The 41641-nt window shown below is 62.5% G+C and carries 34 protein-coding genes, 1 tRNA gene and 1 riboswitch; of the genes, 14 read left to right on the top strand and 21 right to left on the bottom strand.

Annotated features, from left to right (window positions below; all coding sequences use genetic code 11):
- Positions 1-31: 31 nt before the first annotated feature.
- From AAC023_RS03620 to glmM, 4 genes are all read right to left on the bottom strand, one after another.
- Complete coding sequence (locus AAC023_RS03620; protein ID WP_339738218.1) at positions 32-1552, bottom strand: phosphomannomutase/phosphoglucomutase; 1521 nt, start codon at positions 1550-1552, stop codon at positions 32-34.
- A gap of 135 nt (positions 1553-1687) precedes the next feature.
- Complete coding sequence (locus AAC023_RS03615) at positions 1688-2998, bottom strand: UDP-glucose/GDP-mannose dehydrogenase family protein (RefSeq protein ID WP_339738216.1); 1311 nt, start codon at positions 2996-2998, stop codon at positions 1688-1690.
- A 173-nt stretch (positions 2999-3171) separates the two neighbouring features.
- Positions 3172-4251: an acyltransferase gene (locus AAC023_RS03610; protein ID WP_339738214.1), complete on the bottom strand. Its 1080-nt coding sequence runs from the start codon at positions 4249-4251 to the stop codon at positions 3172-3174.
- Positions 4251-5597 carry a phosphoglucosamine mutase gene (glmM, locus tag AAC023_RS03605; protein WP_339738212.1) on the bottom strand — a complete coding sequence of 449 codons (1347 nt, stop codon included), beginning with the start codon at positions 5595-5597 and terminating at the stop codon, positions 4251-4253. Before glmM ends, AAC023_RS03610 begins: the two co-directional genes overlap by 1 nt.
- Positions 5598-5731: 134 nt before the next feature.
- Between glmM and galU the strand changes: the two genes are divergently transcribed.
- On the top strand, positions 5732-6619 hold the full coding sequence (gene galU, locus AAC023_RS03600) for a UTP--glucose-1-phosphate uridylyltransferase GalU (protein ID WP_339738210.1): 888 nt from the start codon (positions 5732-5734) through the stop codon (positions 6617-6619).
- Here galU and AAC023_RS03595 read toward each other — a convergent pair.
- Positions 6616-7590 (bottom strand): NAD-dependent epimerase/dehydratase family protein, encoded by a 975-nt coding sequence (locus AAC023_RS03595; RefSeq protein WP_339738208.1) that lies wholly within the window; start codon positions 7588-7590, stop codon positions 6616-6618. The two genes, galU and AAC023_RS03595, sit on opposite strands and share 4 nt — an antisense overlap.
- Positions 7591-7638: 48 nt before the next feature.
- Positions 7639-8514 carry a glucose-1-phosphate thymidylyltransferase RfbA gene (gene rfbA / locus AAC023_RS03590; RefSeq protein ID WP_339738206.1) on the bottom strand — a complete coding sequence of 292 codons (876 nt, stop codon included), beginning with the start codon at positions 8512-8514 and terminating at the stop codon, positions 7639-7641.
- 159 nt (positions 8515-8673) lie between these two features.
- On the opposite strand from rfbA, the gene rfbC reads away from it, so the two are divergent.
- The 4 genes from rfbC to AAC023_RS03570 all read left to right on the top strand — a co-directional run bounded on the left by rfbC (position 8674) and on the right by AAC023_RS03570 (position 11460).
- Positions 8674-9237, top strand: a complete 564-nt coding sequence (gene rfbC / locus AAC023_RS03585) for a dTDP-4-dehydrorhamnose 3,5-epimerase (protein ID WP_339738204.1) — start codon at positions 8674-8676, stop codon at positions 9235-9237.
- Between the two features lie 18 nt (positions 9238-9255).
- On the top strand, positions 9256-10317 hold the full coding sequence (rfbB, locus tag AAC023_RS03580) for a dTDP-glucose 4,6-dehydratase (protein ID WP_339738202.1): 1062 nt from the start codon (positions 9256-9258) through the stop codon (positions 10315-10317).
- Entirely contained in the window at positions 10314-11240 is a 927-nt protein-coding gene (gene rfbD, locus AAC023_RS03575) for a dTDP-4-dehydrorhamnose reductase (protein WP_339738200.1), read from the top strand. Before rfbB ends, rfbD begins: the two co-directional genes overlap by 4 nt.
- A gap of 61 nt (positions 11241-11301) precedes the next feature.
- Positions 11302-11460 carry a hypothetical protein gene (locus tag AAC023_RS03570; RefSeq protein WP_339738198.1) on the top strand — a complete coding sequence of 53 codons (159 nt, stop codon included), beginning with the start codon at positions 11302-11304 and terminating at the stop codon, positions 11458-11460.
- A 142-nt stretch (positions 11461-11602) separates the two neighbouring features.
- Here the strand turns inward: AAC023_RS03570 and AAC023_RS03565 are convergent, their stop codons facing one another.
- From AAC023_RS03565 to AAC023_RS03545, 5 genes are all read right to left on the bottom strand, one after another.
- Positions 11603-16354: a cadherin domain-containing protein gene (locus AAC023_RS03565; protein WP_339738196.1), complete on the bottom strand. Its 4752-nt coding sequence runs from the start codon at positions 16352-16354 to the stop codon at positions 11603-11605.
- Positions 16355-16621: 267 nt separating this feature from the next.
- The gene (locus tag AAC023_RS03560) at positions 16622-17920 is read right to left on the bottom strand and encodes a TolC family protein (RefSeq protein WP_339738194.1); all 1299 of its coding nucleotides are present in this window, start codon (positions 17918-17920) and stop codon (positions 16622-16624) included.
- Positions 17921-17930: 10 nt separating this feature from the next.
- A complete protein-coding gene (locus tag AAC023_RS03555; protein ID WP_339738192.1) occupies positions 17931-19235 on the bottom strand; it encodes an HlyD family type I secretion periplasmic adaptor subunit in 1305 nt (434 codons plus the stop codon).
- Positions 19232-20926, bottom strand: coding sequence for an ATP-binding cassette domain-containing protein (locus AAC023_RS03550; RefSeq protein WP_339738190.1), 1695 nt, complete (start codon positions 20924-20926; stop codon positions 19232-19234). The genes AAC023_RS03555 and AAC023_RS03550 overlap by 4 nt, the downstream gene beginning before the upstream one ends.
- A gap of 161 nt (positions 20927-21087) precedes the next feature.
- Positions 21088-22056 carry a KpsF/GutQ family sugar-phosphate isomerase gene (locus tag AAC023_RS03545; RefSeq protein WP_339738188.1) on the bottom strand — a complete coding sequence of 323 codons (969 nt, stop codon included), beginning with the start codon at positions 22054-22056 and terminating at the stop codon, positions 21088-21090.
- Between the two features lie 339 nt (positions 22057-22395).
- Between AAC023_RS03545 and gpmA the strand changes: the two genes are divergently transcribed.
- Genes gpmA through AAC023_RS03530 form a run of 3 tightly spaced genes read left to right on the top strand, consistent with a single transcriptional unit; the run spans position 22396 to position 25132 of the window.
- Positions 22396-23121 (top strand): 2,3-diphosphoglycerate-dependent phosphoglycerate mutase, encoded by a 726-nt coding sequence (gene gpmA, locus AAC023_RS03540; protein ID WP_339738186.1) that lies wholly within the window; start codon positions 22396-22398, stop codon positions 23119-23121.
- Between the two features lie 3 nt (positions 23122-23124).
- Entirely contained in the window at positions 23125-23778 is a 654-nt protein-coding gene (ribD, locus tag AAC023_RS03535) for a bifunctional diaminohydroxyphosphoribosylaminopyrimidine deaminase/5-amino-6-(5-phosphoribosylamino)uracil reductase RibD (protein ID WP_339738184.1), read from the top strand.
- Between the two features lie 52 nt (positions 23779-23830).
- Positions 23831-25132 (top strand): pentapeptide repeat-containing protein, encoded by a 1302-nt coding sequence (locus tag AAC023_RS03530; RefSeq protein WP_339738182.1) that lies wholly within the window; start codon positions 23831-23833, stop codon positions 25130-25132.
- A gap of 94 nt (positions 25133-25226) precedes the next feature.
- Here the strand turns inward: AAC023_RS03530 and AAC023_RS03525 are convergent, their stop codons facing one another.
- Entirely contained in the window at positions 25227-25703 is a 477-nt protein-coding gene (locus tag AAC023_RS03525) for an Hsp20 family protein (RefSeq protein WP_339738180.1), read from the bottom strand.
- Between the two features lie 233 nt (positions 25704-25936).
- On the opposite strand from AAC023_RS03525, the gene AAC023_RS03520 reads away from it, so the two are divergent.
- Together AAC023_RS03520 and AAC023_RS03515 are read left to right on the top strand one after the other, a co-directional pair.
- Positions 25937-26881, top strand: coding sequence for a methyltransferase (locus AAC023_RS03520; protein ID WP_339738178.1), 945 nt, complete (start codon positions 25937-25939; stop codon positions 26879-26881).
- The gene (locus tag AAC023_RS03515) at positions 26878-27549 is read left to right on the top strand and encodes a hypothetical protein (RefSeq protein WP_339738176.1); all 672 of its coding nucleotides are present in this window, start codon (positions 26878-26880) and stop codon (positions 27547-27549) included. Before AAC023_RS03520 ends, AAC023_RS03515 begins: the two co-directional genes overlap by 4 nt.
- Here the strand turns inward: AAC023_RS03515 and hisN are convergent.
- The 3 genes from hisN to AAC023_RS03500 all read right to left on the bottom strand — a co-directional run bounded on the left by hisN (position 27546) and on the right by AAC023_RS03500 (position 29812).
- Positions 27546-28343: a histidinol-phosphatase gene (gene hisN, locus AAC023_RS03510; protein ID WP_339738174.1), complete on the bottom strand. Its 798-nt coding sequence runs from the start codon at positions 28341-28343 to the stop codon at positions 27546-27548. The two genes, AAC023_RS03515 and hisN, sit on opposite strands and share 4 nt — an antisense overlap.
- 61 nt (positions 28344-28404) lie before the next feature.
- Entirely contained in the window at positions 28405-28758 is a 354-nt protein-coding gene (locus tag AAC023_RS03505; RefSeq protein WP_339738172.1) for a helix-turn-helix transcriptional regulator, read from the bottom strand.
- 157 nt (positions 28759-28915) lie between these two features.
- Positions 28916-29812: an N-formylglutamate amidohydrolase gene (locus AAC023_RS03500; RefSeq protein WP_339738170.1), complete on the bottom strand. Its 897-nt coding sequence runs from the start codon at positions 29810-29812 to the stop codon at positions 28916-28918.
- Between the two features lie 116 nt (positions 29813-29928).
- On the opposite strand from AAC023_RS03500, the gene AAC023_RS03495 reads away from it, so the two are divergent.
- The gene (locus tag AAC023_RS03495; protein ID WP_339738168.1) at positions 29929-30294 is read left to right on the top strand and encodes a response regulator; all 366 of its coding nucleotides are present in this window, start codon (positions 29929-29931) and stop codon (positions 30292-30294) included.
- Positions 30295-30415: 121 nt separating this feature from the next.
- Here the strand turns inward: AAC023_RS03495 and AAC023_RS03490 are convergent, their stop codons facing one another.
- Entirely contained in the window at positions 30416-33580 is a 3165-nt protein-coding gene (locus AAC023_RS03490; RefSeq protein ID WP_339738166.1) for a TonB-dependent receptor, read from the bottom strand.
- Between the two features lie 225 nt (positions 33581-33805).
- Here AAC023_RS03490 and AAC023_RS03485 point away from each other — a divergent pair.
- From AAC023_RS03485 to AAC023_RS03475, 3 genes are all read left to right on the top strand, one after another.
- Positions 33806-33880: transfer RNA gene (locus tag AAC023_RS03485), tRNA-Val, on the top strand.
- Positions 33881-33897: 17 nt separating this feature from the next.
- Positions 33898-34827, top strand: coding sequence for a Stf0 family sulfotransferase (locus AAC023_RS03480; RefSeq protein WP_339738164.1), 930 nt, complete (start codon positions 33898-33900; stop codon positions 34825-34827).
- Between the two features lie 77 nt (positions 34828-34904).
- Positions 34905-35987 (top strand): Mrp/NBP35 family ATP-binding protein, encoded by a 1083-nt coding sequence (locus tag AAC023_RS03475; RefSeq protein ID WP_339738162.1) that lies wholly within the window; start codon positions 34905-34907, stop codon positions 35985-35987.
- On the opposite strand, the gene AAC023_RS03470 is transcribed toward AAC023_RS03475, so the two are convergent.
- From AAC023_RS03470 to AAC023_RS03450, 5 genes are all read right to left on the bottom strand, one after another.
- Positions 35984-36742: an ABC transporter ATP-binding protein gene (locus tag AAC023_RS03470; RefSeq protein ID WP_339738160.1), complete on the bottom strand. Its 759-nt coding sequence runs from the start codon at positions 36740-36742 to the stop codon at positions 35984-35986. The genes AAC023_RS03475 and AAC023_RS03470 overlap by 4 nt on opposite strands.
- Positions 36742-37731: an iron ABC transporter permease gene (locus AAC023_RS03465; RefSeq protein WP_339738158.1), complete on the bottom strand. Its 990-nt coding sequence runs from the start codon at positions 37729-37731 to the stop codon at positions 36742-36744. The genes AAC023_RS03470 and AAC023_RS03465 overlap by 1 nt, the downstream gene beginning before the upstream one ends.
- Complete coding sequence (locus AAC023_RS03460; protein ID WP_339738156.1) at positions 37728-38546, bottom strand: ABC transporter substrate-binding protein; 819 nt, start codon at positions 38544-38546, stop codon at positions 37728-37730. Before AAC023_RS03460 ends, AAC023_RS03465 begins: the two co-directional genes overlap by 4 nt.
- A complete protein-coding gene (locus tag AAC023_RS03455; protein WP_339738154.1) occupies positions 38539-40434 on the bottom strand; it encodes a TonB-dependent receptor in 1896 nt (631 codons plus the stop codon). The genes AAC023_RS03460 and AAC023_RS03455 overlap by 8 nt, the downstream gene beginning before the upstream one ends.
- 106 nt (positions 40435-40540) lie before the next feature.
- Positions 40541-40736, bottom strand: a riboswitch (cobalamin riboswitch).
- 36 nt (positions 40737-40772) lie between these two features.
- A partial coding sequence (locus tag AAC023_RS03450) for a WecB/TagA/CpsF family glycosyltransferase (RefSeq protein ID WP_339738152.1) occupies positions 40773-41641 on the bottom strand: 869 nt, incomplete at its 5' end.

Below are 41641 nucleotides of genomic sequence, written 5' to 3'. Positions count from 1 at the left end.
GTCGGCGCCGCGGCCAGCGGCAAACCCGTCGTCACAGCTTCTGATCGAAGGGGCCGACTTCAGGGTATTGCGCCATGATCGCTTCGATCTCGCGGAAGATCGCTACCACATCCTCGCCCGATTCCGGGCTTTCCACGACAACAACCAGATTTGGCGTGTTGGACGAGGCGCGCATCAGGCCCCAGGCTCCGCCCTCGAGTGTGAAGCGCACGCCATTGACCGTGTTCACATCCTGGATCGCCCGGCCGGCTATTTTCGCCCCGGCGGCGCTGCGCGCCTGGACATCGGCGACAATGCGCCCGACGACATCATATTTCACTTCGTCGGCACAGGCTGGCGACATGGTCGGCGAGCCATAGCTGATCGGCAGCGCCCGGCGCAGATCGGCCATACTGCTCTGCGGGTTGCGGTCCAGCATTTCCAGAATGGCGCGCGCCGCGACCAGGCCGTCATCATAGCCGCGGCCGATCGGGGGCTGCAGGAAAAAATGTCCGGACTTTTCGAACCCGGCCAGGGCGCCCAGCTCACGTGAACGGCGCTTGATGTAGGAATGCCCGGTCTTGAAATAATCGGTCTTGCAGCCGTGCTCCGCCAGCACCGGATCGATCGCGAACAGACCGGTCGATTTGACATCCACCACGAAGGTCGAATTGGGGTAGAGCGGTGCCAGATCGCGCGCCAGCATCAGGCCGATCTTGTCGGCGAAGATTTCCTCGCCCTCATTGTCAACGACACCGCAACGATCGCCATCGCCGTCGAAACCGAGACCGACATCGGCCTTGTGTTCGAGCACGGCATCGCGGATCGCGTGCAGCATTTTCATATCTTCAGGATTGGGGTTGTAGCGCGGAAAGCTGTGATCAAGCTCGCAATCGAGCTCAACAACCTCGACGCCCATTGCCCGCAGGGCTTGCGGCGCAAAAGCGCCGGCCGTGCCATTGCCGCAGGCCGCGACGACCTTGAGCGGGCGGGAGATCTTGACCCCGTCCGAGACGTCGGCGAGATAGCGTTCAGCGACGCCGGCCTGGCGGACATAGCCGCCGCCGGCACGTGATATCCCATGCCCGCCAAGCACGATTTCCTTGAGCCGTGACATCTCGTCTGGCCCAAAGGTCAAGGGCCGCTCCGCGCCCATTTTGACCCCGGTCCAGCCATTGGAATTATGGCTCGCCGTGACCATCGCGACGCAAGGCACATCAAGATCGAACTGCGCGAAATAAGCCGTCGGTGACAGCGCCAGCCCGATATCATGAACTTCGATCCCCGCATCCATCAGGCCGACTTCCAGTGCCTGTTTGACGCTCAGCGAATAGCTGCGGAAATCATGCCCGACCGCGATTTTCGGCGTGACGCCAAGTTCGTGGATCAGCGTACCGAGGCCGAGCCCCAGCGCCTGCACGCCATAGAGATTGAGATCGGGGGCGACATCGGAGCCCGGATGCCCGAACCACCAGCGCGCATCATACTCGCGAAACCCGGTCGGTTTGATCAAGGGTTCATTTTCAAAGGCCGATGTGTTCGGCTTCAGGCTCGCTTTGGGAATCTGGGTCATGCTGTACATCCATGTGTAACGTCGCAGCACCTAACTACTGCATGATGCTGTCCATGCAAGTTCGGACACTCGGATCGGGCATCTGAAGCCGTCGAATTTGCGCACGGCAGCCCGGCCGCCGCAAAGGGTTTCGCATCAACCCTCCGGGCGGCCCACACTGGTATAGGCGAAGCCGGCCGCGAGCATTTCGTCGGGGGAATAGATATTGCGGAGATCGACGATGACCGGCGTCCGCATCGCGGCTTTGATCCGTTCCAGATCAAGCGCGCGGAATTCATTCCATTCGGTGATGATCGCCAGCACATCAGCATTTTCAGCGCAAAAATAGGGCCCCGAGACGAATTCAACATTGGAGAGCAGTTTTTCCGCCTCAAGAGTCCCGGCCGGGTCGAAAGCCTTCACCCTTGCCCCAGCCTTTTGCAGTGCCGGGATGATTTCCAGGCTGGGCGCGTCGCGCATATCGTCGGTATTCGGCTTGAAGGTCAGCCCGAGAATGGCGATCGTCTTGCCAGCGACATCACCGCCGCAGGCATCAATGATCTTCTTTGCCATTGCGCGTTTGCGGGCATCATTGACGTCGACAACGGTTTCGATCAGGCGCAGCGGCGCGCCGGCCTCCTGGGCTGTCCGCGTCAGGGCGAGTGTATCCTTGGGAAAGCAGGAGCCGCCATAGCCCGGCCCCGCATGCAGGAATTTGCCGCCGATCCGGTTATCGAGGCCAACGCCGCGGGCGACTTCCTGGACATTGGCGCCAACGGCGTCGCACAGATCTGCCATTTCATTGATGAAAGTGATCTTCATCGCCAGGAATGCATTGGCGGCATATTTGATCAGTTCCGACGTACGCCGGGAGGTGAAGACGATCGGCGTCTCATTGAGGAAAAGCGGGCGATAGATGTCATGCATGACCGTACGGGCCCGCTCGTCATCGGTACCGACGACGACACGGTCGGGATGTTTGAAATCATCGATCGCCGCGCCTTCACGCAGGAATTCCGGATTGGAGACGACAGCAAAATCGGCGTCGGGCCGGGTTTCGCGCACGATACGCTCGACTTCATCGCCAGTTCCGACCGGGACGGTCGATTTGGTGACGATGACAGTATAGCCATTCATGACTTCGGCGATTTCGCGGGCGGCAGCGTAGACATAGCTGAGATCGGCAAAACCATCGCCGCGACGGCTCGGCGTGCCGACGGCGATGAAGACCGCATCGGCCTCGCGAACGGCTTCGGTGAGATCCTGGGTGAAGCTCAATCGCCCCTCGCGAACATTGCGCTGGACCAGAAGATCGAGGCCGGGCTCATAGATCGGAATGCCGCCGGACTGGAGGGTCTCGACCTTCTCGGCATTCTTGTCGACGCAAATGACCTCATGGCCAAAATCGGCAAAACAGGCACCGGAAACCAGGCCCACATATCCCGTACCGATCATCGCAACGCGCATGTCGACCTACTCCTGCTGTGAATGGGACCGGTATCGCTTGGGCGGCAAGCTGGTGCAAGGGTTGATTGCCGCTGGAAATGTCCCGGCATGGGCGGAATGTGGGTGCCTGGCTCGAAATATGCCTGCTCAGCCGGAATGGCAGACCCCGGCCTGCCGCCCGCAATCCGGCACGTCTAGCTGTCGCCGGCAGAGGTAGGTGCCGGTGTCGGAACGAGCCTGGCAATCGCGGTTTTCCCGAGGCGCAGAAGTGGCTGCTCGATCAGCCAGTGGGTCAGCCAGGCCAGCAGCAGCGTGCCCGCAATGGCGAGGCTGTAATAGACCGGGCTGGCAAACACGCTGCCGCCGAGCCATGGCGCCAGAAGGCGTGCCAACACATCAAGCACCAGGATATGCCCGAGATAACAGGCATAGGACCAGTCCCCGATCCGGGCGGCGAGGGCCGGCAAGCGCGGCCGCCAGGCCAGTGCCGCCCAGACAACTCCAATCGCAAAGGGCGCGAAGACTGGTACGCGGATCGCCGGATTCTCCAGTCCCTCAAGGCCATAGACCGCCGTCCAGCCAAGACCGAGCGCAGCGCCGGCAAGGGCAAGTAGCAGGGCGATGCGGCCCATCGCCAGCAGGCGATCGGAAAATTGCGCGATCAGGGCGCCGGCGAGGAAGAGCAGGTTGAACGGGCTGATCACCAGGCCGATCCAGGGGGCCCTGCCCTCCGCAAGACCGAGCAAGCCAGCCAGGGTCAATCCGGACCAGACCAGCACCGCCCAGGGACGAAAGCGCACCGGCAGGATGAGGAAGAGGGCGTAGACGAGGTAGAAATACAGCTCATGGGTCAGTGTCCAGCCCACCGGGAGAATGGGGGGATAACCGACCGGGAAGAGGGTCAGCGAGGCCAGCCAGTCCTTCTCGCGCAGCGCCGTACCGGGACCATCACCAAATACCAGCATGTAACCGGCGACCGCAATCGCGGTATAGACCCAGTAGAGCGGGAAAATCCGGTTCAGGCGCGCGAGAAAGAAGCGCGGCCGCAGGCCCGACAGACCGCCATAGATATGGTGGATGATGAAACCGGAAATCACGAAAAAGACGTCGACGCCGCTAAAGCCGAAATAGGCAAAACCGCCGAGAAGCTGGTCACCCAGCAGGCGTCCCTCGGTCTGATGGGTATGGCCGATGACGACGAGCAGGACAGCCAGCGCCCGCAGATATTGCAACTCGACGATCTGGCCCCGGTCCGGTTTCGCGGCTGCAAGCACTAGGCGGCCGCCCGTTCGATAGCCGAACGCACATCATCCACGACGCTGCGGATCAGCTTCATCTCACCCTCAGCCATCACACGGATCACCGGTTCGGTGCCGGAGGCGCGTACGAGCAGACGCCCGCTCGTGCCCATACGCCGTTCGGCCTCGGCGATGGCAGCGCGAACATTGTCGTCGGTGAGCAGGGCCTTGCCCTTGGTGACGCGAACATTTTCCAGCAATTGCGGCGCGGGTTTGAAAACCCGGAAGACCGAACTGGCCGGCTCGCCTGAATCCACCAATACCCGCAGCACCTGCAGCGCCGCGATCAGACCATCGCCCGTCGGGGCGAAATCAGGCATCACGATATGGCCCGACGCTTCACCGCCGAGATTGATGCCGGTTTCCTTCATGCGTTCGGAAACATAACGGTCACCGACCTGGGTGCGTTCGAGCGCAATCCCCTCGCCTTCGAGAAAACGTTCAAGACCGAGATTGGACATCACTGTCGCGACGATGGCCGGTTTGGCCAGCTCGCCGGTCTTGTGCCAGTGACGCGCCAGCATGGCGAGGATCTGGTCGCCATCAATGACCCGGCCCTTCTCGTCGCACAGGATGAGGCGGTCGCCATCACCATCGAGCGCGATACCGAGATCGGCGCGGTATTTGACGACTTCCTTGGCCAGCCGGCCCGGGGCGGTCGAACCGCAATCCTCATTGACGTTGAAGCCATTGGGCTCAACCCCGATCGGGATCACATCGGCGCCGAGTTCCCACAGCGCCGTCGGAGCCACCTTGTAGCCAGCGCCATTGGCGCAATCGATCACCAGGCGCAGGCTCGACAGGCTCTGATTACGCGGGAAGGTCGATTTGACGATTTCGACATAGCGCGCCTGGGCGTCATCGATCCGCTTGGCACGGCCGAGATCGGACGGCGCCGCCAATTCCTCGCTGAGGCTGCCATCCATCAGCGCCTCGATCTGCAATTCGGTTTCATCGTCGAGCTTCTTGCCCTCGGGCCCGAAAAGCTTGATGCCATTGTCATGATAGGGATTGTGTGACGCCGTGATCATCACGCCCAGATCCGCGCGCAATGACCGCGTCATCAGCGCGACCGCGGGGGTGGGCAGCGGGCCAAACTGGAAGACATCCATGCCCACCGAGGTGAAGCCGGCGACCAGGGCGGATTCGATCATATAGCCGGACAGGCGCGTATCCTTGCCGATCACCACGGAGTGCCGCCCGGTATGGCGGACAAAATGCCGCCCCGCCGCCATGCCGAGCCGCAGCGCGGTCTCGGCCGTCATCGGGAAGGAATTGGTGAGGCCGCGAATGCCATCCGTGCCGAAGTATTTCTTGCCCATTTGCGCTTCCAAATACTGGTTTGCGCCAAACATATAGGACAGCGACCCTTACGCGAAGTGAATGCGTAAGCTGGACGGCAGCAAAACGATCCGATAGGCGTGCCTTGACCAAGAACACGAGGGGAGTGCCTGTCATGAAACGAGTCCGCAAAGCCGTTCTGCCGGTTGCCGGCCTGGGAACACGCGTCCTGCCAGCCACCAAATCCATTCCCAAGGAAATGCTCCCGGTTTTCGATCGCCCCGCCATCCAGTATGTCGTCGATGAAGCCATCGCCGCCGGGATCGAGCACTTCGTCTTCGTCACCGGGCGCAATAAGGGCGCGATCGAGGATTATTTCGACCGCTCCTACGAACTTGAGGCAACCCTGCAGGACAAGGGCAAGACCGAGATTCTGGAAATCCTGAGCCGGACGCGCGCGGCGCCAGGCTCGATGAGCTTTGTCCGCCAGCAGGCACCGCTCGGCCTCGGTCACGCCATCTGGTGCGCCCGCGACATTATCGGCGATGAACCCTTCGCCATCCTGCTGCCCGACGTTCTGGTGCGGGCCGAGCCGAGCTGCCTGGCCCAGATGATCGCGGCCTATCAGGACACGGGCGGCAATATCATCGCGGTCGAACAGGTCGCGCCGGCCGATGTCGACAAATACGGTGTGATCGACCCGCTCGAGCGCCAGGGCAACCGTATCCGCATGCGCGGCATGGTCGAGAAGCCACCGGTCGACAAGGCACCATCAAATCTCGCGATCACCGGCCGCTACATCCTGCAAGGCAGCATCTTCAAATATCTCGAGGACCAGGCCGCCGGCGCCGGCGGTGAAATCCAGCTGACCGATGCGATGGCGCGCCTGATGCAGCACCAGGATTTCCATGCCGTCGAATATGCGGGGCAATCCTATGATTGCGGTGACAAGCTGGGTTATCTGCGCGCGACCATCTCGTTCGCATTGAATGATCCGGAACTGGGTGCCGCAGCACGCAAGGTCGCCGAGACAGCCCTGAAGAACGAAGGGGCTGGAAACTAGGCCTCGCGATTTCGCCAGTCGCGATACCAGTCGGCAAAACGGGCAAGCCCCTCATCCAGGCGGACCGTCTGCTCAAAGCCGTAATCGCGTTCCAGCTTGCTGGTATCGGCATAGGTGCGGGTGACATCGCCGGCCTGCATGGGCAACATGATTTTCTCGGCCGCCATGCCGAGCGCGCCCTCGAGGCTCGAGATCATGTCCATTAGTTTCACCGGCGAAGAGCCGCCGATATTGTAAACCTCGTGATGCCCGCGCGGTGGACTATCGTCGAGAATACGCAGGAGCGGCGCGATGATGTCGTCGATATAGGTGAAATCCCGCTCCATCTCGCCGCCGTTGAAGACCTTGATCGGCCGCCCCTCGAACATCGCGTCTGAGAAGAGCCAATAAGCCATGTCCGGCCGGCCCCAGGGACCGTAAACGGTGAAGAAGCGCAGCCCCGTCGCCGCCGTTCCGTAGAGGCTGGCATAGGCCGAGCTCATCAATTCATCGGCCAGCTTGGTGGCGGCGTAAAGTGAGGCCGGTCGCATGGTGACATCGTCCTCACGAAACGGGACGCTGGAACGTTCGCCATAAACCGAGCTCGAGGAGGCATAGACCAGGTGTTTCAGATCATCGCCGAGATGGCGGGCGGCCTCCAGCACGGACAAATGCCCGTGCAGGTTTGAATTGGCATAAGCGAAGGGCTGGTCGATCGAATAGCGCACACCAGCCTGGGCGCCGAGGTGCAGAATCCGGTCCGGGCGGACGCGTTCAACGAGGGCCAGAACCGCCTCATGATCCGCCAATTCCAGCTTCTCAAAGCTGAACCCGGGCCGCGCCTGCAAATGCGCCAGGCGCGCCTGTTTCAGTGCCGGGTCATAATAGGCGTTCAGATTGTCGATACCGACGACATCCACGCCCTGATCGAGCAGGGCATTGACCGCATGGAAGCCCACAAATCCTGCAGCGCCCGTCACTAGAGTCGTCATTCAAAATCCTCACGCCCATTCTCAAGCCGTCGCTGACCGGTCACGTCGTCAGCGAGCCTCGGATTCCAACAGTTTGGCCAGGTATTTGCCGTAATCAGAATTTGCGAACCGTTCAGCTGACTGGCGCAGCTCCGCGCGGTCAATCCAGCCATTTCGGTAGCCGATTTCCTCGAGGCAGGCGATTTGCAGCCCCTGGCGCCGTTCCAGCGAGCGCACATATTCCGACGCCTCCAGCAAGGCCTGTGGCGTGCCGGTGTCGAGCCAGGCTACGCCGCGCCCCAGTTTTTGCACGCGCAGATCCCCGCGCTCCATATAGGCGCGATTGACATCGGTGATCTCGAGCTCGCCGCGCGCCGACGGCCGTATCGAGCGTGCGATCTCGACGACGTCATTATCGTAGACATACAGCCCAGTGACAGCGAGGTTGGAGCGGGGCTCCTCCGGCTTTTCGTCAATCGCGATCGGCTTGCCGTCAGCATCCAGCACGACGACGCCATAGCGTTGTGGCTTGTTGACATGATAGGTGAAAATCGTTGCTCCCGAGGTCGGGCTCGCCGCCCCGCGAACGATTTCGTCAAACCCGTGACCGTAAAACATATTGTCACCGAGGATCAGGGTGACCGGTCCGTCGCCAATGAAGTCCTCGTCGAGCAGGAAAGCCTGCGCCAGCCCCTGCGGGCTGGGCTGTGCAACATAGCTCAGCCGTACCCCGAAACGCGAGCCATCGCCCAGCAATTGGCGGAAGCGCTCCTGGTCATCCGGCGTCGTGATGATGAGAATGTCCCGAATTCCGGCCAGCATCAAAACCGACAGCGGATAATAGATCATCGGCTTGTCGTAGACGGGCAGTAATTGTTTGGACGTGCAAAGCGTCAACGGCCACAGCCGGGTCCCGCTGCCTCCTGCAAGCACAATTCCTTTCACGTTACACCCCAGTCAGTTACAGCTCTCACCCCATATGGGCTGATACACGCATACAAGACCTCACACGGTCTGGAAACCGCGTGACGCCGGTTCCTGCCCGGCCAGACTTGAGTTGCCCGGCAAACCTGCGCATATCCCCTGTTGATACGGAGCGCCGACATGCAGATTGAACGCCTCGCCATTCCCGGAGTGATTCAAATCACCCCGCCGCGCCATGGCGACCACCGGGGTTATTTTTCCGTCACCTATAACCGGGACGATCTGGCGAGCCTGGGTATCGACGCGGACTTTTCACAGGACAACCAATCCTGGTCGGCCGCAGCCGGCACGGTGCGCGGCCTGCACTTCCAGAACCCGCCCGCCGAACAGGCCAAGCTGGTCCGCGTTGTCCAGGGCCGGGTGCTTGACGTGGTCGTCGATGCCCGCCGCGGATCGCCGGCATTTGGGCAATATATCAAGTCGGAATTGTCTGCCGAAAACGGGGCACAGATTTTCGTGCCACGCGGTTGCCTGCATGGCTTTGTCACGCTGGATGCCGATAGCGTCGTGCAGTACAAGGTCGATAATGACTATGCCCCCGGGCTGGATGCGAGTCTGCGCTGGGACGATCCTGAACTGGGCATCGACTGGGGAATCGACCGCAGCACAGCGACGCTTTCAGAAAAGGATGCGAACGGGATATCCTGGGCCGAGTTCGACACGCCTTTCCGGTTCGGCGAATAGGGCGGGAAGGAGTATGGCGTGAAACTACTCATTACCGGCGGCAGCGGTTTTATCGGCTCCACACTGGTTCTCACAGCGCTCGGCCGTGGCCACGAAGTCGTCAATCTCGATGCCCTGACCTATGCGGCCAATCCTGCCAGTCTGGACGCCGTCCGAAATGACTCCGCCTATCAGTTCGAACACGCCGATATTCGCGACAGCGCGGCGCTGGCACGGGTCTTTGCACAACACCAGCCGGATGCGGTGATGCATCTGGCTGCGGAATCGCATGTCGATCGCTCGATCGATGGTCCGCAGGTTTTCGTCGACACCAATGTCGGTGGCACCGCGCAATTGCTGCAGGCCAGCACCGAATACTACCGGCGGCTGGCAGCGGACCGCGCGGCGGCCTTCCGCTTCCATCACATCTCGACTGATGAGGTTTATGGCTCGCTCGGAGCGACGGGCCGGTTCAGCGAGGAAAGCCCTTATCGGCCCAACTCGCCCTATGCGGCCAGCAAGGCCTCGGCCGACATGATGGTGCGCGCCTGGCATTCGACCTATGCGCTGCCCACCATCATCTCGAATTGCTCGAATAATTACGGGCCGCGGCAATTTCCTGAAAAGCTGATCCCGGTTGTGATCCTGTCCGCGCTCAAGGGCGCGCCGATACCGGTCTATGGACGCGGCGCGAATGTCCGCGACTGGCTGCATGTCGAGGACCATGCCGATGCCCTGCTGGCCATTCTCGAACGGGGCCGGATTGGCGAGACCTATAATGTCGGCGGCGATGCCGAATGCAGCAATCTCGAACTGGTCAGGCTATTGTGTACGGAACTCGACCGGCAGCACCCCCGCACCGGCGCGTCCAGTGACCAGATCACCTTCGTGACCGATCGCCCGGGGCATGATTTCCGATATGCAATCGACGCCGCAAAACTGCAGGGCGAGCTGGGCTGGTCGCCTCGCTTCACCCTTGCCGAGGGCCTGGCACAGACCGTCGGCTGGTATCTCGATCATGCGGACTGGTGCCGCGCTGCCCTCACCCGGCTCGGCGGCGATGACCGGCTGGAGCGGCTCGGCCTCGGCGCGAAGGGATGACCGCGGAGATTATCATCCTCGGACGCCTCGGCCAGGTCGCCGCAGCGACATCATCCGCTGCGGCCGCAAGCGGGCATGCGGTCAGGCATCTGGCGCGCCCCGAAATCGACCTGGCGGAGCCCGGTGACATCGCGCGCGTCCTCGACCCCATCTTGCTGGCTGCGCCGGCGGGCAGCGTTCTGGTCAATGCGGCGGCCTATACCGATGTCAATCGCGCGGAATCCGAACCCGAGCTCGCGCACAGGATCAATGCCCGTACGCCGGCCATGCTCGCCGCGCGATGCGCGCAGGCCGATATCCCGCTGATCCACCTGTCGACAGACTATGTGTATGACGGGAAGAAGGAGGCGCCCTATCTCGAGACGGATCCCGGCCATCCGCTCTCGGTCTATGGCCGCAGCAAGCTGGAAGGCGACGAAGCGATCCGGCTTAGCGGCGCACGGCATGTGATCCTGCGGACTTCTGCAGTCTTCTCGGGCGGCGGCCAGAATTTCCTGCGCACCATGCTCAGACTCGGAACCCGACAGGATCGGGTCCGGGTTGTGCATGATCAGCGCACCTGCCCGACCTCAGCGGCGGATATTGCGGCAGCCATTATCGCGATTGCGGAGCAGATGGCTGATGCCCGGGACGTGAGTGGGCTCTTCCACTTCTGCGGCGACACATCGAGAAGCTGGGCCGAGTTCGCCGCCGATATCTTTGACGCGGCGACGGCCTTTGGCGAAACCGCGGTCAAGGTCGAGCAAATCGGCTCGGATGAGTTTCCAGGCCCCGCCCGCCGGCCCGTCTATTCAGTGATGAATTGCGATGCGATCTCGCGCGCCTTCGGGATATCACAGCCTGATTATCGGCGTGCCCTGAACCAAGGCGTCGCGCACGCACTCGCTGCACCCCGGCCGCCAGACGCAACCAAAACTTGCTAAATCCGCGTATTTGCGAGAATATGTTCGTCAGTTGTAGTGTGTGCGTGGGGCGTAGGGGATTATGGATATCGTGTACCGGCTGGTCACTTGGGGGCTATTGTGCCTGTTCGCCGGATTTCTCGCCTATGGCGCAGCAATGACAAGCTACACCCTGTTCCGCTTCTACCGCGACGAGTTTGCCAAGCGCGGCAATGCCCGAACCTCGAAAGCCCAGAGTTAGCGCCGCGAAAAAACCCAGAGTTCGCGCAGCGTCACCCTGGACGGCCGATCCCGCCCCCTGCCCGTGAGCCCTGAACGGCCAGAATGGCGCGGCAGGGAGCGGATGAACCCGCTCCCCGTCACGATCCATCATGCCGTCGGGATCAAGCCCAGCCTTCGATCGAATCGAGCAGCTGGACATCGTCGGCCTGAGCGTCGAAGGGCAGCGCGTCGTGGTCCGCCACGGGCATGGCGTCCGGCCCGGCCGTGGAGGCCTGGCTGATGACGGAGACCGATGCGCCCTGGTCATCATTGAGAACCAGCATGCCATTATCGCCCCAGCTCACATCCGGCAGACGGAAATCAACCAGATCGGCAAAGACTCCGCCCTCCTGCGGTGCTTCAACCGTCAGATCGACATTGTTCGCGTCGGTGATCAACACGCCAAAACCGCCGGCCTGGCCATCAATCAGCTGAACCTGTGCCAGCTCCTCGGGGCTGAGATCCGGCATGACATCATGATGCCCGCCGGCTTTCTCTGCCGGATGAAGCGCATCCATGACGGGAATATCCGATCCCTTGTCGGCGTGCCCGGACAGGCCGACAACGGCCATCGGCGTTCCCGCATCCGCAGGATCAAGCGGTCGCATCACCGCGCCCGGCAAGGCTCCGGCCTCGACGAAGAGCGGCAGGCTGTCCATGCCCCAACCCGCATTCGGGACGAAGCCGCGGAAATTGCCGTCAGCCCCGGCGCCGGCCTGCAACAGGCCGGCCCAGTTCACACCGCTCAATCCATCATGGACCAGATCGACATCGTCGAGCTTGTCGAGCGGGATGAGCAGCGCTGACGGTGTCGCGGTGCCATACTCAATCGTCTCAATGCTGATCAGCTCCGTCACCCCATCCGGCGAGCCGACGCGCAGATCAGTGACAACGGTGTTTCCGGAGCCATTTGTCGTGATCGAATACTGGCTCTGCAGCCCGGAGAAGAACACCGTATCAATACCGCTGCCACCGTCATAAACGTCCGTTCCGCCGCTGGCATAGAAGCGGTCAGCGCCGGCATTGCCGGTGAGGATATTGTCGGCATCATTGCCGATCAGGGTGTCATTTCCGGTGCCGCCAATTGCATTCTCGATCACCGTTCCGCGTGCAATGCCGACATTGCCCCGTCCGCCCTGCAGGCTCGAATAGGACTCGGCGCGCAAATCGAGCGTCTGATTGGCTGCGGAACCCGAATAATCCATCGTGTCCGTGCCGCCGGTATCGACGATGGTGTAGGTCGTGACCGTGGTGAAGGATGTGGCCTCGTAAATCGCGTTTCCGGCCGTCGAATTGAAGCCGTAAACCGTATCGCCGCCGCGAATATTCGCCGCCAGCCCATACATGTTCTGGATCGCGAGCACATCGGCCATTTGTGGCGAGACCACAAAGGCGTAGGAGGCGTCGACAAAGGTGTTTTCAGACTGGCTGAAATACGACATCACCGTCGCTTGCCAGGAATCGTTGAGATAAGCGGCATCAACGGCATAGTCGGCGGATCCATTATAGGGTCCGGCATGGCCAAGTCCGAGCGCATGCCCGATTTCATGGACATAAGTCTGGAAGGCATAGCCGTTGATATTGGTGCCATAGGTGTCGATCCATTCGGTGGAGACATTCACTTCGGCAGACTGGATGATGCCGCCGGACGTCACGACCGAAGCGAACGCGCCTTCCTCATCATCGTCGAACACCATCTGGCCGCCGATCCCGACTTCGGAGAAGGTGATCCCGGTCAGGTCCGACCAGAGCGTCAGCGCCGCGCGGGCCAGGGTCTGCCCATCGGCGGTCAGGCCGCCAAGCGTCACCGTGATGGTGCCACCATCGGTCGCGCTCCACTGGCGCGGCTGGCTGCCATTTCCGACCCAATATCCGGAACGCAGGAATTCCGCGATCTGGTCATTGCTGAATTCCTCAAGCGGCGGGGCCGTCTCCAGTCCGACCGTATAACTCCCGGCAACAGTGTCATCCCAGGCAGCCGCCTCCACGTAATACGTGCCCGTCGTGGCCACCGTGTAAGTCAGAAGTGAATTGAGGCCCGGGCCACCATCATCATTTTCGGCGACCAGGTCACCGGCCGCGTCATAGAGACGGACGAGCGGATCGCTCAGCGGGCTGGCACCAGTGCCGTTCAGCGAAATCGCATAGCGTTGCCCCGCCACGAGCTCGACGGCGATCCAGTCCCGGTCGCCGACCACTTCCAGCTCATTGGAGAATGTGCCGCCCAGCGCCAGGGTGGCAGGCGTGGTCACATCCGCCGGCAGGTCGTTGGTTTCGGCGAGATCGGTGACCGTGACCGCGACGGCCAGATCAGTTGTATGGGTGCCGTCCGAAGCCGTGACCACGAAATCATAGACGTTGTCACCGCCAGCATCCGCAGGGGCTTCAAAATCAGGAGCGGTCAGGAAAGTGACGTTTCCACCATCGGGATGGATGGTGAACAGGGCCGCGTCCGCACCGGAGATGGAATAGGTTACGGTTGAAGTCGCATCGGCGTCCGACGCATTCGCGATATAGGCGGATGTCTGGTTTTCCGCGACCTGATTGGTCCCGGACGAGGTGAAGACGGGAGCATTATCATTGAGGTCCTCGACCGTGATCATGACCACTTGATCGGTATTATTGACCCCATCCGAGGCGCGCACCACGATTTCATACTGGTTGTCGGCGCCGCCATCCTCAGGGTTTTCGTGGTCAGGGGCGTTCACGAAGGTCACCACACCCGAGCTCGAATCGATCGCGAACAGGGAGACATCATTCCCCCCGACGAGCGAATAGGTGATCGTATCGAGATCGGAATCGGTCGCGCTGGCGGTATAGGCTGCCGTGCTGTTTTCCGGCACGGATGCATTATCCGAAGACGTGAAGACCGGGGCGTTTTCACTGGTGTCCGTGACAGTGATTGCCACAGCCTGGTCGACAGAATTGACCCCATCCGAAGCGGTGACCGTAATGTCATAGACATTATTGCCGCCCGCATCAGCGGGCGCTTCGAAGTCAGGCGCAACCTTGAAGGTCACCACGCCCGTCGAGCTGTCGATATTGAACAAGGCGGCATCGGCGCCCGATATCGTGTAGGCGATCGTATCCGCCGCATCGGCATCGCTCGCATCGGCGTCATAGGCCGTCAGCGTGCCTTCGGGCACAGACGCGGTCGCGCCCGAGCTGAATACGGGCGCATTATCATTGAGATTCGTGACCGTTATGGCGACCGCCTGGTCGACATTATTGGTGCCGTCGGAAGCCCGCACCACAATGTCATAGACATTATTGCCGCCGGCATCGCCGGGCGCTTCAAAATCCGGGGCGGTCTTGAAGGTCACCTCACCGGTTGTCGCATTGATATTGAACAGGGCGGCATCGGCGCCGCCAGCCAGCGAATAGGTCGGGTTGGTCAGATCGGGATCACTCGCGGCTGCGGTATAGGCCGCCGTCTGGTTTTCCTGGACGCTCGCCGTGCTGCCGGATGTGAAGACCGGTGCTTCATTGACGTTGGTGACGCTGATCGACACAGGCTGACTGGTGGAATTCACACCATCGGACGCCGTCACCACAACATCAAAGGACTGGCCGCCAGGGCTTTCATAGTCAGGCGGCCGGACGAAGGTCACCACACCGGTTGCTGCATCAATCTTGAAGTCGGCCGCATCGGTCCCGGACAGCGAATAGGTGAGCGTCGAATTGGCATCGGCATCGGTCGCAATGGCGGTGAAGGCGGATGACTGGTTCTCCGCCACCGTGAAGCTGGAAGCGGAGGTGAAAACCGGCGCATTGTCGTTCTGGTCGGTGACGGTGATGGCGACAGCCTGATCCGTGCTATTCGTGCCGTCCGAAGCGGTGACGATGATATCATAGACATTATCGCCGCCGGCATCGGCTGGATTTTCGTGATCAGGCGCGGTTTTGAATGTAACCGCGCCGGTTGCGGCATCGATCGAGAAAAGCGCAGCATCCGTTCCCGACAGCGAATAGGTCAGCGCCGTGCCTTCATCATCAGCGGCCGCGGCCGTATAGGCGGCGGTCTGGTTTTCCGCCACGCTGGCGGTGGCCCCCGATGAAAACACCGGTGCCTCATCGACATTATCGACGGTGATCGTCACGGTCTGATCGGTCGTATTGACGCCATCCGATGCGCGGATCGTCACTTCATAGGCATTGTCGGTATTGGCGTCGTCCGGATTTTCAAAATCGGGCGTCCCGACAAAGCTGACGGCACCGGTCGAGGCATTGATCGAAAAATCTGCCGCGTCTGCACCGCCAATAATCGAATAGCTGAGCGTATTGCCATCGGCGTCCGTCGCCGTGGCCGTGTAAACCGTCCCCGTCGAGTTCTCGTCAACCGAAGCCGATGCAGATGAGGTGAAAACCGGCGGATTTGTATTCGGTGTCGGGGTCGGTGCTGGCGATGAGGACGAGCCCCCGCCGCCGCCGCCGGCTGCCAGCCCGCCACCGATGACGAGCGCGCCCAGGGCACCCAGCGCGGCACCGCCACCACCCGCTGCCGGCAGAGCGGCTTCCAGGGCCGCATCGACCGAACCCGCAGACAGATAGACAATTCCGTCCTGAACCACCACATCGGAGGCGGCTATAATGATGGTCTGCCCATCCGCCATCACGATCTGGACCGAGCCATCGGCCTGGACGTGGATGCTGGAAACATTGGCGATATCCGAGGCAGCCTGGAAGCCCTCCGGCGCGCCGGCAGCGTTCTGGGCATTGGCGCCGCCCGCCATCAGGACCGCGCCGGCCGTCGCCAGTGCCGCAGCCGCGATCTGATTGCGCGCGCGCGCTGTATCCGGCTTCGTCTCGCGACGTGTGAGACCATCCGCAGGCCCCTGGCCGGAATCGGTGTGGGTCCAGTTTTGATCGGTCATGACATTCTCCCCCGGGTAGCTGGCAATGCTGCCATTGTGCAGGCCATTTGCGCCACGATACCCTGGCATGGCGGCGGTGCCTGCTGTGATTGCACTACTAAATTTTCACGCCAAGTCTCGGCGAACCATCATGTCCGCGATCACGTGAATTGAAGGCTAAACTCTGGAGGCGTGCGGCGTCCAGAGAAAGCTTCCGTGCCGGGACCGAAAAGCGGTCGGCTGACTTGATGAAGGCATGAATTGCGGCGGGCCAATCCGGCCCGCACCTCAGTCGGCATATCGGGGCATGCGCGCGGTCAATCGCATCAGGTCCAGCTTTTGCCGCAACAGGGAAAAGCGCGTTGCGACGACGTCCAGCGCGGCCTCTTCATAGTCCAGGCGGGCATCGATCAGGACCGGCAAGGTACCAAGCCCCAATTCGAACTCCCCGGAGATAGCCTCAAAATAGTCCAGCTGGCTTTCCGCCACGGCCTCACGGCGCATCAACTGGGCTTCCAGGGAGAGGGTGCGGCGGAAGGCGACCTCTGCCTCTTCGCCGAGATTGCGTTGCAAGGTGCGAAGCCCGCTCTCCTCCTGGGAGAGCCGCGCCCGGGCGCGATCATTTCGCGCCCCCAGCGCAGACCCGGTATAGAGGGGAACCGAGACATCGACCCCGACCCGGTCGCGCGTATCCCAGTCCTCGCTGGTGTCGTCATAGACATAGGACACAATCCCCACCATCTCGACCACGGGCAGGCGGGAGCGCGCCTGCCGGTCGCGCTGCGCTTCAAGTGAGCGGATCGTGCTGCGCTGGGCCCCGATCCGGGGATGCGCCGCCAGGGCGGCTGCAACCACATCATCAACATTGCCGAGCCCCGCCAATTGGGCATCGAGTGCCGCGCGCGCCGCGTCCGGGGCACAGGGCTCGGCCGACTGGCCCGAATATTCGCGAATGCGGGTCGCCGCACGATCGACCGTAAACCGAAGCTCGAGCGCCTCGGCCTCGGCCGAAGCGAGTTGCGCGACAATCTGGGCATTGTCGGCCCGGGTGGCGCCACCGCGTCGCAGCAGGGCCTCGATGGCCTCGTGCTGCCGCACAAAGTAAGCCCGCCTTTGCGCGATCACGCCGATCATGGCTTCAGCTTCTAGCCGGGTGAGATAGGCGTCCGCGAAGGCGTAGGCCGCCTGGTTCTGCTGTTCGAGGGTATCGAATTCGCGCTGATCAACCCCGCCCTGGGCCGCTTCGCGGGCCAGGCGGCTATCGCCGAAATCGAACACGCGCTGCGACACGCGGACGCCAAGCTGATTGTCGATCTGACTACCCGTCAGACCACTATCACCAACCCCGGAGCGCCCGAAGGTGGAAACCTGCGGCCGCATCAGGGACCGGGCCTCGCGCAAATCGGCGCGCGCCTCGGCTTCGCGGGCCCGGGCACCATCGACTTCCGGCGCACGCGCCGCCGCCAGGGCCAGCCCGTCGGTGAAGCCCAGACATCGGACCGGTGCCTCCTGCCCATATGCCGGCCCCGCCAGGACAAGCGCGCACAGGGCCGAGCCGGCCAGGGAAATCCGTTTGAATGCTGTCATCGCACCATCCTCATCCCGACCGCGCGCCGCGGAAGAGCGATTCACCGATCGGCTCGAAGAGATAGTCGAGCGTCGTGCGGCTTCGTCCTGAAAAAATGAACACTTCGACTGGCATGCCCGGGATGATCTCACGATCTCCCAGTTTTGCCAGTTCCGAGGCCGGCACGGTCACGCGGACCTCGTAATAGGACACGCCGCTGGCCTCATCGGTTTTGAGATCGGCGCTGACGCTGACGACCGTGCCGTCGAGCTGCGGTGTCATCCAGCTTTTGAAAGCGCTCATCCGCGTGCGCACCGCCTGCCCTGCATAGACCGCTGCGCGTTGCGCCGGACGGATGCGCACCGAAGCCGTCACTTCGCCAACCTCCGGCACGATTTCGAGGATCGCTTCACCCGGCCGCACGACACCGCCGCGCGTGGAGAAACGCAGATTGAGAATTTCACCCGAGACCGGCGCCGTGATCACCGACCGGTTGAGGATATCCTGCGCCGAATTGAGCCTTTCCTCGGCCTGCTGCAGCTGGGTGCGCACCTCGAGCTGTTCGGTCGAGACCTGGCGGGCGAAAGTGGCCTCGGCCTGCGCGATCTGACCCTCGAGATCCTGTTCGAGATTGGCCGCCGCCTGGGCTTCAGTGCGCAACCGGCTGATCTCGGCCTCCAGCGAGGCGACATCGCGTTCCATCGCCCGCAATTCATCCAGACGGGCCATCTGGCGCTCGACCCGGTTGCGCAGCAATTCCAGTTGCGCCTGCGCCGCCTCCAGCACGCGCTGGGTCAGGGCGACCTGCCGGGCCTGGAGCGTGCGCGAAGACTGGGCGCCATCCCGGCGTGCCGTGAGGACGGCGATATCGGCATCGAAGGCCTGGCGTTGCTGACGGAAAAGATCAAGCTGGCGTTCGAGAACTTCGGCTCGTTCGGTATCGCCCAGCGACATCGCATCAAGCGCCGAGAAGTCGGGCGTTTCCAGACCATCGCGCAAGGCAACAAGGCGTTGCAGGGAGCCGGTCAGGGAGGCGATATCCTGCATGATTTCATCACGCACTGACAGCGAGGCCGTTTCCTGGAGCGACAATAATTGCTGTCCGGCCTCGACCCGGTCGCCATCGCGCACCAGGAGTTCGTGAATAATGCCGCCCTCCAGATGCTGGACAACCTGGCGGCTATTCTCGACCACAATCTGGCCGGACGCCGGCACGCCCTCTGCCAGCGGCACCAGGCCGGCCCAGGCAAGAAATCCGCCAAGACCCAGCAGGCAGATCAGGGCCGCATTGCGGATAAAGGGATCCGTCATCGGACTGGCCATGGCGGCGGTCATCCAACGGCTCCCTGGCTGCCGGGAATGGTTGCCCCCGGCCCGGTCGCCAGCTTGAGATATTGTTCAGCGGTCGCCGCCAGGATGGAGCCATTGCGCAGCAACATGACTGTATTGGCACGCTCGATCAGACGCCGGTCATGGCTGGAGGCCAGCACGATGGCGCCGCGGGCGGCGGCCTCGACCAGGGCCTTGATCAAGAGCGGCGCCGCTGCAGCGTCCAGATTGGCGGTGGGCTCGTCGAGCAATAGCAGGACCGGGTCGCCGAACAGTGCACGTGCCAATCCGATCATCTGTCGCTGGCCGGCCGACAAATGCGCCCCGCCCGGGCCGACCCTGGTGTCATAGCCATCCGGCAAGGCCACAATCATTTCATGGGCCCCTGCCGTCTTTGCCGCCTGGATGACAGCATCCGGCCCGGCTGCGGCCAGGCGGTCGATATTCTCGGCAATCGTCGCGGGCAGAAGTTCAACATCCTGCGGCACATAGCCGACATAACGTCCCCGGTCGGCGCTCACCCATTCGTGCAATGTCCGCCCACCAAGCCTGGCCGCGCCGGAGCCTGGCAGCCAGGCGCCCGACAGGGTCTGAAGCAAGGTCGTCTTGCCTGCGCCATTGGCACCGGCAAGGGCGATGATCTGGCCGCCCTTTGCCGTATAGCTGAAGGGATGAATCAGGGGTTCCTTTGCGCCCGGCACCACCACGGAAAAGCGTTCGAGGGCCAGTTCGGATGCCGGACGTGGCAGCGGCGTAAACCGCGCGTCTTCATCGATCTCGTCCAGCCGGTCCTGCAATTGCGTCCAGGCACGCCAGGCCAGGACATTGCTGCGCCAGCCGCCAACGATCTGGTCAATCGGGCCCAGGGCCCGCGCCAGGATGATGGAAGAAGCCACGATCGAACCGGGCGAAATATCCTGGGTCAGTGCCAGGGCAGCCCCCGCGCCGAGGATGAAAATCTGCAAGACCTGCCGCGCCGCCCGCGAGATCGCCGTGAACTTGCCGTCCGCCTTGGCGGCCTGCAGAGAGAAATCCTGACCGGCACGCTTGGCCGCTTTCCATTTGCCGAACGCAGCCTGCACAAGCCCCATTGCAACCATGGCCGAGCGCTGTCGTTCCAGACCGGCGGCCATTTCATTGGCACCGCTCAGCGCCGTCTGGGAATATTTGCTCGCATCCCGCGTCGTCATCTCGGCAGCGACGGCGACGCCGAAGACGATCGCAGCGCCGATCAGGCCCAAACCGCCGAGCAGCGGATGGACCATGAAGAGCGCGGCCAGAAAGATCGGCGCGAATGGCAGATCCGCAAAGGGCAGGATTGTGCCAGCCTGCAAGGCCCCCTGGATACGGCCCGCCAGGGCCAGATCCTGGGACAGCGCCGGTGCGCCGCCGGTGCCAGCCTCGAATTTCGCGAAAATCTTGGGGACGAGGAAATTCTCGAACTCGATCCCGGCCAGAGCGCAAATCCGCCGCCGCGCCGCTTCCGACGCGCCATAGACGCCGAGCAGCATCACGGCGAGCGCCGTCAGCCAGATCAATGTGTCAGTCGAGCCGGAGCCAAGCACCCGGTCATAGACCTGCAGCATATAGAGCGGGGAGACCAGCAAGAGCAGATTGGACGCCAGGCTGAATCCGGCCAGCGCGACAGCATAGGGCTTCAGCCGGGTCCTCACCTGGAGCGATAGCGGCTGCCTCATGCCTTCTCCTACAATACTCAACCAACGCCTTCCTGCGCGCCCCTGATTATGCGGGGGGATGCAGCAGGAATACAGCGCCTCAAGGGGTCATTTGCGGCAATGATACCGCAAGCGGACAGCAAAGGGCCAGACTCGCAAGCGCCCGGGCCCGAAACCGGCAGCTATTTCAGCCCTGCGCGAAGCAGATCATGCAGGTGCAGTATGCCTTGAGGCCGGTTGTCCGCATCAACGATAAAGAGTTGCATGATTTTCGCCGCCCCGGCCGTCATCTCGCGCAGCGCATCGGCTGCAAGCATGCCCGGTGCGCCCGTTTTCGGATTGGGGGTCATCACGGATTGCGCTGTCTTTTCAATCAGGTCAGCACCCATATGCCGCCGCAGATCGCCATCAGTGATTATTCCGACCAGGCAGCCTGACTCGTCGAGAATACCGGCACATCCGAAGCTCTTCACCGTCATTTCAATCAGCACGTCGCTCACCAGCGCCGTTCGCGTGATCAAGGGCATGGCCTCGCCGGCATGCATGATATCGGCAGCCGTTGCCAGCGCGGCTCCCAATGCGCCGCCGGGATGAAATGTCTTGAAATCCGCGGCCGTGAAGCCGCGTTGTTCCAGCAGGGCAACCGCCAACGCATCACCCAGCGCCATCATCAATGTGGTCGAAGTCGTCGGTGCCCGGGTCTCGCCGCATGCTTCCGGCGCATCCGGAATAATCAGCTTGTAGTCAGCCGCCCGCGCCAGCGTGCTCTCGGCCTGGCTTGTCATGCCGATCAGCGGAACGGAGAAACGGCGGCAATAGGCGATCAGATCGCCCAGCTCCCGGGTTTCACCCGATTTCGACAGCGCCAGCACGGCATCGTCGGGAGTGATCATTCCGAGATCGCCATGGCTGGCCTCGGTCGGATGGACGTAATAGGCCAGCGTGCCAGTCGAGGCGAGGGTCGCCGCAATCTTGCGCGCGACGTGGCCCGACTTGCCGACACCGGAACAGATCAGGCGTCCGCCAATCTTTCCCAGCCGTTCAATCGTCGCCGAAAAGGCGCCGTTCACGGACAGGATGAGCGCATCGAGACCATCTCGTTCAAGCGCTATGACGCGTCGTGCCGAAGCGACGGGGTCGAAATCAGTCATGCCGGATTCCCGAATGGCGAAGGGATATTCCCCGCCTCCATAACAGAACCGCGCACGTCCCGGAAAGGGACGTGCGCGGCAGGTTGGGCGAAAGCAGGTCCGGAACTCCGCAGGGGGGTGCGGGACCGAACCCCTTATCGCCACCGGGCTGGGCATACACGCGTCAGGTGAGCCGCGACTCTTGCCCAACCCTCTACTCTGACGAGAGTCAGAATAACACAACTCGCCTGTCAAGTGTATCGAAATCATCCACCGCAGGCCGCGACAGCGGCGAATCCTTGCCCGCGAGTTGCAGCCGGGCTATCGCTTTGCGATCACGACACCCAAGGAGATTCCGCGATGCCGCAACTCGCCCTAATCCGCCACGGCCAGAGCGAGTGGAACCGGCAAAACCGGTTCACCGGATGGGTCGATGTCGATCTCACCGATGAGGGCGTCGACCAGGCCCGCCGTGCGGGCGAGCTGCTAACCCAGGCCGGTTTCAAGCCGGATCGCGCATTCACCTCGGTCCTGACACGAGCCATCCGGACCATGAATTTCAGCCTTGAAGGCTTGGGCCGGATCTGGATCCCGGTCGAGAAATCCTGGCGGCTCAATGAACGCCACTACGGCGCACTGGCCGGGCTCGACAAGGATGAAACCCGAGCCAAGCATGGCGACGCCCAGGTCAAGATCTGGCGCCGTTCCTTTGATACGCCGCCGCCGCCCTTGTCGGAAGATGACCCGCAGCATCCCGCGAAGGATGAGCGCTACAAACACGTGCCGGCCGCCCTGCTCCCGAATTCGGAATCGCTCAAGATGACGCTCGAGCGCGTCGAACCTGTCTGGGAAGGTATGATCGCGCCGCGTCTGGCCGCCGGGGAAAATGTCATCATTGCCGCGCATGGCAACAGCCTGCGTGCCCTGATCAAGTTTCTGTTCGAGGTCAATGACCACGATATTATTGATATCGAGGTGCCGACAGGCAATCCCCTGCTGATCGACCTGTCCGACGACGACCTCAAGCCAGTCGCGGCCCGCTATCTCGACCCCGAGCGCGCCAGACCCCTGCCGCCCCTGCCCTGAGTCATGTTCACGTCCGCCGACTATCGCTTCATGGATGCCGCACTGGCGCTCGCCCGGGCGCAGCTCGGACGGACCGCCCCCAATCCCGCAGTCGGCTGCATCATTGTCAGCGACGGAAGCATCGTCGGGTGGGGCGCCACCGCCGATGGCGGCCGACCGCATGCCGAACGCCAGGCGCTCGATCGCGCCGGCGAGCTGGCACGGTCAGGCCGCGCCTATGTGACCCTGGAACCTTGCGCCTTTCAGGGCCAGACGCCGCCCTGCGCCGACGCGCTCGTCACGGCCGGTGTCGGAACGGTCCTGATTGGCTGTCTGGACGAACACCCGAAGGTCGCCGGTCGCGGCATGGCCCGGCTGCGCGATGCGGGCATCAGTGTCGAGACCGGATTGCGCGAGAGCGAAGCGGCCCGGCTCTATGCGGGCTTCTTCCATCGTTTGCGCACAGGCCAACCCCTCGTCTATCTCGACGCCAATCCCGCCCGCTATGACGCCGCCCTGACGCCAGCGGCCATGCGCGCGCCCGCAGCGGAACTGGATCGCCTCGGCCAGGCCGGGATGAATCGGGTCTGCGTGACACCGGGCAGTGCGCTCGCGGCCTGCCTGATCGAGGCCGGTTTGGTGCAGACCCCTGCCACAGAAGCTCATACCGCCCGTTAACACTCCTTGATTAGCTTGATGGGTCAGTGTCCTAACCAACCGGGTTGAACGCATGGCCGGCCAGAAAATCGAGCACACCCGACTCGACCAGACGCAGGTTGACCAGATCTGCGACCGGCATGAGCGGCTATGGTCAGGCCGCTCTGGCGGCGCGCGGGCCAATTTCGCCTACACAATTCTGGAAAACCTCAACCTTTCCAATCGCGAATTGTCCGACGCGGATTTCAGCGGCGCGGTGCTGCGTGGCGCCAATCTGTCCGGAGCCACGCTCAATAGCGCGACCTTCTTCGCCGCCGATCTGCGCCGCGCCTCGCTTGAGGGTGCGTGTCTGCGACGGGCGGATTTGCGCGGAGCCATCATGCGCGGCGCCAACCTGACCGGCGCCGACATGACTGAAGCCGATCTGCGCGAAGGCGCCATTGCCCAGGTCGACAAGGAGAAAGGCCTCGCCATCCTCACTCATTCGGCGCAGCAAAGTGACGCCGGCAAGGCAAACTTCACCGGGGCCAATCTGTCGGGATCGAAAATGGCCGGTATGACGGCCCAGACCGCCGATTTCACGGATGCGGTCCTGCTGGGTGCCCGGATGATCCGGGCCAATCTGCGCGGCTCATCCTTTCATGGTGCCAATCTGGAGGGCGCCGACCTGTCAGGTGCCGACCTGACCGGCGTTGATTTCACCGACAGCGTGATGGTCGGCGTCAAGACGACCATGGCGAAGACCGAAGGCATGAAGACCGATGGCGCGCTGACGAATGCGGCCGTTGGCATCGATCCGAATACCCTGGAAAACCCGGTGGCCGACCAGATCTCCGCTCACGTGACCTGGTGCGAAACCAATGGCCGCGAGGGCAAGCCCTCGCTGTTTGACGGTATGGATCTGCGCGGCCTCCACTCGCTCGCCGGCAAGACGTTGACGGCCTTCCACGCACGAGGGGCGACGCTATACGGACTCGATCTGGAGGGCGCGCAATTGCAGGGGGCCCGGCTGGAGCGCGCTGATCTGCGCATGGTCTGCCTGCGCGGTGCCGATTTGCGCGGCGCCGACCTGACCGGGGCCAACCTGTCCAATGCTGATCTGCGCGACTGCCAGTTCGGCCCACTCGTGCTCGACGGTGACCGGATGCTCCCCGCATCCCTGGCCGGAAGCAAGGCACGCTACGCCGATCTTCGCGGTGTGGATTTGCGCCAGGCCAAGGCCACGGGCGCCGATTTCTCCTATTCTCGGCTGGACGGCGCCAATGTCCGCAAGGCCCGCTTCAGCGGCTCATGCTTCACAGGCGCGACCCTCGACACGGATTTCCTGGAAAATGTCGAGGCGATCGACGGTGCCGTCGATGTTCACGCCGCCTGACAGCGAAACACCCTGAACCGAAAAAAGAAGGGCGGCGAACCGGGGTTCGCCGCCCAATTTCGGAGGGGTATTTCAGATTCGTGCGTGGGAAAGATCAAGCCGCCTTGGTCTTGCGGGTTTCGATCAGCCGCGCGTTCGATTTTCCAGACACATCGGAAATCGCGATCTTGCGCGGCTTGGCCGCTTCAGGAATTTCGCGAACAAGACGCACGGTCAGCAGCCCGTTCAGCAATTCGGCGTCGGCCACCTCGACATGATCGGCCAGATGGAAGCGGCGCTCGAATGCGCGCTCGGCAATGCCTCGATGCAGGAAACGACGGGATTCGGTGTCATCCTTCTCCACGATTTTGCCGGCGATGGTCAGGATATTCTCCTGGACCTCGACAGTCAGATCCGCTTCGCCAAATCCAGCGACGGCGAGCTCGATGAGATACTCATTCTCGTCCAGATGCTGGATGTTGAAAGGGGGATAGCCTTGCGATTCAATCTTGGTCGCAGAATCCATCATGTCCGCCAGACGGTCAAAACCGACGATCGAGCGATAAAGGGGGGTAAAATCAACAGTTCTCATCTCAACTTATCCTCTTATTGAGCGACAAGGCCGACTGGCAAACCGCTTGCCAGCGTTGAGCCAACCCTGATTGCGCCAACGGGCCGCAACCGGGTCGCGAACCCCGTAACGGCGGCTCGCATTACCCAGATGGGAACTGATTATCACCGCTGCAAGCCCTGCCGGAGGCGCGAACGATTGCCATGCCGGCGCGCCTTCTCTAGGAGTGTTCATCCTGCTGCCGGAGAGAAATCATGAATCAGAATTTCCCGCTTGGGGTCATCGCGGCCTCGATACTGCTTGTCACAGCTTGCAGCGACCCGGCGATCGAGCCGGTCGAAAGCGAACTCCCTGCCAGCGAGGCGCAGGTCGAGACCGAGGCCGCCTCCGATGAGGCGCTTGCAGCAACACCCGAAATGACAGCCCTCGCCAATGTGCTGGCCGGCGATTGGCGCGGCGACGATTCCGACCGCGATTCGCAACGCCACCCTCTGGAAACCCTTGAATTTTTCGGCATCGACCCAACGAGCACCATCATTGAGGTCTGGCCTGGAAGCGGCTGGTATGCCGACATTCTCGCCCCCTGGATCGCCGCCAATGGCGGGCAGTATATTGCCGCGCATTTCCCCCTGAGTTCGGAAAGCGCCTCACGGCGCAATTCGCGGGCGGGCTTCGAGGCGCATGTCAGTGATCATGACATCTTCGGCAATGTCCGGATGGTCGATTTCGGTCAGAACAGCGGTCCACTGGTGGAACCCGGCACGGTCGATGCGGTGCTGACCTTCCGCAATGTCCACAACTGGATGATGTTCGGCTATGCCGAGCGCGCCTTTGATGATTTTCACGCGGCACTACGGCCCGGCGGCTTGCTCGGCGTCGTTGACCACCGCCTGCCCTCAACCCGTGAGCAGGATCCCCAGGCCCGGTCCGGCTATGTCCAGCAGGCCTATGTGATCGCCATGGCGGAAGAGGCCGGGTTTGAGCTGGTCGCGACCTCCGAGGTCAATGCCAACCCTGCCGACACCGCCGACCACCCCTTCGGTGTCTGGACCTTGCCGCCCGTGGGACGCTCTTCCGGTAATGGTGAGGCGGTCGCGGCAGATTTCGACCGGGCGCATTATGACGCGATCGGCGAAAGCGACCGCATGACGCTGCTGTTCAGAAAACCCGAAACAGCACCGGCCGAGCCCGCTGAATGAAGCAACTGACTGAAATGGGTTTCGCGCTTCTGATGGCCGCGTTGCTGGTTTCCAGTGCCGCTGGCCAATCGGAGGCGCGTGAGGTCGGGCCGCTGGCCCGCCTGTTTCCGCATTGGCAGGAATATCTTAGCCTGCCCGCCACCGATCGCAGTCACTTCACCCTGGCCTATGTCATCGGCTCGAGCCGCAGCGTTCCGGCCGAGGAGATTCGCATTTGGTATGAGAATGGTGCGGGCGAATCCGAGCTTGTACTCGATGCCGGTGGCCAGGTCCTCAACCCACCGGATCTGAGCGTTCTCGCCGCCGAGCCCATAGCCTGGGTCAATCAACCACAGGGTGGTATGTCGGTGAGCCTGTCATTCCAGGCCAGTCTGGAACTGGGTGAGGAAATCGCCCGTCTCGACACATTGCTGGCACTGGAGCAGGCCAATCAAGCCATGCGCAGCGTTGGCGGTGTGGCGGCGTTGTTCGCGCCATCCTTCAAAACCCTTGTCTTCCTGTTCGACGGCGCCGCACCGGCGGCATGGGCGGTGCATGCCGATGGAAGTCGCACTCCGCTGATCGTGCAGGAGAGTCAGGCAGTCTACCGCCCCAATGATCGCAATCTGCGCGATGTGGATCATCTGGTGTTCGGCCGCGCACCGGTCCGGGTTCTTCTGGATTCCTAGAGGGCAGCCGCGCGCAGCCAGGCAAGCGCCTCGGCATGCAGGCCCGGGTGAGCCGCTGCCAGAACCTGGCCGCCACCACTGCAATCCCCGCCGCGCCAATTGGTAATCACGCCGCCCGCGCCCTGGACCACGGGGATCAGGGCCTGGACGTCATAGGGCTGCAGCGCACTCTCGACTACCAGATCGACCCCGCCCTGTGCGAGCATGGCGTAAGCGTAGGCGTCATAGCCATAACGCGACAAGCGCACTGCTTGCCGCAGACCATCGAAAGCCTGCCATTCGGCGCCCTGGAACAGGAAAGCATCAGTGGTGGCCAGAATGGCGTCTGCCAGTAGGGCGGTCTTTCGCGTGGAAATCGGCAGGGATTGCCCGCCCCTCGAATAGCTCGCGCCACCGGGCCAGCCGGTAAAACGCTCACCGATATGCGGCTGGTCGATCAAACCGATGCGCGGGCGCCGGTTTTCTGAAAGTGCGATCAGGACCGTCCAGGTGGGCAGGCCCGCAATGAAGGCGCGCGTGCCATCGATCGGGTCCAGCACCCATTGCCGGCCATTGCGCGAAGGCTGGTCAGGAAGCTCCTCGCCGAGAATGCCGTCATCGGGTGCGAGCTCGGCGAGCACGGCCCGCATCGCCATTTCCGAAGCGCGGTCAGCAGCCGTTACCGGGTCGAAACCACCGGCGAGCTTGTTCTCGACCTGCAGGGCTTGCCGGAAATAGGGTGCGATCGCTGAACGCGCCGCATCCGCCACGCGGATGGCGATCTCTAGATCCGCCTGATACTGGGAATAGGACATGCGGATGCGCCTATCATGACGGCGTCATCCGCACCAGCCTGGCTGAAGCGCGTGCCCGTCCTCAGGCAGCTGCGTCATTGGCGGCTTCCTCGGGCTCCAGTGATTTGGCCAGCTCGAGCAAACGTTTGCGCGGTCGCTCACCGAGACGGTAATAGGCCCGGATCAGATCGACCGTTTCCTTTTGCGAGAGCACGTCGGCGGCGAGATGGCCTTCACCGGCAACCTCGTCGCGATTTGACAGGCCCTCATAGAAATACTGTACGGGGACGTCGAGCGACTCTGCGAGTTCGAACAATCGGCTGGCACTGACGCGGTTGGCGCCGCATTCATATTTCTGGATCTGCTGAAAACGGATCCCGACGGACTCGGCCAGCTGTTGCTGGGTCAGGCCCAGGAGCCGGCGCCGGCGCCGCAAACGTTTCCCAACGTGAAGGTCGATATCATTTGTCATAATCGTGTGCCGCCCATTCTTCGCCTGTTGAAGTGCGCCGCTGTGGGACGCTCACCTGAGACGAGAGCAAAGCGCGTGCCGCGCGAAGCGTAGCCATCATGCTCGCCTTATATGGGCATGATTATGACAAGGTCGTCACCGCCGGCTTCTGGCTGACGAATCCTTTGATAAACAGTTGTATTTTAGCACGAAAACCTTCGAAGTCCGGATTGGGCGTGACCCTCGATTCATGCAGGTAGAGACCGCGATTGATCTCGATCTGGACGACGTGGACACCCGTTTCGGGTTTGCCATAATACTCCGTGGTATGTCCGCCGGCATAGGGAGTGTTCCGAACTGTAACGAATCCCTGGCCCCGCAATCCCGCCTCAATCGCGGCGGTGATGCGCGGATCGCAGGACTGGCCATGGCGGTCCCCCAGGACGAAGTCGACGCCCGGCGCGCTATGCTCCGGCATGGAATGCATATCCAGGACAACAGCGAAGCCGAAGCGCTCCCGGATTTCGGCAATTAATCCAGTGAGGGATTGGTGGTAGGGCTCGTAGAAACGGGCGAGCCGCGTGTGTGCGTCCTCGACGTTCAATCGGCGGCGATAGAGTTGCTGCCCTGCAGACCCCACTCGGGGGATCACGCCGAGGCCGGAAGCGACGCGGCGCGAGGGCGGGTCGGCGTGCAAATCCGTGCGGTCGCGATACATGCCGGGGTCGAGCTCGCCGCGAGCCCGGTTCACATCGACGAAGACGCGCGGAAAGAGCGCATAGAGGAGGCTCGCCCCGTTGCCCTCGGCGCCATCGATCAACTGGTCGACATAGGCATCTTCAGAGCGGCGAAGTTGCTCGACAGGGACAGATGTCTGGGCGCATAAATCGCTCAGATAGTCCCGTCCTGAATGAGGCGAGGAGAGAATGAGCGGCTTTGCGATCGATGGGTCCGGGCGGACCAGCCTGACAGCACTCCCCTCGCCTGTATTGCCCTGTGCGACAGGCGAATCGGACATGGTGCGGGGTGTGAGGGTCATCTAGCGAGATTGAGCGGCTGCACATCGCAGGTCAAGCGGCAGCGCGTTCAGCGAGCTTTTACCTTAGCGGTGTATGATGGCGTCAATATCGGTTTTCGTGAGGGTGGGACCCAAACATGTGCAAAATTCTTCTGGCTGAAGATGATGATTCAATGCGCGACTTCCTGGCCAAGGCGCTCAAGCGCGCCGGTCATGATGTCACCGTCTGTTCCGACGGCGAAGAAGGCCTTGATGCCATTGGCGAAAAGGCCTCACAATTCGACCTCCTGCTGACCGATATCGTCATGCCAGGCGTCGATGGGATCGAATTGGCCCGGCGGGCCGCTGAAGTCGATCCGGGGCTGAAAATCATGTTTATCACCGGCTTTGCCGCCGTGGCGCTCAATCCGGGGTCGGGCGCACCAACCAATGCGAAAGTGCTCTCCAAGCCCTTTCATCTTCGTGAGCTCGTCGATGAAGTGGCGCGGGTGATGGCTGCCTGACCGGAACCAAGTTCGACAGACAGAAAGCGCTGCCCGATCGGGCGGCGCTTTTTTTTGGGGACAAAAAGAAAGGGCCCGCTCTTTCGAGCGGGCCCCAACTCATTTCAAGTCTGGCTTGAGACTACCAGCGCTTGCGCACGTTCACGAAGACGCGGCGACCGATGATATCATAACCGGAACCGAGAAGTTCGTTACCGGTGCCGAGTGTGGCGCCGGAGGCGTCCTGGTCGGCGAGCGCAGGAGCGTCGTCGAGCAGATTGTTGACACCTACAGACAGGGACCAGGTATCGCGGTCAAGAGAGACCGAGAGATCGTGGTACCAGACCGAGTCCGCGCTATCGATGGCATCGCCACCAAGCTCGGAAGCAGCCTGCAGACGCTCACCATAGTTGGTGCCGACCACATTGCTGATCGAAGCCTGCTCGCCGAGGTAACGGGCGCGCCACAGCATGCCCCAATCACCACGGGTCACCCGTGTATTGACGGAACCACGTACTTCAGGAGTGCCCCAGTCACCAACAAAGTTGAGGATATCCGATTCAGACGTCGTCTGATTCAGAACTTCCTCAGAGCGGGTGAAGGTCGAGTTCACATCCAGATTGAAGCCGCCAAAGATGTCGAAATCTTTGTTGAACCGCGTGTTGAAGTCCCAACCATTGGTGGTTTGGGTCGCAACGTTGAACGGCGTGTTATCGACGAAGAGCAGCGTGCCGGTGTCGGTGCTGCGTTCGCGACGTGCGCAGAACGGATCATTCGGGAAGTTGGTCGAGTTGTAGCACTGAGCCAGCGAGAAGGCCGTCGACGGGATTGCAATCGAATCCTCGACTTCGACACTGAAGTAGCTGACGCGGATGGAGGCATCGAAAGCGTCCGTGAACGGTTGTTCAAAGACGAAACCGAAGCTGTAAGCATCGGAAGTTTCAGGATCGAGACCCGGATTACCGGCCCGGAATGATTCAATCGAGGAAACCCCGCCCAGACCCAATGAGGTCGGGTCAACGCCTTCGGAGACGCAGTTTGCGAGCACCTGGGCATCACGATTATCATCGGCAGCGACATAGGTGCCGCCGGTGTTGGCAGCCAGCGGGACCACGCAAGGATCAGCGTAACCGCTGGAGAAGCCGGTCTGGCCGCCCAGGAAGAGCTCACGCAGGTTTGGTGCGCGGAAGGACGTACCAATCGTACCGTTGAAGGTCAGGAAGTCATTGACCTGCCAACCAAGACGAGCCGAGTAGGTGCTGTTCTGACCGTAATATTCATGGTCGGTCAGGCGACCGGCCAGTTCCAGGCTGACGTCTTCGAAGAAGCGACGGCCATTGATCAGAGGAACGGAAAGCTCGCCGTAATACTCGGTCAGCTCAGCAGAACCAACCGAACGACGGTCAGCGAAGTAACCGGCAGCACGGCCCTGGGACGCGACAGTGTCGGTACCGGAGTCAAGGCTGTCACGGCGCCATTCCATACCGAACACACCCTGAACTTCACCAGCTGGCACGTTGAACAACGGACCCGTGGTGAAGCCGCCGAAGATCATCTGATCAACGGTGGTGGTGGCAGTACGGTCGATACGCAGGAAATCATACTCTTCTTGCGTCGAGAAATGCGGCGAAGACGTTCCGTCATTTGGATACAGGCTGGCAGCGAACAGGTTCACCGGCACGCAATCCGTCGGATCAAGGAAGCCGAAGAGTGCGTAATCGGTGGTGTCATATCCGCAGATCACGTCGCCCGTGCCTGGATCGATACGCGAAGTCGCGATCGATTCACGCAGACGGCTTTCGTCAACTTGTGGACGGCTCGAATAACCCATGGAACGCGTGTAGCCAGCAAAGACTTCATACGACCAAGAAGGAGCAAAGCCCCAATCGCCCTGCAGGCCCATCATCAGGCGGGTATACTGGATCTCGGTCGAGATATTGCTGCGCTCGATTGGCGAAGCAAAAATCGGAACCGCGTCATAGCCGAACGGGTTGAACGGGTTGGATGCCGAAACGTCCGGAAAAATCTGGCCGTGGTAGCCGGACTTGTAGGCCGCTTGCGAATTGTTGTGCAGCAGCTCGACGAATGCGCGGACATTTTCCTGACCCAGGAAACGATCCATCGTGTAATCGCCGGTAAACATCAGCGAGTAGCGCTGAGCGTCCGGAACGATGTCGGTGGTCTGGTCGAGATAGGACGAACGATAGGCTTCGTCGGTGCTGGCGCCGGTCGACCAGCCAACTGGCAGATTGCCGGGAAGGTTGGTGGTGCCTGGCGAAGAGTAGACATCGCGCTGCCACAGGCCCGGGTGGGCAAAGTAGGAAGCGAGGTCTGGATTGCCGTCGACATAATAGGTGAAGAGGCGAACACGGTTGATGATCGAGCCTTCACACTCCGACAGAAGCGAACCGTCCGTGGCGATTTCGAGATCGCGCGAGCAATACAGGCCATCGGCTGGATCATAGTTCCAGTCACGCTGATTAACTTTCAGCGCATCCTGGTGCTGGTATTCGGCGGCAAACATGAAGCTGCCGTTTTCCGAGGAGTCGCCCATCATGACGCTCCAGCGGTGCGAACCACCACCTTCTTGTTCCGGCGAAGTGATAAAGGTTCCGACCTGGAAGCCTTCAAACTCATCGCGCAGAACCACGTTGACCACGCCGGCAACGGCGTCAGAGCCGTAAACCGAGGACGCGCCGTCAAGAAGGATATCGATACGCTGAATGACATCGGTCGGGATGATGTCGACATTGACGAGTGCCGGAGCACCTTCAACGCCTGACGGTCCGACGCGACGGCCATTGATCAGCAGCAGGGTCTGATCCGGGTTCAGGCCACGCAGTGTGATGGTGTTGGCACCTGGACCGGCGTCGGTCACGAATGCGCCACCGATGGTGTTGTCGAGCTGAACGCCCTGCGCCACCGAAGACGTCTGCAGGATTTGCGCGGTATCGATCAGGCCGGCATCGCGGATTTCAGCCGAGTCGATAACCTGAAGCGGAGCAACCGAAGTGAACGAGCTGCGATTGATGCGCGAGCCGGTAACGACGATTGTTTCTTCTGCTTCTTCGGACTCTTCGTCCTGGTCATTGTTCTGAGCCTGAGCCATTGCAGGCGAAATACTCAGCCCGACAGCCGCAAACCCGGCGAGAATGGTGGAACGCAATAAGCGTTCACGATCCAGTATATTGTTCACGATCTTACCCCTCTTGGTGTCATTGTGATGCTCGGCCTGTGCCCATTTGGGCTTACACGCCTGGTCGGCATACCCCGACCGATACTGCCATATGACGAGAAGCATCGTCATCCGACAAGCGCCCGCCTCCGCTGCAGCACATTTCCGCCGCAATTGTTGTAAAAAAGCCATATTCCGTTTGGTTGGCGACCAAGGGGGTGCCCGCTGCCATCAACGTCCCGGTCGGCGCATGAATGGTCTGTTTTGCGCCGAACTGTAATCGCGCTGAAATACACCCGCATTTGTGCCTTGCCTCCCCGGCCAGCGGACGCTAGATACTCCGCTCCCTGAACGGATGGGCGATTAGCTCAGCGGGAGAGCACTTCGTTGACATCGAAGGGGTCACTGGTTCAATCCCAGTATCGCCCACCATCCGGTTCCCTTGGTCCATGACCCAATCAGACAAATCCACCGACACGGAGCAGCCCGCCACCGGGCGTCCGGCCGAGGACGACGGGAAGACCGGCGCTACTGGCGAATGCCGGCTTTTCGAGCGCCCTGCAGATGTCTTCGCCCACGTGCAGACCTCGGGGAAGGCACGGCCTGACGGGCAAAGCGAGTTCGACGCGGGTCAGGCGCAAAACCGTTATGCGATCTGCCTGACGCCGCGCTCCGGGAGCACATTCCTTGCCTATCTCTTGCGCGACACAGACGCGTTCGGTTTTCCTGAGGAATGGCTCGCACTGGCGCTGATCGAGAAAGAGGCCGCCAGCCTCGGTGCCGGCGATATCGCGACCTACACCCGCCGGGTGATGGCCAAATACGCATCAGGCAATGGGGTGAGCGGGATTGAGTACGGTATTGCCCAACTGCTCGCCGCGCGGGCACTGGGTGATATCGATTCGGTTCTGGATCGCAGCGTCCGCTATCTCTACCTGCGCCGCCGCAATATCGTGCGGCAGGGAATCTCGATGCATATCGCACTGCAATCCGGCGTGCTGCACTCCTACCAGATGAATGATGATGCCCGCGCAGTTCGCGCTGCGGTGATCTATGACACGCACGCCATCCGTCAGCAGATCAAGGTGCTGCACGACCAGGAATTGATGTGGGAGCGTGAATTCGGTGCCCGCCATATCGAGCCGGAACGCCTGTATTTCGAGGACCTGGTCGAGCGGCCGCAGAGAATCGTCCGCCGACTCGCCAATCTGCTTGGCCTGCCGGCGACCCCCCTCCTGCCTGAAAAGGCGTCGATCCAGCCGCTTGCCGACAACCGGGCGGATGAATGGGAGGCCCGCTACCGGGCCGAGGATGCCGATTATCTGGACGCCCTCAAAATTCACCGGCCCAGAGTGCATATCCAGCTTTCGATGACCTGATCGGCTCCAACATCAGCGAGCAGGCTTTCGGCCGGCGTCACAAAAGCCTATCTCTGCGTCAGACCGTGGAGGACCCGATGGACGAACGCCTGCGCAAAGCCCTGACCAACGTCACCGAACGCCAGTCCGGCCGCAATATTATCGATGCCGACCGGGTCGATTCGGCCAGTGTTGCTGGCGATACGGCCACCATCGTCCTGACACCGCCCGTGGCCGGCAATGTCGATTTCGAAACCCTGCGCCCGCTGGTCGAAACCGCCGTCACGGCGATCAAGGGGATTAATCGCGCCCGCGTCATCATGACGGCCCACCGCGAACAACCCAAAAAGCATGCCCATGCCCACCCGCCCAAGCCTGCTGCGAAGGCGGTGAAGAAGCCGGCCCGGCGTATTATCGCCGTCGCCTCCGGCAAGGGCGGAGTCGGCAAATCCACGGTCGCCGCCAATCTTGCAGTCGCCCTGGCGCGCGACGGCATGAAAGTCGGCCTGCTCGATGCCGATATCTATGGACCATCGGCGCCGCGCCTGTTCGGCATCACCGACGCGCCCGGCCTGCGCAAGAATGATGCGGGCGTGCAGCCCATCACCGCCCACGGCGTCAAACTGGTTTCAATCGGCTTTGTCATCAAGCCGGGCGCACCCGTGGTCTGGCGCGGCCCCATGGTGCAGGGCGCGATCCGCCAATTCATGACCGATACCGACTGGGGCGAGCTCGACGTGCTCATCCTCGACATGCCGCCAGGCACCGGCGATGCGCAATTGGCCATCGCCCAGGATTTGCCGGTCGATGGCGCCGTCATCGTCTCGACGCCGCAGGATCTCGCCCTCGACGATGCCCGCAAGGCGATCGGCATGTTCGAACAGACCCACATTCCGATTCTCGGCATTGTCGAGAATATGAGCAGCTTCATCTGCCCGCATTGCGGCGAGAATAGCGATATCTTCGGCCATGGCGGCGCCAAGGATGAGGCGGAGCGGCTCGGCGTCGCCTTCCTCGGCGAAATCCCGCTTCACCCGCAGCTGCGCACCTCATCCGATGAAGGCAACCCGGCCGCCCTCGGCGACAGCCCGGTCGCCCGCGCCTTCCTCAAGGCTGCCAAGGCAGCGCTGGAAGCGGCCGAGCTCGCCTCCAAGCCCGCGCCGGAAATCCTCTTCGGCTAATCCGCCAGGCGGAGCGGCGTCGGCGTGATCCCGCCCGGCGCCACGACGCCAAAGACTTCGGCGATGTGCGGTTCGGACAGGCTCCGGGCCGGCGGAGCATCCGCCATGATGCGACCGTCCTGCATCAGGAGGGCACGGTCGGCATAGCGCGCGACGAGATCGAGCGCATGCGCCGCGACGATCACCAGGGCGCCGCGGTTCGCCTCCGCCCGGAGAATTTCCATCACACCAAGCTGATGGCGCGGATCGAGCGCCGCGGTCGGCTCGTCCAGCACGATGAGATCGGCCCGGGTTGCCAGGGCCCTGGCCAGCAGCACCCGCGCCCGCTCGCCCGAGGAGAGCTGGTCGAAAGGCCGTTCGGCGAGACCGGCGATACCGGCCCGTTCCAGCGCCGTATCAATCGCCGCCTCATCCTCGGCGGTCAGACGCCGCAAAGGCTTGAGATGGGGCACTCGCCCCAGCGCCACGATCCGGCGCACCGGCATCGGCCAGGCCGAGGATCCGTCCGGCGGCATATAGGCAATCCGCCGGGCCCGCTGACCAGGCGCCAGCTCCCGCAAGTCGAGACCGTCGAGCACGATCTCGCCCCGGGCCGGTTCAAGCAGACCGGAACACAGCCTGAGCAGGCTCGATTTGCCGGCCCCGTTCGGCCCCACCAGCGCGATGATCTCGCCGCCGGAGGCTTCAAATCCGACCGCCCGGACAGCCGTCCGTCCGCGATAGTCAAATCCGACTGAAGACAATTGCAGGCGCATCAGACCGCCCTCCCCGGCAAGGACCGCACCAGCCACAGGAAGAAGGGTGCGCCGATGAGGGCCGTCAGAACACCGAGATAGAGCGGCATGCCCGGTCCGGAAACCAATCGTGTCGCCAGATCCGCGAGTTCGATCAATATGGCACCGCCCAGCATGGAAGGCAGGATGAGCGCACCTGGCCGATGCCCGACCAGCGGCCGCAGCAGGTGCGGCACCACCAGCCCGACAAAGCCGATCGCGCCGGCCACGGCCACGCCGCCACCGACAGCGAGTGCGGTACCGCCGACCACGATCAGGCGCAGACGCCGGAGATCAATGCCGAGGCTGCGCGCACTTTCCTCACCCAGGCTGAGCGCATCCAGCGCCCGCGGCGTCAGCGCCAGCAGGCCCAGCCCCGTCAGCACGATCGGCGTGGCGAAGCGCAATTCGGTCCAGCTGGCATCCTGAAGTGACCCCATCAACCAATAGGCGATCTCGGCGAGGGCCCAGGGATTGGGCGCGAGATTCATCAGCAATGCCGTCAGCGCGGTGGCAATCGAACCGATAGCGACACCGGCGAGAATGAGTGTGGTCGCACTCGCGCGCGGCCCCGCCAACAAGAGAAGGAATGCCACGCCAAGCCCGGCTGCGGCGACTGCCGCCAGGGGCAGGACCAGCACGCCCAGCGCCGTAACGCCAAAATACATCGCCGCCACGGCGCCCAGCCCGGCACTGGCCGAAACCCCGATCACACCGGGATCGGCCAGCGGATTGCGGAAGAACCCCTGCAGCACCGCGCCCGATCCACCCAGACCGGCCCCGACCAACAGCCCGAGCAAAGCCCGTGGCAAACGTAATTCGCGCATCAGAAGCGCCGGCAGATCTTCGCCCCCGGCGAGGGCATCGCCCAGGCTGGACAATGTCAGCCGCGCATCGCCGAGAAAGAGCGAGGCGGCAAGGCTGGTGAGGAGGCCAGCGGCGAGCAGGATATTGAGGTACAGGGGTTTCATGAGCGCTGCGCCCATTCGTCCAGCGCATCGGCAATCGCCTCGGCCGCATTGATCAGGCGCGGACCTGCACAGGGCCAGTCGGCGCTGGGAATATCAACGCGGCCGGCGCTGCCGAGCAGACGGCGATAGGCGGCGTGACGCGTGGCGCGGCTCAGCATACCGGCGAAGCCGTCGGTGAAATAACTGGTCAGGATGATATCCGCCTCCAGCGTCAGCGCCAGTTCCGGGTCAGAACGGCCCCAACCGGCAACCCCGCTTTCCGCGGCCGCATTGCGCCCGCCCGCTGCCGTGATGGCAGCATCGACATAAGTGCCGGCACCGGCTGAACCGCCCGAGGCGCTGAGATAGGCCACGCTCGGCACCGCGCCGCGCCGGGCCGTACGCCGTTGAAGGTCTGCGAGCCGGTCATCCAGCGTCTGCACGGCGGCAGCCGCCTCGGTTTCCCGCCCCAGCGCTTCGCCAAGCGCCAGAAGATTGGCGCGCACGCCATCGAAATCCTCAGCCCAGGCGAGTTCGGATGTGCGGTAACCGCTGCGCTCCAGCATGGCACTTGCACGCCCGCCCTCCCCGGTGCCAAATACAACGAGACCCGGGTCGAGGGCGAATAGCCGCTCGGCGTCCGGCCAGGCGCGCGGCAATTGCCGCGCCCAGTCCGGAGCCGCCGAAATCGGCTGATCGACCTGCCACGACAGGGCCTTCACTCCCCCGACCGGCTCGAGTGCCAGCACATAGGCGTCAGCGCACAAGGAGGCCGAGACGACCCCGCCTTGCGGCGGGGCCGTTCCCTGTGCCGGTGCCCATGAGGCACTAGCCATGGCGAAGACGCAGGCCGAGATAAAGACCGCGGCCCGGCGTGTGATAACCAAAGACATCCTGATAGTCCTCATCAAGCAGGTTTTCCCCGCGCAGATAGAGTTCGACACCCTGACGGGCCTGCCAGCGCAACTGGCCGCCGACCAGCGTATAGGCGTCCAGCGTCACATCCTGGAATGTGCCGAAATCGGTATCGAGCTGTTCGCCCGTATGATCGAGCGTCATCGAGGCGGACCAGCTCGCGTCCGGATGCCAGTCGAGTGTCAGCGAAGCGAGGCGTTCGGGGCGCCGGATCTCGGCCGCCCCGTCCTGCTCGCTGTCCAGCAAGGTCGCCGAGCCGAACAGCGCGAACGTGTCGGTCACGTCCCAGCCCGCCTCAAGCTCCAGACCGGACCGGTCGGACCGGCTGGTGGCATTTCTCGCCGTGGCCGGAAACACCCCGAAATCCGTATAGATTTCATCGGTCAGCTCCGACTCGAACCAGACCGCCGAGGCATGGCCGCGCCCTCTGGCAAATACCTGCTCCCAGCCCAGTTCCCAACCGCGTGAGCGCTCGGGTTTCAAGTCCGGATTGCCAATGAAATAGGCCGGGAAATAGCCAAAAAGTTCAAAAATGCCCGGATTCTTGACGCCCTCACCGCCACTCACCCGCAGGCGACCACCAAGCCTGTCAAACGACCAGGCCAGCCCGGCGCGCCAGGTGAGCGCATCCTCGAAACGCCGATTGCTTTCATGCCGCGCCGACGCGGTGAGATCCAAAGACCCCCGGCCCAGTCCATAGTCAAAGGCGAAGGCCGAGCTGGACAGGTCCTGGCGCTGATTGGCCAGGGAGCCGGGACCGGCATCATTGCTGGTTTCGTCCTGCTCATACTCGACCAGACCGGTCAGGCGGTGTTCGATCTCGCCCGCGGACCAGAAGCCGGTCAGCTGGTAGTGCGCCTGGCTTCGCTGCCCCTGCGACAGGGCCGTGCGGCTGGCACCGTCGAAACTGCGCGAGACATCATCGGTGAACTGCACCGCGAATTCATGAGCCAGGGCAAGCGCGCCCACCTCATGGTCGAGCGACAGTGCGGCGCGGGCCAGTACCTGGTCGCCGCGGCGGGTGTCACCGGTATTGTCGAGCCGGCCATCATAATCCGTGTCGGCATCGGAGGCGGTGTCATAGCCGACCCAGCGCAAGGCCGTCTCGATCCTGAGACCATCCCCCAATTCATGTCCGGCCTGGAGATTGGCCGAGCGATTGGAATAGCCATCACGCTCGCCGCCAAGGCCGGAGACATCAATGCCGTCAGTCTCGAATACGCCAATGCCGGCAGCGAGATAACCCCGCGCAAACGCCTTGCCGAGGCGGCCGCTGAGACGGGTCGTGCCGAATGAGCCAGCCTCCATTCGCAGCGAGGCTGCGCGCCCCTGTTCAGGCCGGGCCGAACGCAGGGAAATCACACCGCCAATCGCGTCGGCACCCCACAGGGCTGATTGCTCACCGCGGGCGACCTCGATCGAGGCCAGATCATCAAAGGCATAGTGCGCGAAATCGGCTTCGCCGGTGAAGGGGCTCGCCGCTTCGATACCGTCGATCAGGACCAGAACATGATTGGCCTCCGATCCGCGGGCGCGGATCTGGGTCAGGGCACCGGCCGTACCGGAACGCGACACGGCCAGGCCGGGGATAGCGCGCAGGATATCGGCGATGAAAACCCCGCTGCGGGCCTCGATCATGGTGGTGTCGAGCACGGAAATGCTCGCCGTCGCATCGTCGGATGCGAGCGGGGTGCGCGCGGCGGTGACGTAAATCGTCTCCTCCGCACGGGTTTCTTGCGCCATGGCGGCGGCCGGGACGGCCAGCAGGGCGGTGGCACAGAGTAGTCGGGAGTGGAAAATTGCGGGCATGCACGTCTCCAAGGCTTTGGAGCCGGCGCGTGACGACGCCGGCACGAGTGGCAGGAGTCGTCAGAAAACGGATAGACCGCGTCAGTCTCGTGTAACACCGCACGAGCGGACAGACGACGGTGATGGCAGGTCTTCCGGCTTGCGGGTCGTCACGAACGATGCGCCTTCCCGGATTTCACCCCAGTGGCATCTTGCATCGCCGCTCACCGCCTACGGCTGCGGGTACAGCGCCGGACTGGGTGTTGCCACCGTACCGGCTTCTCGATTAATCCCGTGAGGGAACCATCACGCGTGGGAAACTATGCCGATGCCCGGCAGAAGACAATCCTGCCAGCGCGCTAATCGGCCTTCGGTGCCTGCAACAGACCTTCCAGGGCGCGGATCCGTTGATGCAGGGCGCGCTCGCGGACTTTTTGCGGATCGGAGAGCGAGCGTTCCAGCGCCAGCAATTCGCGCTGCGCCTTGCGCCAGCGCTGCCATAGCAGGAAAACTTTCGGCCCATCGACCAGATAGCGGCGCCACATGCGGCGAGGCTCGGAGGCCAGCCTGTGCAGCCATTCCAGCCGCGAGCGTTGCATCCAGGCCGGGGCGCGTTCGGTCTTGCCGCCGAGGAAATCAAGCGATGCTCCGACGCACAGACCCAGCCCGGTGCAATCACCGCGATCAAGACAGGCCTCGGCGACCAGCTCCTGTTGCGGCGAACCGACGCACATGAAAATGAAGCGCGCCGGGTTTTCAGCGACGAAGCGGGCGCAATCATCCAGCGCCTCGCGATTGTGACGCAGCCCCATGGGCGGCTCATGCCAACGCACATCGGTCAGGCCGTAACGCGCCGTGACGGCGTCGATCACATCGCCGGAGGCGCCAATAATCGTGATGGTTTCGTTCGGGTCGATCACCGTCTCGAACAGACGGGCGGTCAAGTCGGAGCCCGGCGTGACATCAATCTTCTCGCCGGAAAAACGGCCGATCAGCTCGAGCACGCGGCTATCGCACACGGTCAGCCAGGCCTGGGCATACAGGGTCGCCAGCACAGTATCCGTCTCAAGCCGGACCAGATGATCGACATTCGGTGTGACGACGAAGGCGAAGGGCTTGCTGGCATCCCGGTCGCTGATCCGCGTCAGCGCGACGCCGAGATCGATCTTGTCGAACGCCGAATTGAGAAACCAGATATGACGCGATCCGGAACGGCGGTCCTGGAATT

It is taken from the genome of uncultured Maricaulis sp. (assembly GCF_963976135.1).
Lineage (GTDB): Bacteria > Pseudomonadota > Alphaproteobacteria > Caulobacterales > Maricaulaceae > Maricaulis.
This window is presented reverse-complemented; position numbering and strand designations above follow the sequence as displayed.

What these genes read in the sequence shown, in the direction of transcription:
- AAC023_RS03525 (WP_339738180.1), bottom strand. Translation starts at nt 25,703, where the DNA reads ATGAGAACTGTTGATTTTACCCCCCTTTATCGCTCGATCGTCGGTTTT.
- AAC023_RS03570 (WP_339738198.1), top strand. Translation starts at nt 11,302, where the DNA reads ATGGATATCGTGTACCGGCTGGTCACTTGGGGGCTATTGTGCCTGTTC.
- hisN (WP_339738174.1), bottom strand. Translation starts at nt 28,343, where the DNA reads ATGTCCTATTCCCAGTATCAGGCGGATCTAGAGATCGCCATCCGCGTG.
- AAC023_RS03470 (WP_339738160.1), bottom strand. Translation starts at nt 36,742, where the DNA reads ATGCGCCTGCAATTGTCTTCAGTCGGATTTGACTATCGCGGACGGACG.
- AAC023_RS03565 (WP_339738196.1), bottom strand. Translation starts at nt 16,354, where the DNA reads ATGACCGATCAAAACTGGACCCACACCGATTCCGGCCAGGGGCCTGCG.
- AAC023_RS03550 (WP_339738190.1), bottom strand. Translation starts at nt 20,926, where the DNA reads ATGAGGCAGCCGCTATCGCTCCAGGTGAGGACCCGGCTGAAGCCCTAT.
- rfbD (WP_339738200.1), top strand. Translation starts at nt 10,314, where the DNA reads ATGACCGCGGAGATTATCATCCTCGGACGCCTCGGCCAGGTCGCCGCA.
- AAC023_RS03545 (WP_339738188.1), bottom strand. Translation starts at nt 22,056, where the DNA reads ATGACTGATTTCGACCCCGTCGCTTCGGCACGACGCGTCATAGCGCTT.
- AAC023_RS03480 (WP_339738164.1), top strand. Translation starts at nt 33,898, where the DNA reads ATGACCCAATCAGACAAATCCACCGACACGGAGCAGCCCGCCACCGGG.
- AAC023_RS03620 (WP_339738218.1), bottom strand. Translation starts at nt 1,552, where the DNA reads ATGACCCAGATTCCCAAAGCGAGCCTGAAGCCGAACACATCGGCCTTT.
- AAC023_RS03615 (WP_339738216.1), bottom strand. Translation starts at nt 2,998, where the DNA reads ATGCGCGTTGCGATGATCGGTACGGGATATGTGGGCCTGGTTTCCGGT.
- glmM (WP_339738212.1), bottom strand. Translation starts at nt 5,597, where the DNA reads ATGGGCAAGAAATACTTCGGCACGGATGGCATTCGCGGCCTCACCAAT.
- AAC023_RS03455 (WP_339738154.1), bottom strand. Translation starts at nt 40,434, where the DNA reads ATGCCCGCAATTTTCCACTCCCGACTACTCTGTGCCACCGCCCTGCTG.
- AAC023_RS03520 (WP_339738178.1), top strand. Translation starts at nt 25,937, where the DNA reads ATGAATCAGAATTTCCCGCTTGGGGTCATCGCGGCCTCGATACTGCTT.
- AAC023_RS03530 (WP_339738182.1), top strand. Translation starts at nt 23,831, where the DNA reads ATGGCCGGCCAGAAAATCGAGCACACCCGACTCGACCAGACGCAGGTT.
- AAC023_RS03515 (WP_339738176.1), top strand. Translation starts at nt 26,878, where the DNA reads ATGAAGCAACTGACTGAAATGGGTTTCGCGCTTCTGATGGCCGCGTTG.
- gpmA (WP_339738186.1), top strand. Translation starts at nt 22,396, where the DNA reads ATGCCGCAACTCGCCCTAATCCGCCACGGCCAGAGCGAGTGGAACCGG.
- AAC023_RS03500 (WP_339738170.1), bottom strand. Translation starts at nt 29,812, where the DNA reads ATGACCCTCACACCCCGCACCATGTCCGATTCGCCTGTCGCACAGGGC.
- galU (WP_339738210.1), top strand. Translation starts at nt 5,732, where the DNA reads ATGAAACGAGTCCGCAAAGCCGTTCTGCCGGTTGCCGGCCTGGGAACA.
- AAC023_RS03595 (WP_339738208.1), bottom strand. Translation starts at nt 7,590, where the DNA reads ATGACGACTCTAGTGACGGGCGCTGCAGGATTTGTGGGCTTCCATGCG.
- AAC023_RS03490 (WP_339738166.1), bottom strand. Translation starts at nt 33,580, where the DNA reads ATGACGATGCTTCTCGTCATATGGCAGTATCGGTCGGGGTATGCCGAC.
- rfbC (WP_339738204.1), top strand. Translation starts at nt 8,674, where the DNA reads ATGCAGATTGAACGCCTCGCCATTCCCGGAGTGATTCAAATCACCCCG.
- AAC023_RS03495 (WP_339738168.1), top strand. Translation starts at nt 29,929, where the DNA reads ATGTGCAAAATTCTTCTGGCTGAAGATGATGATTCAATGCGCGACTTC.
- AAC023_RS03465 (WP_339738158.1), bottom strand. Translation starts at nt 37,731, where the DNA reads ATGAAACCCCTGTACCTCAATATCCTGCTCGCCGCTGGCCTCCTCACC.
- AAC023_RS03560 (WP_339738194.1), bottom strand. Translation starts at nt 17,920, where the DNA reads ATGACAGCATTCAAACGGATTTCCCTGGCCGGCTCGGCCCTGTGCGCG.
- AAC023_RS03555 (WP_339738192.1), bottom strand. Translation starts at nt 19,235, where the DNA reads ATGACCGCCGCCATGGCCAGTCCGATGACGGATCCCTTTATCCGCAAT.
- AAC023_RS03475 (WP_339738162.1), top strand. Translation starts at nt 34,905, where the DNA reads ATGGACGAACGCCTGCGCAAAGCCCTGACCAACGTCACCGAACGCCAG.
- AAC023_RS03460 (WP_339738156.1), bottom strand. Translation starts at nt 38,546, where the DNA reads ATGGCTAGTGCCTCATGGGCACCGGCACAGGGAACGGCCCCGCCGCAA.
- ribD (WP_339738184.1), top strand. Translation starts at nt 23,125, where the DNA reads ATGTTCACGTCCGCCGACTATCGCTTCATGGATGCCGCACTGGCGCTC.